At 70.9% G+C, this 57,287-nt stretch carries 52 protein-coding genes and 4 pseudogenes (2 of these 56 only partly in view); 25 read left to right on the forward strand and 31 right to left on the reverse strand.

The features are described 5' to 3' along the window. Positions 1-213, forward strand: partial view of a type 1 glutamine amidotransferase domain-containing protein gene (locus tag AB0M93_RS08545; RefSeq protein ID WP_364269837.1) — the 3' portion only. 492 nt of this gene lie to the left of the window's left edge; the window shows 213 of its 705 coding nt (coding positions 493-705); its start codon lies off the left edge, out of view; the stop codon is at positions 211-213. Positions 214-506: 293 nt separating this feature from the next. On the opposite strand, the gene AB0M93_RS08550 is transcribed toward AB0M93_RS08545, so the two are convergent. The 8 genes from AB0M93_RS08550 to AB0M93_RS08585 form a co-directional block, all read right to left on the reverse strand. Further along, positions 507-1,385 carry a glycoside hydrolase family 6 protein gene (locus AB0M93_RS08550; RefSeq protein WP_364269839.1) on the reverse strand — a complete coding sequence of 293 codons (879 nt, stop codon included), beginning with the start codon at positions 1,383-1,385 and terminating at the stop codon, positions 507-509. A 58-nt stretch (positions 1,386-1,443) separates the two neighbouring features. Beyond that, a complete protein-coding gene (locus tag AB0M93_RS08555; protein ID WP_364269841.1) occupies positions 1,444-1,662 on the reverse strand; it encodes a hypothetical protein in 219 nt (72 codons plus the stop codon). A 23-nt stretch (positions 1,663-1,685) separates the two neighbouring features. Beyond that, positions 1,686-3,287 (reverse strand): hypothetical protein, encoded by a 1,602-nt coding sequence (locus AB0M93_RS08560; protein ID WP_364269843.1) that lies wholly within the window; start codon positions 3,285-3,287, stop codon positions 1,686-1,688. A gap of 20 nt (positions 3,288-3,307) precedes the next feature. Continuing rightward, the gene (locus AB0M93_RS08565; RefSeq protein ID WP_364269845.1) at positions 3,308-4,357 is read right to left on the reverse strand and encodes a VCBS repeat-containing protein; all 1,050 of its coding nucleotides are present in this window, start codon (positions 4,355-4,357) and stop codon (positions 3,308-3,310) included. After that, entirely contained in the window at positions 4,354-6,384 is a 2,031-nt protein-coding gene (locus tag AB0M93_RS08570; RefSeq protein ID WP_364269847.1) for a hypothetical protein, read from the reverse strand. The genes AB0M93_RS08565 and AB0M93_RS08570 overlap by 4 nt, the downstream gene beginning before the upstream one ends. Continuing rightward, positions 6,372-7,214 (reverse strand): polyprenyl synthetase family protein, encoded by an 843-nt coding sequence (locus AB0M93_RS08575; protein WP_364269849.1) that lies wholly within the window; start codon positions 7,212-7,214, stop codon positions 6,372-6,374. Before AB0M93_RS08575 ends, AB0M93_RS08570 begins: the two co-directional genes overlap by 13 nt. Positions 7,215-7,309: 95 nt before the next feature. Then, on the reverse strand, positions 7,310-7,846 hold the full coding sequence (locus tag AB0M93_RS08580; RefSeq protein ID WP_364269851.1) for a hypothetical protein: 537 nt from the start codon (positions 7,844-7,846) through the stop codon (positions 7,310-7,312). 494 nt (positions 7,847-8,340) lie between these two features. Beyond that, on the reverse strand, positions 8,341-8,964 hold the full coding sequence (locus AB0M93_RS08585; RefSeq protein ID WP_364269853.1) for a helix-turn-helix domain-containing protein: 624 nt from the start codon (positions 8,962-8,964) through the stop codon (positions 8,341-8,343). Positions 8,965-9,054: 90 nt separating this feature from the next. On the opposite strand from AB0M93_RS08585, the gene AB0M93_RS08590 reads away from it, so the two are divergent. Next, the gene (locus tag AB0M93_RS08590; RefSeq protein WP_364269855.1) at positions 9,055-9,759 is read left to right on the forward strand and encodes an alpha/beta hydrolase; all 705 of its coding nucleotides are present in this window, start codon (positions 9,055-9,057) and stop codon (positions 9,757-9,759) included. Between the two features lie 94 nt (positions 9,760-9,853). Then, entirely contained in the window at positions 9,854-11,008 is a 1,155-nt protein-coding gene (locus AB0M93_RS08595; RefSeq protein ID WP_364269857.1) for an FAD-dependent monooxygenase, read from the forward strand. A 51-nt stretch (positions 11,009-11,059) separates the two neighbouring features. Here AB0M93_RS08595 and AB0M93_RS08600 read toward each other — a convergent pair whose 3' ends face one another. Beyond that, positions 11,060-11,368, reverse strand: coding sequence for a phenolic acid decarboxylase (locus tag AB0M93_RS08600; RefSeq protein WP_364269859.1), 309 nt, complete (start codon positions 11,366-11,368; stop codon positions 11,060-11,062). 60 nt (positions 11,369-11,428) lie between these two features. Here AB0M93_RS08600 and AB0M93_RS08605 point away from each other — a divergent pair, with 60 nt between their 5' ends. Then, positions 11,429-11,878 (forward strand): MarR family transcriptional regulator, encoded by a 450-nt coding sequence (locus AB0M93_RS08605; RefSeq protein WP_364269861.1) that lies wholly within the window; start codon positions 11,429-11,431, stop codon positions 11,876-11,878. Between the two features lie 142 nt (positions 11,879-12,020). Here the strand turns inward: AB0M93_RS08605 and AB0M93_RS08610 are convergent. Then, positions 12,021-12,227: pseudogene (locus tag AB0M93_RS08610) on the reverse strand (transposase); the annotation flags it as partial. Positions 12,228-12,257: 30 nt separating this feature from the next. Between AB0M93_RS08610 and AB0M93_RS08615 the strand changes: the two are divergent. From AB0M93_RS08615 to AB0M93_RS08630, 4 genes are all read left to right on the forward strand, one after another. Continuing rightward, positions 12,258-12,656: a helix-turn-helix transcriptional regulator gene (locus tag AB0M93_RS08615; protein ID WP_364269863.1), complete on the forward strand. Its 399-nt coding sequence runs from the start codon at positions 12,258-12,260 to the stop codon at positions 12,654-12,656. Further along, entirely contained in the window at positions 12,632-13,075 is a 444-nt protein-coding gene (locus AB0M93_RS08620) for a hypothetical protein (protein WP_364269865.1), read from the forward strand. Before AB0M93_RS08615 ends, AB0M93_RS08620 begins: the two co-directional genes overlap by 25 nt. 505 nt (positions 13,076-13,580) lie before the next feature. Continuing rightward, positions 13,581-14,672, forward strand: coding sequence for a serine hydrolase domain-containing protein (locus tag AB0M93_RS08625; protein ID WP_364269867.1), 1,092 nt, complete (start codon positions 13,581-13,583; stop codon positions 14,670-14,672). A gap of 9 nt (positions 14,673-14,681) precedes the next feature. After that, entirely contained in the window at positions 14,682-15,452 is a 771-nt protein-coding gene (locus AB0M93_RS08630) for an ABC transporter permease (protein WP_364269868.1), read from the forward strand. Positions 15,453-15,738: 286 nt separating this feature from the next. Here the strand turns inward: AB0M93_RS08630 and AB0M93_RS08635 are convergent, their stop codons facing one another. Beyond that, positions 15,739-16,566 carry a helix-turn-helix transcriptional regulator gene (locus AB0M93_RS08635; RefSeq protein ID WP_364269870.1) on the reverse strand — a complete coding sequence of 276 codons (828 nt, stop codon included), beginning with the start codon at positions 16,564-16,566 and terminating at the stop codon, positions 15,739-15,741. A 158-nt stretch (positions 16,567-16,724) separates the two neighbouring features. On the opposite strand from AB0M93_RS08635, the gene AB0M93_RS08640 reads away from it, so the two are divergent. Continuing rightward, on the forward strand, positions 16,725-17,807 hold the full coding sequence (locus AB0M93_RS08640) for an aldo/keto reductase (RefSeq protein ID WP_364269872.1): 1,083 nt from the start codon (positions 16,725-16,727) through the stop codon (positions 17,805-17,807). Here the strand turns inward: AB0M93_RS08640 and AB0M93_RS08645 are convergent. Next, positions 17,711-18,351: pseudogene (locus AB0M93_RS08645) on the reverse strand (AfsR/SARP family transcriptional regulator). The gene AB0M93_RS08640 and the pseudogene AB0M93_RS08645 overlap by 97 nt on opposite strands. A gap of 131 nt (positions 18,352-18,482) precedes the next feature. On the opposite strand from AB0M93_RS08645, the gene AB0M93_RS08650 reads away from it, so the two are divergent. Beyond that, positions 18,483-18,911, forward strand: coding sequence for a spore-associated protein A (locus tag AB0M93_RS08650; RefSeq protein WP_364269874.1), 429 nt, complete (start codon positions 18,483-18,485; stop codon positions 18,909-18,911). Between the two features lie 292 nt (positions 18,912-19,203). Here AB0M93_RS08650 and AB0M93_RS08655 read toward each other — a convergent pair whose 3' ends face one another. Next, positions 19,204-19,773 (reverse strand): TetR family transcriptional regulator C-terminal domain-containing protein, encoded by a 570-nt coding sequence (locus AB0M93_RS08655; protein ID WP_364269876.1) that lies wholly within the window; start codon positions 19,771-19,773, stop codon positions 19,204-19,206. A 275-nt stretch (positions 19,774-20,048) separates the two neighbouring features. Between AB0M93_RS08655 and AB0M93_RS08660 the strand changes: the two genes are divergently transcribed. From AB0M93_RS08660 to AB0M93_RS08675, 4 genes and pseudogenes are all read left to right on the forward strand, one after another. Beyond that, positions 20,049-21,692: an FAD-binding protein gene (locus AB0M93_RS08660; RefSeq protein ID WP_364269878.1), complete on the forward strand. Its 1,644-nt coding sequence runs from the start codon at positions 20,049-20,051 to the stop codon at positions 21,690-21,692. A gap of 31 nt (positions 21,693-21,723) precedes the next feature. Continuing rightward, positions 21,724-21,996 (forward strand): annotated as a pseudogene (locus AB0M93_RS08665) (transposase); the annotation flags it as partial. Positions 21,997-22,460: 464 nt separating this feature from the next. Then, positions 22,461-22,940 carry a peptidase inhibitor family I36 protein gene (locus AB0M93_RS08670; RefSeq protein ID WP_364269880.1) on the forward strand — a complete coding sequence of 160 codons (480 nt, stop codon included), beginning with the start codon at positions 22,461-22,463 and terminating at the stop codon, positions 22,938-22,940. Between the two features lie 649 nt (positions 22,941-23,589). Then, complete coding sequence (locus tag AB0M93_RS08675) at positions 23,590-23,979, forward strand: nuclear transport factor 2 family protein (protein WP_364269882.1); 390 nt, start codon at positions 23,590-23,592, stop codon at positions 23,977-23,979. A 70-nt stretch (positions 23,980-24,049) separates the two neighbouring features. On the opposite strand, the gene AB0M93_RS08680 is transcribed toward AB0M93_RS08675, so the two are convergent. Further along, positions 24,050-24,877 (reverse strand): NAD(P)H-binding protein, encoded by an 828-nt coding sequence (locus AB0M93_RS08680; protein WP_364269884.1) that lies wholly within the window; start codon positions 24,875-24,877, stop codon positions 24,050-24,052. Between the two features lie 81 nt (positions 24,878-24,958). Between AB0M93_RS08680 and AB0M93_RS08685 the strand changes: the two genes are divergently transcribed. Beyond that, on the forward strand, positions 24,959-25,927 hold the full coding sequence (locus tag AB0M93_RS08685) for an AraC family transcriptional regulator (RefSeq protein WP_364269886.1): 969 nt from the start codon (positions 24,959-24,961) through the stop codon (positions 25,925-25,927). 324 nt (positions 25,928-26,251) lie between these two features. On the opposite strand, the gene AB0M93_RS08690 is transcribed toward AB0M93_RS08685, so the two are convergent. The 5 genes from AB0M93_RS08690 to AB0M93_RS08710 form a co-directional block, all read right to left on the reverse strand. Beyond that, complete coding sequence (locus AB0M93_RS08690) at positions 26,252-27,949, reverse strand: alpha/beta fold hydrolase (protein WP_364269888.1); 1,698 nt, start codon at positions 27,947-27,949, stop codon at positions 26,252-26,254. Positions 27,950-28,011: 62 nt separating this feature from the next. After that, a complete protein-coding gene (locus AB0M93_RS08695) occupies positions 28,012-28,512 on the reverse strand; it encodes an RDD family protein (protein ID WP_364269890.1) in 501 nt (166 codons plus the stop codon). A gap of 43 nt (positions 28,513-28,555) precedes the next feature. Next, positions 28,556-29,206: a response regulator transcription factor gene (locus AB0M93_RS08700; protein WP_364269892.1), complete on the reverse strand. Its 651-nt coding sequence runs from the start codon at positions 29,204-29,206 to the stop codon at positions 28,556-28,558. Then, complete coding sequence (locus tag AB0M93_RS08705; protein ID WP_364269894.1) at positions 29,206-30,390, reverse strand: histidine kinase; 1,185 nt, start codon at positions 30,388-30,390, stop codon at positions 29,206-29,208. Before AB0M93_RS08705 ends, AB0M93_RS08700 begins: the two co-directional genes overlap by 1 nt. 25 nt (positions 30,391-30,415) lie before the next feature. Then, a complete protein-coding gene (locus AB0M93_RS08710; RefSeq protein WP_364269896.1) occupies positions 30,416-30,862 on the reverse strand; it encodes a hypothetical protein in 447 nt (148 codons plus the stop codon). A gap of 194 nt (positions 30,863-31,056) precedes the next feature. Here AB0M93_RS08710 and AB0M93_RS08715 point away from each other — a divergent pair, with 194 nt between their 5' ends. The 10 genes from AB0M93_RS08715 (at position 31,057) to AB0M93_RS08760 (ending at position 43,255) form a co-directional block, all read left to right on the forward strand. After that, positions 31,057-31,869 (forward strand): SDR family oxidoreductase, encoded by an 813-nt coding sequence (locus AB0M93_RS08715; protein WP_364269898.1) that lies wholly within the window; start codon positions 31,057-31,059, stop codon positions 31,867-31,869. A 60-nt stretch (positions 31,870-31,929) separates the two neighbouring features. Next, positions 31,930-32,637, forward strand: coding sequence for a hypothetical protein (locus tag AB0M93_RS08720; protein WP_364269900.1), 708 nt, complete (start codon positions 31,930-31,932; stop codon positions 32,635-32,637). A gap of 48 nt (positions 32,638-32,685) precedes the next feature. Continuing rightward, a complete protein-coding gene (locus AB0M93_RS08725) occupies positions 32,686-33,639 on the forward strand; it encodes a sigma-70 family RNA polymerase sigma factor (RefSeq protein WP_364269902.1) in 954 nt (317 codons plus the stop codon). Between the two features lie 12 nt (positions 33,640-33,651). After that, positions 33,652-34,503, forward strand: a complete 852-nt coding sequence (locus AB0M93_RS08730) for an NAD(P)H-binding protein (protein WP_364269904.1) — start codon at positions 33,652-33,654, stop codon at positions 34,501-34,503. Between the two features lie 22 nt (positions 34,504-34,525). Continuing rightward, positions 34,526-35,431 (forward strand): AraC family transcriptional regulator, encoded by a 906-nt coding sequence (locus AB0M93_RS08735; protein ID WP_364269906.1) that lies wholly within the window; start codon positions 34,526-34,528, stop codon positions 35,429-35,431. Positions 35,432-35,564: 133 nt separating this feature from the next. Further along, complete coding sequence (locus tag AB0M93_RS08740; protein ID WP_364269908.1) at positions 35,565-38,330, forward strand: AAA family ATPase; 2,766 nt, start codon at positions 35,565-35,567, stop codon at positions 38,328-38,330. A 254-nt stretch (positions 38,331-38,584) separates the two neighbouring features. Then, a complete protein-coding gene (locus tag AB0M93_RS08745; protein WP_364269910.1) occupies positions 38,585-39,586 on the forward strand; it encodes an alpha/beta hydrolase in 1,002 nt (333 codons plus the stop codon). Next, on the forward strand, positions 39,586-40,125 hold the full coding sequence (locus AB0M93_RS08750; protein WP_364269912.1) for a 2Fe-2S iron-sulfur cluster-binding protein: 540 nt from the start codon (positions 39,586-39,588) through the stop codon (positions 40,123-40,125). Before AB0M93_RS08745 ends, AB0M93_RS08750 begins: the two co-directional genes overlap by 1 nt. Further along, positions 40,122-41,117: a xanthine dehydrogenase family protein subunit M gene (locus AB0M93_RS08755; RefSeq protein WP_364269914.1), complete on the forward strand. Its 996-nt coding sequence runs from the start codon at positions 40,122-40,124 to the stop codon at positions 41,115-41,117. The genes AB0M93_RS08750 and AB0M93_RS08755 overlap by 4 nt, the downstream gene beginning before the upstream one ends. Then, positions 41,114-43,255 carry a xanthine dehydrogenase family protein molybdopterin-binding subunit gene (locus tag AB0M93_RS08760; RefSeq protein WP_364269916.1) on the forward strand — a complete coding sequence of 714 codons (2,142 nt, stop codon included), beginning with the start codon at positions 41,114-41,116 and terminating at the stop codon, positions 43,253-43,255. The genes AB0M93_RS08755 and AB0M93_RS08760 overlap by 4 nt, the downstream gene beginning before the upstream one ends. A 34-nt stretch (positions 43,256-43,289) precedes the next feature. On the opposite strand, the pseudogene AB0M93_RS08765 reads toward AB0M93_RS08760, so the two are convergent. The 12 genes and pseudogenes from AB0M93_RS08765 to AB0M93_RS08820 all read right to left on the reverse strand — a co-directional run. Continuing rightward, positions 43,290-43,529, reverse strand: a pseudogene (locus tag AB0M93_RS08765) (DJ-1/PfpI family protein); the annotation flags it as partial. 260 nt (positions 43,530-43,789) lie between these two features. After that, on the reverse strand, positions 43,790-45,352 hold the full coding sequence (locus AB0M93_RS08770; protein ID WP_364269918.1) for an ABC transporter ATP-binding protein: 1,563 nt from the start codon (positions 45,350-45,352) through the stop codon (positions 43,790-43,792). Then, the gene (locus tag AB0M93_RS08775; protein ID WP_364269920.1) at positions 45,349-46,170 is read right to left on the reverse strand and encodes an ABC transporter permease; all 822 of its coding nucleotides are present in this window, start codon (positions 46,168-46,170) and stop codon (positions 45,349-45,351) included. Before AB0M93_RS08775 ends, AB0M93_RS08770 begins: the two co-directional genes overlap by 4 nt. Continuing rightward, positions 46,163-47,116, reverse strand: a complete 954-nt coding sequence (locus AB0M93_RS08780) for an ABC transporter permease (protein WP_364269922.1) — start codon at positions 47,114-47,116, stop codon at positions 46,163-46,165. Before AB0M93_RS08780 ends, AB0M93_RS08775 begins: the two co-directional genes overlap by 8 nt. Continuing rightward, a complete protein-coding gene (locus tag AB0M93_RS08785) occupies positions 47,113-48,723 on the reverse strand; it encodes an ABC transporter substrate-binding protein (RefSeq protein WP_364269924.1) in 1,611 nt (536 codons plus the stop codon). Before AB0M93_RS08785 ends, AB0M93_RS08780 begins: the two co-directional genes overlap by 4 nt. 137 nt (positions 48,724-48,860) lie before the next feature. After that, on the reverse strand, positions 48,861-50,075 hold the full coding sequence (locus tag AB0M93_RS08790; protein WP_364269926.1) for an MFS transporter: 1,215 nt from the start codon (positions 50,073-50,075) through the stop codon (positions 48,861-48,863). A 13-nt stretch (positions 50,076-50,088) separates the two neighbouring features. Beyond that, on the reverse strand, positions 50,089-51,135 hold the full coding sequence (locus AB0M93_RS08795) for a ketoacyl-ACP synthase III (RefSeq protein WP_364269928.1): 1,047 nt from the start codon (positions 51,133-51,135) through the stop codon (positions 50,089-50,091). Positions 51,136-51,157: 22 nt separating this feature from the next. Further along, on the reverse strand, positions 51,158-52,411 hold the full coding sequence (locus tag AB0M93_RS08800; RefSeq protein ID WP_364269930.1) for an ATP-grasp domain-containing protein: 1,254 nt from the start codon (positions 52,409-52,411) through the stop codon (positions 51,158-51,160). 11 nt (positions 52,412-52,422) lie between these two features. Further along, the gene (locus tag AB0M93_RS08805) at positions 52,423-54,375 is read right to left on the reverse strand and encodes a biotin carboxylase N-terminal domain-containing protein (RefSeq protein ID WP_364269932.1); all 1,953 of its coding nucleotides are present in this window, start codon (positions 54,373-54,375) and stop codon (positions 52,423-52,425) included. A gap of 6 nt (positions 54,376-54,381) precedes the next feature. Continuing rightward, positions 54,382-55,986, reverse strand: coding sequence for a carboxyl transferase domain-containing protein (locus AB0M93_RS08810; protein ID WP_364269934.1), 1,605 nt, complete (start codon positions 55,984-55,986; stop codon positions 54,382-54,384). Beyond that, complete coding sequence (locus AB0M93_RS08815) at positions 55,983-57,188, reverse strand: aminotransferase class I/II-fold pyridoxal phosphate-dependent enzyme (RefSeq protein ID WP_364269936.1); 1,206 nt, start codon at positions 57,186-57,188, stop codon at positions 55,983-55,985. The genes AB0M93_RS08810 and AB0M93_RS08815 overlap by 4 nt, the downstream gene beginning before the upstream one ends. 10 nt (positions 57,189-57,198) lie before the next feature. Further along, a protein-coding gene (locus tag AB0M93_RS08820; protein WP_364269938.1) for a 3-hydroxybutyryl-CoA dehydrogenase crosses the window boundary here: on the reverse strand, positions 57,199-57,287 show its final stretch. It continues 772 nt past the right edge of the window; the window shows 89 of its 861 coding nt (coding positions 773-861); the start codon falls outside the window, past its right edge — the gene reads right to left on this strand; it ends in the stop codon at positions 57,199-57,201.

Here is a 57,287-nt window from a genome sequence, read left to right on the forward strand (position 1 = left end):
ACCTCGTTCACCAACGCCGAAGAAGCCGCGAACGGTTTCGCGGAGAAAGCCCCGTGGCTGGTCGAGGACCGCCTCCGAGCCCTGGGCGCGGACTTCGTCGCGGCGGCTCCGTGGTCGTCCCACGTCGTGGTCGACCGCAACCTCTACACGGGGCAGAACCCCTTCTCCTCCGCCGAGCTGGCGAACGCGATCGTCGCAGCGGCGGGTCGCTGATCCCTCGCTGCGCGAGGCAGCCGGCGAACATTGATTCTCCTGCGCCGAACGCAGCACCAGTCTCTCCAGCGCAGCCGCCGTAGGTGGACGCCCAGTGCGTCGACGTCGAGCGGTGTGGTCCCGCTTTCTGGCGATCAGTCTGCGGTGCCAGCTCAGCAGTGTCCCTGGGGTGACCAGGAATACGCTGCGCCAGCGGCGGCGCGGGAGCAGCGACGACAGCGCGGCCGGCCAGAACCGGTCCGCGGGCTCACAACGGACCGGCGGCGATGACTTCCCGAGCGCCACACGCGTGATCAGCTGGGCTGCTGGGCCAGAGCAGCGGCGAGATCGGGCACGAACTCGCCTGCCCGGCTGCTTGGCGCGGTTCCGCACGGGCCGTCCGAGGTGCCAGGCGTTGTCAGCCATAGTTGCTGTATGTCGTCCTGGCGGGGTGTCAGCGACATGTACTGGCCGGCGCGGGCACCCGGCGGGTTGCAGGTGCCGGAGACCGGAACGTCGTTGCGGCTGCCGTCCACGACAGCGGTGTAGCCGGTCCTTCCGGCGGCCGCGCGGATGGCGTTCGCGGTGGTGGTTGCCTTGTCGATCGGGGCGTAGCCGCCGACGTCAACGGCGAAACCGTCGGCGCCCGCCGGGGCCAGCAGGGCGGCTGCGTCTTGAGGTGAGGCCGCATCGCTGACGTCGATGAGGACCGTCGCCCTCTTGACTTGCCTGATCGTGCGTACCGCGTCGGAGAGGACTTGTGCGCGGTCGGCGCAGGCGTGTCCTGCTTGGACGATCACGAGGGCCGGGGTGTTTCCCAGGCCGTGCGCCAGCTCGGCGAACCAGCCGTGGTGATCGCTCGCGCACCCGCCCGTCCGGTCCGGGCTCGCCAGGAACACCGGCAGCAGGTGCGCGGCGGCCGCGCCGGACGCGACGCGACGCACGTCGGACGCAACCTCGGCTGTCGGTGCCGTGACGAGGTGCGCCGCCGGTCTGGTCGCGATGCGTGTGCGGATGAGCTCCGCCCGCGGGTCGGCCGGTGCCGTGCGCAGCCAGAGCGCCGCGGGGTTGTCCGGGTCGACATAGAGGCCGCCGGTGCCTTGGAGCAGCGGAAACGGGCGTCCTGATGCCGGCGGGTCGATGGCGGTTCCGGCGGGCCCGCATGCGGCCAGCACCACGAGACCGGCGCCCACGCCGAGCGCTGCCCACCGGCGCACCCGAACTCGCCTGCCGACTCGTTCCATCAGCTCCTCACCGCCTGTTCGCGTAGAAGGGTCCCGAATCCTCCCACGCTATCCGGTAACCGCGGAACTCACGCGGCCGCTGTGCGGTGTCTTCACCTTTCGCGACGGCGAGCCAGATGAGCCACTCGCCGTCGCGGAAGGTGAAGCCGCCGCCGTGCAGGGTGGGGTCCCGCCGGACGTACAGGCGTAACGCTTCCTGGTCTTCCTCTGCGGGAAGCCCGGTCATGGGATCCACTGCTCCGCCGCCTCTCAGCCCGGGCCGATCACCCCTTCGGTGACGATGGTAGGCACTTTCGTCAGGGTGTCGAGGACGCTGTGGTAGACGGCGTCGTTGTTCATGTGGGTCAGAATCTGGTCGTAGTGCATGCCGAGCGTGGGGGTGATGACGGTGTTGTAGATGCTCTTGAGCGCGTCGGTCTCCTGCTGTGTCATGTGCAGCGCCGCGCCGTTGATCGCGGAGGCGGTGTCGTCGAGGTGCTGCTGCGTCACCACATACGCCGGGTCGCGGGGGCCGGCCATGGCCGAGGCCACGTAGTTCCGGTACTTGTCGTAGAGGCCGCGAGCGCCGGCCTTCTCGTAGTCGGAAGCGGGGGACTCGATGCTGCGGTTCGTCACCGTCTCGGCGTTGAGGTAGAACAGGTGGGTCAGCAGGCTCCCCAGCCGTGTCTGGGCGAGGAAGTTGTCGCGGATGTTGTCGGCGAGCGGGATGTCACCGTTGAGGGGCAGCGCGTACATGTTCCCCACCGAGTTGAAGACTCCGCATCCGCTGTCGGGCACGTTCTCGAGGATGACCGGGGTGATGCCGTCGCCGCCCAGGCGCACGAGCGAGCCTGAATCGCCCGGCCAGCCCATCCGCTCGGTCGCGATGAGGTTGTCGAAGCTGTAGTAACGGCCGTCGTCCATGTGGACTTTCGTAGAGTCCATGACGTTCACGATCTGGGTCGAGCTGTAGCCGGTTCTGGCTCCGACCTTTTCGATCGGCTCGAACATCTGGTAGCCGCTGACGTCGAACGTGCTGTCGGCGACGACCATCGACACGCCGAGCCGCTGCAGCATCGGTTCGAGCCGGACGATCCAGCAGCGCGAATGGTCCGAGTTCGACGCGAAGAAAAGCCCGATCGCCTTGTTCTGCGGGCTGTTCGGGGTCATCCGGTTGCCGGGGTAGCTGGTGGTCCAGCCGCTCTGGTCGTACAGCCGCGCAATGGCGCAGTCCATCGTGTTCTTCGCGAAGATGCCGGTCAGGTAGGGCACATAGCCGGAAAGCTCTCCGACGGTCGTGGCGGCTTCGTTGGCCGAATTGGGGAACGGCTGGGACATCTTGTCCCCGATCACCGGCTCGGCTTCGTGGAGCCGGTCGAGGTTGACCATCACGTGGGCGTTGGAGAGGGCGTGGACGACGCCCTGGGCGTCCTTGACGAACGCCGCGATCGTGCCGCCGTAGTACTCGACTCCCCCGTCGTCGGCGGTTTGGCGGGTGGTGAGGTCGACGATGGCGGCACCGGCCTGCAGTGGCCGGGTCTGCACGGCGAGCATCCACTTCTTCTTCGGATCATTGCCGGCACCCGGGAATTCCTGCTGCCCGCAGAAGCGGACGACTCCCGTCTCGACCACGTCCACCTTGTGGCTGATGCCGTCGACGTCGATGCGGTCGGGCAGGATCTCGTCTGCGCGCAGGTAGCCGGGCCTGCGTTTCTTGACCACGCCGACGGTGACGGCGGGTTCGTCGGTCCACTCCCCGCCTCGCCGGCGGGCCCCCACCCCGACGGAGGTGATGTTGGAGTGGGTCCAGAAGCGTTCTTTGATGAGCCCCTTGCCGTGGGTCAGCCGGGTCTCGGTAGCCGGGTCGAGCACGGTTCCTCCCTCGTGGCGCTTCAGGCGGCGAGCCGATAGCCCGTCCAGCCGGTGGTCAGCGTGCGTTCGTGTGCGGTGTCGAACAGCGACGAAGGCGTCGCCGGGTTCCACAGTCCGCTGTGGAGGTCGGCGGTCACGGTGCCGGTGGCCTTGTGCCAGATCACGAGGTCGGGCAGGCCGTCGCCGTTGACGTCGGTGAGCGTCCGCGTGTCCGCGGCGACGACACCAGTCGGCTGGATGGTGTAGAACTTGGCCTGCCAGTGGCCGCTGGAGTCGAGTTCGGCGAAGATGTCCAGCAGCCGGGCGCTGCCGTCGGTGAAGGTCATGTAAAGGTCGGGGAAGCCGTCCGCGGTGACGTCGGCGATCGACATGGAGGTCACGGCCTGCATGTTGTCGAGAAGTTTCCCGCGGTTGCTCAGCTGCGGTCTGCCGTTGGCGTCCGGCCCCTCATTGACGTAGAGGTAGTACCCGTTGTCGCCGCTGTAGCGGAAGAGGATGTCTGCGAGTCCGTCGAGTGTGGTGGGGTCGTTGGGGTCGCGGCCGACGAAGTCGGTGAGCGCCCAGAGGCTGCCTGCCTGCCAGCCGGTGGACCAGGTGTACTCCGGGTTCAGGGTCGTGGTGCCGTCGAAGGTTCCGGAGTGCGCGGCGATGTGCATGCTCCCGTCGGTGGCGAAGGTCAGGATGTCGCGGTTGCCGTCGCCGGTCAGATCACCCTGTCCGATCCAGGTGCGGTCGGCGCCGGTGGTCCCGATCGTCGTACTGGAGCTGAACGCGCCGGTTCCGTCGGCGGTGCCGGCGTGGACGCTGATCTGGTTGGTTCCCGTGGACACGGTGACCAGATCGGGGCGGCCGTCACCGGTGATGTCCCCCCGTCCCGCGGCCAGTGCCGTGTGCGCCTGCCGGTGCACACCCGGCCCTGGTCTCAGCAGCTCGCGCAGTGGACTGGTGGCGGGTATGACAGGCAGGGCGATCGCCGGGCCCGATGGTTCTGCCGCGGCGGCGCTCGTCCCGGTGACGAGTGAGCTGCCGAGCAGCAGCGTGGTGACGATCGTCGTGATCGGGCGGATCATGCGGGCGTCCTTTCTCCGGTGGGTTTTCGGGGTGATGTCAGTGCCGGTTCCGCCATGGCGCGGCAGAAGTCGAGCAGGATCGCCCGGGCGGTGGGCGCGGGGATGCGGCGGGCCAGTTCGGTCGCCGCGCTGTACTCGGCCCGAGCACGAACTCGGGTGAGGTGCACTGCCCGTGTCCCCAGGACCGGGTCGGCTGCCAAGGCTTCCGCCGTCACGTCGCCCTCGCCGCTCAGCAGATGCGGCAAGGCGGACAACCGCACGTCGAGGAGACCCTGCAGCGTGGTGTCGAGCCGGGTGGGCCGGCCGGTGAGGGCCAGCAGGTCCTCGGTGTGGCCGAAGAGCCGTCCGAGGCTCGCGCCCAGCTCGCGCAGCAGTGCCACGGTTGCGTCGGATGCGCCCGCGAGCTGGGCCCCGATCCGGGCCGGGAACTCGAACAGCGCAGCGAGAAACGGCGACGGGTCGCGGTTGCTCGGGGCCTCTCCGAGCTGGTCACCACGGTGCTCGGCCAGCTCGGCCAGCCAGTCCGCGAAGGCGGTGTCCAGGTCCGTGTCCCGGCCCGCGATCAGGGTTCCGGCCTGCGCCAGCAGGAAGTCGCCCGCGAGGATCGCGCTCGCCGACGCCCAGTCGACCCCGCGGACGGGTGTTGTGGTGACCGGTGACGCGGTCAGCCCCAGCATTCCCAGTGTGGTCAGTTCGACGGCGGCGCCGACGTCCGCGCGGCGGATGTCGGGCGGAGCGCCCTCGGCACACAGCGCAGCCCCGAACAGCAGGGCGGGCCGAAGGTTCTGCCGGCCCTCGTGCCGACCGGCGGCGACGACCGAGGCGACGAAGGGCCACCGGTCGCGCACCGCGGCGAGTGCCAGTTCGGAGCAGCCGGCGAGAAACGGGTGCAGCGCGCGGGCCGACCGGGAACCGGCGAGCACGGCGGACTCCGGGGTCAGGGTGGCGAACCCACCTGGTACCAGCACCGAGGTGCGGGCCTTGACAAAGAACGGGTTCTCGCTGTGCGCGGTTGCCGCAAGCACGCGCCAAGCCAGGTGGAAGTGCCGGGACAGCTCGTGCACGCCCTCGCCGTAGCCGGCGAACGTCCCGGCAACGCCGGCCCGGTACCGCTGTGCCGCCGCGCCCGGGTCATCGCGGTGGGTCACGATCGACTCCGCGGCCAGGAGCGCGCTCCGGACACCGTTGTCCAGAGCTTGCCCGGCGAAAGGGTCGAGCAGGCCCAGCGCGTCTCCGACCACCAGCCTGCCCTCGGTGACGGATGCGCCGGGGGTGAACGACGTCCCGGCGACACCGGCCACCAAAGGACTCGTGGCGGCGAGAGAGCGGTACCGCGAATCGGCTCCGATGAGGGCTTCGAGTGCCTGGGCCATCAGCTTTCCGGCGTCGATCTCGCTGCAGTCGTCCAGCGCGGTGACCGTGACGCTGACCTGATGGTCGTCGTCCGGTGCGGGCAGCACGCGGATCGATACCGGCGTGCCGTGCCGCGAGGGGGTCCGAAGGTGGATATCCGTGCCGGTGCTGAAGGCGCCACGGAACCGGCGCGTGCAGATCACCGCGTCGCCGTGCGAGGCGCGCCGCGATGACGAGGTCCACCCGGTCGCCAGCACGACATGCCGCGCCCGGACGAAGACGCTTCCGCCCTCAGGAAGTGCGAGGTGCAGGGTGTCGCCCTCGACAGCGACGACGTCTGCGGCCATCCTCCGGGCACCCGCCTGTTCCGCGCTTTCGGCGGCACGGCGCTCCAGATCGGACTTGCAGCAGATCACGAGCCCGGCGTCGGCCCAGCCGGCCGTCGCGTCGTCGCCGAAGTGCGCCGTGTACGCACCCGCTCGCCGGAGCGGAACCGTCGGCGCGACCAGCCGCGCCATGCGCTCCGTCAGCAGGACGTCGTAGTCGCCGCTCGTCTCCCGTGGCCGCCCGACAAGGGTGGTGGCAAGGCCGTGACGGGCCAGCTCGGCCGCAGTGGCACACCCTGCGACTCCATCACCGACCACCGCGGCGTCGACAGTGATCAGTTCGGCCACAGGACGTCCTGGAGGCGGAGGAGCTCGCGGCCCGGCCCGGTACTCGCCAGTGCACCGAGCGAAGTGACCGCGCGGTCGAAGTGCTCCCGGGCCAACGCCTCAGCACTGGCGAATCCGCCGCCCGCCTCGACCAGCGCGCGCACCTCTTGCAGGTCGGCCCGCGAAAAACCCGGTGAGAGCAGCAGTTCCGGCAGCCCCGGCGTGTTCTGCTGGATCGCGTAGAGGGTCGGCAGGCCGAACAGCCCCAGAACGTGGTCCGTACCGGTGGGCTTGCCCCCAGGATCCTCCTGCAGGTCCAGGCAGTCGTCCATGATCTGGAATGCCGTGCCCAGCTCGACGCCGAACTCCGTGAGCGCCGCGAGCACGGCGGGTTCCGCGCCGGCTTCGAGAGCGCCGAGCACGCAGCAAAAGCGGAACAATTCCCCGGTCTTCCGGCGAACCAGGTCCAGGTAGCGGTCGACGGGAAGATGCGTGTCGAAGGATCGTTCGACGTCGAGCAACTCCCCGTAAGCCAGCTCGGCGGTGACCGCGGCGACGGCACGGCTGATACCGGACCCGAGCCGCGCCGCTTCCCGCGCGGCGCGCGCCATGCACAACGCTCCCGCGACAACAGCCGGTTCCGGTCCGGCGACGACGTGCGCGGCGGTGTCACCACGACGTGTGGCAGCCCGGTCGATGACGTCGTCGTGCAGCAACGACGCGACATGCAGGAGCTCGACCACTGCGCCGAGAGCCACCAGCCGGTCCCGGCGGGGCCTGCCGAACCGGGAGCACACCTCGATCAGGTGCGAACGCAGCCCCTTGCCCCCGGCCCGCACCAACGGCGCCACCAGCACACGCTGGTTCGCCGGAATCCCGGCGAGCAAGTCAGTCAGCTGTTCCCGCACTCGAAGCGCGTATGCCCGGTCCCGTATGACCGGGCGCGTCATCCCGCGACGCGCAAGTGGTAATGCTTCGCGAAGTCGAGCCACAGCTCGGCGGAAGCGTCGGCCGCGGCGTCGAAGTGCGTCGTCACCGTCGAGAGGGCGAGCGCCGTGACGGGTGTGAGCAGCCGTTTCGCACCAGAGTCACCTTGGATCCTGCGACCAAGGCCCGCGATCACGCGCGCCTTGTCCACGCCCGCAGCGTCGAGTTCCCGCAACACCCGCGCACCCTGCTGTGCCTGTGCTCGCCTGGCGGCCGCAAGGGAGCCGAGCCGCTGCTCAAGCCGGTCCCGGGTCGCCCGCGAGAGTGGCGTGCCTTCTTCACCGAAGGACGGTAGCGGCGCAGGAGCCGTGGCGACCGCCCGGCACAGCGCGAGCACCGCGCCGAGGTCATCATCCGGCCAGGAGAATTCCGCGGCTTCCGCAACGCAGACACCACCGACGGCCAGGGCGGCCGTTCCCGCCAGCACTACTGAGCAGCGCACGAACCGGCGCCTGCTCAGTTCCCGGGAAAGTCGTCGCTCATCGTCATGCGTCACCGCAGCCCCCCGCCACGTCTTCAGTGCTCCGTCATCACAACGGACGCTGATCACGTCGCAGCTTGCCAATGCCCCGTTATCAACGGCACGACTTGTCACCAGAATGGCCTAGTTCGAAAGGCGCCAACCGTACATATGTTCAGTCCACCACCAACAGGAGCGGATGTCCCTGCCCAGGCAGATGTCGTCGGCCCGATCGCTCGGGTCGCATCTCGACTGGAATTCGCCGCCGGATCGACCCGGACCGGTCAAAGACAGGACACGAACGTCCGCTATTGCCGATGAGCGGACGTGCGGAGCCACTTTCGGCCGGTTCCGTAACGACCGCGCGGTGATGGCTTCTGGCCGATCTCGCCTGGCCAGGATCGAGCGGATGATCTTGTCGGGTTCGGGGGCAGCCTTTGCTGCGACACCTCATCCAGTCGTGTTGCGCAGGTGAAGTGGTGCATCCCAGGGGCCTCGTCGGCTCATCCCGGCACAGGCCAGTCCGGACACTAGCTATCCAAAAGGGCAGTGTGCAATGACTCCCGCAACCAGCACTCCGCCCTGTCCAGCGACCAGCCATTGTGGTCGGTCAGCGTGAAATAGGCGTCGTTGTTCAGGTAGAAGAACAGAACGTCGGTGGCCTCTTGCACGCCGAGACCGGCACGCAGGGCTCCCAGCTCGGACAGCCGGCCGGCGGCCACGGCGAGACCGTCGCGCAGGCTGGCTTCCGCGGTCTTGAGCGCGCCGGCGGCGCCGGGGTCGTGCGGCGCGGTGTCGGCGATGACGCGCATCAGGTCGCGGGACCGCTCGAAGCGGACCCGGGTGGCGTTGACGATGTCGCGCAGCAGGTCCCCCGCGTCCGTCGCGGCAGCGAGGTGGGCATGGATGTCCGCCACGTCCGGCGCCGTGGTCCTGGCCTCGATGATCAACTTGAGCAGTCCCTGCTTGCCGCCACCTACCGCATACACCGTGGCGGGCGCGACCCGGGCGGCGGTGGCGATCTCCTCGACGGTCACCGTGAAGAACCCCTTGCGGCTGAACAATTCCCGCGCGGCGTCGTAGATCGCCTGCCGGGTCGCCGCGGCGTACTCGGCCCGTCTGCTCCTGGCGTTGCCCGAAGGCGCAGTCGACATGGTGATAGTGTAGCCCTCTGTTCATCAGAGTGAGACTCTGATGAGCAGAGCACAACTCTACCGCTCGGGTGCAAACTAGGAGATTCGCTGGTGAACTACGTTTTCGTTCCGGGTGCCTGGCACGGTGGCTGGGCGTGGCACCCGGTGGCCCAGCGGGTGGCCGACGCCGGCAGGCGGGGCATCGCACTGACCATGCCCGGGCTCGTCGCCGGGGACGACGCTCGGGAGCTGAAGCTGATCGACGCGGTGACGTACCTCGTCACCGAGATCGAGCGGCGGGACCTGACAGACGTCGTGCTGGTCGGTCACAGCTGGGGCGGTATCCCGATCGCCGGCGCCGCGCCGCGGCTGGCAGGGCTCCTGCGTCGAATAGCGTTCGTCAGCGCGTTTGTCCCGCGAGCCGGAGAATCGATGGCCGACGCGATGAGCCCCGAGGTCGGCGCTTTCCTGCGCTCGGCGATCGAGGCATCTCCGGAGCACTCGATCGCCGTGGACTTCGAGTCGTTCCGCCAGTCGCTCATGCAGGACGAGCCGGAGCACCTGCAGCGGCTCGTATTCGACTTGCTGGTGCCGCAGCCCGGCGGCTACATGCTCGACGCGCTCGAGGAGGTAGACCTGGAAGACGTGCCGGTCACCTACCTGCTCGCCGAGGAGGACCGGGCACTGGCCGCGCCGGGCGTCGAACTCGCCGCACGTGCCGGAGTGGAGCCGGTCCTCTTGCCAGGTACCCACGAAACGATCCTCACCCACCCTGACGAGGTGGCCAAAGCCCTGCTCGAACACACCGGAAGCTGAGAGCGGGCTACGCCACATGGCTCCGGCTACTTCGACCGCCCAATCGGCGGGGCCCCGCCTTTCCTGACAACCGCAGCAACGAAGGACGAGGACCATGCGGATCGGAATCGTCGGTCTCGGCCTCGGCGGAGCCACCGCCGCAGCCGCTATGTCCCAGGACGGTCATGATGTGACTGTGTTCGAGCAGGCACCGGCCATCGAGGAGGTCGGAGCCGGCCTCGCTTTGGGGCCGAACGCGGTTCGACTGCTGCGCGGCTTGGGCCTTGGCTCCCGTATGGCCGAGCGCGGATGCGTTCGATCGGGCGAGGGCCTCATGAACCGGGTCGGCACTTTGCTGCAGAGCGTGACCTCCGAGGGCGGCGACGGCACCCCGGGCTACTACTTCCACCGCGCTGAACTCCTCACCACCATCTGCGAGCTGCTCGACCTCGAACGCGTTCGGCTCGGCCAGCGGTGCACCTCCGCTGAGGAGTCCGACGACGGCGTCCGCGTGCGTTTCGACGACGGCTCGTACGAGGACGTCGACCTATTGCTCGGAGCCGACGGCCTGCGTTCAGTCGTGCTGAGCAGCTTTTTCCCCGCGACACCCCTCGAATACGCCAATCTGGTCGCATATCGCGGGCTTGTGCCCAATACGGTGGCGCACAGACACGGTGTGTGGGCCGACGGCGAAAAATACTTCGTCGTTTATCCGGTCTCAGGAGGGCGGCTTCTCAACTTCGTCGGCGTGGTCCCGACGGCGGGGCGACCGGACGAGTCGTGGTCCAGCGAGGCGACGATCGCAGACCTGCGTGCCGAGTTCATCGGCTGGGACGCTCCGGTGCTCTCCGTCATCGACCGGGTTTCCCGGAGTTTCCGCTGGAGCCTGTACACCCGGGCGCCGCTCGAGCACGTCACTGGGCGGCGCGTCGCGCTCCTCGGAGATGCAGTTCATCCCTTGCTCGTCCACGGCGGGCAAGGCGCAGGCCAGGCTATCGAGGACGCCGTCGCGCTTGGCGTGCTCCTTCGAAGCGCCTCGCCGAACGACGTCCCCGAACGCCTGGCGCTCTACGAACGGCTCCGGCTGCCGCGGGTGACCGCGGTCCAGCAGGCGGTCCGGCGCACGGCCCAGTTGCTCCATCGCGATGTCCTCCTCGTCGAGGGTGAAGAACGGCCCCGGTCCCCCGAGGACACCGCCTGGATCGCGGATTACGATGTGGGCCGCGAGGCGCAAGACCTCCTGCACCGGGCCGCCAGCAGCGGTCGGTGAGATTGCCCCGCGTGCACAGCGAGGCGGGCGCATTCCCCGCGTTCGCGGCGGTCACGGCAGTTCAGCGCGTATTGGACGGGGAAGTCCCCGCCAGCCACGGGGCCAGCGCCGTCCGCGTCGCATCACGTTCACGACCACCGACGTCCCGGTCGGCTCATTCCACGACACCTTGTAGACATCCTCGGCGAGGCGGACCAGGTCGACGTGCTGCCCCTTCACCCACCGGCCGCCGACGTGTCCGCTGTGGAGGCGGTAGTCGATCGTCGTGGCGTTCTTCACGTACATCTCGTACTGCCAGCCGTTCGCGTACGTGTAGATGAAGCGATGGCCGACGATCCCCGCAAGTTCTTGATCACTCATGTCGACAGTTTTGCATCAAAACAGTTTTGTCTCAAGCCTATCTGATGTCATAGTGACCACATGCCGTCGACGAGCGAACACCTGAGCCGTCAGATCGCTCCGCTACGCCGAGCGCTCCTGCGCCGCACGCGCGCCCACGCGAACCTGCCTGATCTGCCGGACGCGCAGGTCGAGGCTCTGCGTGTCCTGGTCCAAGGGGGCTCGACCACGCCAGGTGCACTGGCCACGCAGCTGCAGGTGGCGAGATCGACGGTCAGCAACCTGCTCCGGGCGATGATCGCCGCCGGCCTCGTCGAGCGAGGGGCCGGCGAGAACCTCCGGACGGCTCGGATCGCCGCCACACCCAGGGCCGTGGACCTGCTGGAACGCTACGACGCGGCGAGCGAACGCGTCCTCGACGATGCCCTAGCCGAACTGAGCACCGCCGACCGGCGCGCCATCGAACGCGCGGCACCTGCGCTCGGCCGCCTCACCGCCGCGATCGACCGACCGGACAAGCAGACCGGCTGACGTTCCGGATTCGGCGGGACCGGGGACTCCAGCACGTCCGCCGAGGGCGACCGAGGCACCGTGGAGCACGGGGGCGCAGGAACCGGTGGACGCGGTGTTGACCCTCCCCGGAGGTCGCCTCCGCGGCGCCACCGGTGCTGCTCGCTCGCCGTTCGGTGCGGATGCGTAGGCTGCGGAGGTCTTGAGCCAGGCGAAGGTGCGTTCCACGAGCCAGCGGGTGATGGCCGAGGCCGGAGCCGTGTGCGGTGCCTCGGCGGGCGATGAGCGGGGTGATGCCGCGGGCGCGGAGCCGGCGGCGGCACGTGTCGTGGTCGTAGCCGCGGTCGGCGTATCGAGGCCGACGCCGCCGGGCTGTGGACCCTGTAGACCTCGATCTTCAGTGGCAACCGCGATCGCGCTGCGCCTCGAGCGTGGCCAGGCCGCCAGCCCGTCACCGGGCGCCGTGGAGTCCATCGCCGCGGTGCTGCGGCTCGGCGACGACGAACGCGCACACCTGGGCCGGTTGCTCGCCGCCCTCACCCCCGAGGCCCGCAAGGCGCCGGGCAAGGGCTCGGGCTCGGGCTCGGGCTCGGGCTCGGGCTCGGGCTCGGGCTCGGGCTCGGGCTCGGGCTCGGGCTCGGGCTCGGGCAAGGACACCGTCAGCCCCGGGATCCGGGTGCTGCTGGACTCGATGGAGCAGCTGCCGGCAATAGTGGTCAACAGCCGCCTCGACATCTCGCCGCCAACGTCCTCGGACGCGCCCTCTACGCGCCGATGTTCGACACCGGCGGCCCGGTGAACTCCGCGCGCTTCGTGTTCCTGGAGGAGCAAGCGGCCCGGCGCATGTTTCCCGAGTGGGACCGAATCGCCGACGACTCCGTGGCCATCCTGCGCATCGAATCCGGCCGGCACCCCGACGACCCGGCGCTGGTCGCCCTCATCGGCCGGCTGGCCACCCGCAGCCAGGCGTTCCGCACCCGCTGGGCCGCCCACGACGTCAAAACGCACCGGGCAGGCACCAAGGTCTTCCGGCAGCCCCTGATCGGAGAGCTCACCCTGCCGTTCGAGAACCTCACCGTCGACGCGGCCGCAGACCAGGTCCTGACCGTCATCGCCCCGCAGCCGGGCTCACCGGAACACGATGCGATCCAGCTGCTGGCGAGGTGGAACGCGCACTCCCCGGACCCCGCAGAAGCCGAGAGTTCCGCGAACACCTGAGCAGCGCCGCCGGACGCCGCAAGGCCGGGCGGCCACGCAGACGCGGTCGGGCTCGGTCATCGGCGGTGGCGCCGGCTCAGGTCGTCGGCACGTGGTGCCGGGCGAACTCCGCTTCGTCGGGGTGCACCAGCTTCCGGTGGTTCTCCGAAGCGAAGAAGTTGTCGTGGTCTTGCCAATGCCCAGGTCCGGCACGGACGTGCCTTCTCGCAGGCGCCTGAAGCCGCAACGGTCACGGAGCCCATACGCTTGTGATCCATCGCCTGCCGGTGACCCTGGACGAATGGCCGTCGAAGCAAAGGCATCAGGACGGCGTCGACGATCGCCGCGATGTCGTCGTCGCTGACCTGCCGACCGCTCCCGAGCTTCAGCCGCCGGATGACAGCCACGCCACAGGACAAGTGCGCCAGTGGTCGGCTCCGGGAGGTCCGGTAGGGATCATCCCGGATGCCCCGGGCCGGGCCCGGCCGCGACACTGGTGGCCTCGCCGACCCGGAGGACGAATTCGTTGAGACACCGAGGAATCAGGTTCGCTGCGCTGGCCGTCGCCGGCATCGCAGGGCTGTCGCTCACCATGGTCGGGACCGCGGCCGCGAGTGGTGGTCCCGACCGGCAAGCGATCATCCGGGCACTGGACCTGATGACCACGACCGGAGCCGCCGGCGCGCAGGTCCGCATCGCCGCCGTCGGCCGGGAGTTCACCGCCCGCAGCGGCGTCGCCCGGCTGGGATCGCCCGGCGGCGTGCCGGTGAACGGGCGGTTCCGGATCGCCAGCGTCACCAAGACCTTCACCGCCACCGTCCTCCTCCAGCTCGCCGGCGAACGACGGCTGGCCCTCGACGACACCGTGTCCCGGTACCTGCCGGGACTGCTGCCCGACGGCGACCGGATCACCGTCCGCATGCTGCTGCAGCACAGCAGCGGCCTGTACAACTACTCCGACGACCTCACGGGCGACCCGGCCGAGCTCCAGCGGCATTGGGACCCCCGGGACCTGGTGGCCATGGCCACCGCCCACCCCCTGAACTTCCCGCCCGGCACCGCGTCGAAGTACTCCAACACCGACTACGTCGTCGCCGGGCTGCTCGTCGAACACCTCACCGGCCGATCCTGGGCCACCGCCGTCCGGAACCGGATCATCCGCCCGCTCGGCCTCCACGACACTTCCCTGCCCGGCGACCGCACCGCCATCCCCGGCCCGCACGCCCACGGCTACACCGTCCGCGACGGCGCTCTCGCCGACGTCACCGCGATGAACCCGTCCGTCGGCTGGGCGGCCGGCGAGATCATCTCCACCACCGCCGACCTCGACGCCTTCACCGAGGCCTTGTTCGGCGGCCGGCTGCTCAGGCCCGCACAACTCACGGACATGACCACGTTGTCCCCCTCCGGCGCCACCTATGGCCTGGGCCTGAGCACCAACGTGCTGTCCTGCGGCGCGCAGGTGTGGGGCCACACCGGCGACGTCCCCGGCTACCACACGCTCGTGGCCGTCACCCCCGACGGCCGCACCCGCCTGCAACTGTCCCTGACCACCGCCACCCGGCAGACACCGCTGCAGGGCTATCGCCAGCTTGTCGACGAAGTCTTCTGCAGGTAAGGAAAACCCATGGCACTGCTCGCCGTAGAGCGCCTCAAGTTGTTCTCCACGCGTTCGCCCTGGTGGTGCGCGGCGACCGCATGGTTCGTGAGTGTCGGATTCGCGGCTCTCATCGCCGGCACCCGGGAAGATGCCGAATTCACCGCCACCGTCGCCTCGACCCAGTACGGCTACGACTTCGGCGTGGCCGTGATCATGGTGCTGGCCGCGTTGTCGGTGACCACCGAATACCGCTTCGGCACGATTCGCACGACCTTCCAGGCGGTGCCGGGGCGCAGCCCGGCCCTGCTCGCCAAGACCGTAGTGGTGGCCCTGCTCGCCCTGTTCATCGGTGAGGCCGGCGCGTTCGGCTCGTGGTTCGTGGCCACATTGCTGCAACCCCGCGCCGATCTCGCCCTGGACAGCGCCGCGGACTGGGTCAACGTAACCGGCGTCGGCGTGCTCTACGCACTGGCCGCCGTCATCGCGGTCGCGGTGGGCGTCCTGCTGCGGCACAGCGCAGGCACGATCGCATTGCTGCTGGTCTACGCATTCGCCGTCGAGAAGCTGGTCCGGATCGTCCCCGGCGTGGGCAGCAGCATCTACCAGTGGATGCCGTTCAACGTGGCCGCGAAGTTCCTCACCGGCACCGGGGCGTCCAACGCGCGCGCCCATGGAGCGGGACCGGTGTCGTTGTCCACCACGCCCTTGGACCAGGGGTGGGCGCTGGCCTACTTCGCCGCGATCGCTTTCAGCCTGCTCGCGATCGCGATCACCGTGGCGAAAAGCCGCGACGCCTGAGGGCAGCCGATTTCCGGCGTCGTCGGAGCAGATCCGGCCGAGCCGGATCAGTGTGGCGATCCACTCCGGCCGGGCGATCACCGTCAACGGCGTGGCCGGCAAGTCGATGACGCCGCAATGCCTGTCCGGATGGTTTCTCTTGACCCAGCCGGCGCCGAGATGCGGTCTGATGGTCAGCGGCCCTGAACTCGTCGAACGCGAACACACCACAGTCCGGTGCGGTACCCCGGCGCCGAGCGGCAGAGCACCGCGCGCCGGCGGCCGGCTCAGGCCGAGCGTTTCCGTGTCATCCAGTGGTGGCCGCCACGAGCGGACCGAGGAGGGCCAGTGCTTCCGCGCTGGGGCTGCCCGGTGGGGCGTGGTGAACGACCAGCTGCAGTCCTGGGGCACTGCACACGTCGAATGCCTCGTACCCCAGCGTCAGCAAGCCGATGTCCGGATGGCGGAACTGCTTCGCACCCCGGCTCTTGCCGCGGACGTCGTGCCGGTTCCACAGAGCGCGAAAGGCGGCGCTGTGCTCGGTGAGTTCGTCGACGAGGGCGCGCAGCCGCGGTTGCCGGGGGTCGTGTCCCGCGGCGAGCCGCAGGTGGCCCGTCGCGGCGTGCGCGGCTCGGTCCCAGTCGACGTAGAAGTCGCGTCCCGCGGGGTCGAGGAACGTCATCCGGGCCAGGTTGCCCGGTTCGGCGAATCCGGAATGCAGCGCTCGTGCGAGCTCGTTTTCAGCGAGGATGTCCATGGTGCGGTCGATCACATACGCCGGCGTTGTGGTCCACGCCTCCAGCAGCTTCGCGAGCTCCTGCCGTACCGGTCGGCGTTCCGGGTGGGGTGTCTGGGGAGGCGTGCGGCCGGTCAGCCGGTACAGGTGCACCCGTGAGTCGGCGTTGAGATCGAGCGCTCTGGCGAGTGCGTCCAGGACCTGCGTGGACGGGTGTCGTTCGCGTCCCTGTTCCAGCCGGGTGTAGTAGTCGGCGCTCAGCCCGGCAAGCACCGCCACCTCTTCGCGGCGCAGTCCGGGCACGCGGCGGTGGCCGGACGTGGCGAGGGTGGTCGCGGGTTCCGGCCGCGTCGCGGCGCGGCGTGCTCGGAGGAAGCCGCCCAATGCATCGTCGGTCACCTCCGGAACCCTACGGCGCGCCGGGCCCGGCTTCCTGGGTGCGCTGCACCCAGGAAGCCTGCGGCCTGGTTCAGTCCCGCGCCGGCGTACGAGCATCGAAAGGCGCCGCGACGGCCGACCGGCATCCGCGGACACCGACCGCACGAAAGGGTTCACCCATGCGTTATGCGCTGCTCGGCCGCTCCGGCATCCGTGTCTCCGAATTCGCCCTCGGCACGATGACGTTCGGCGACGACTGGGGATGGGGCGCGCCACCGGAAACCAGCACGAGGATGCTCGAGGTCTTTTCCGAAGCCGGCGGCAACTTCATCGACACCGCGAACGCCTACACCGGCGGCGTCGCGGAGACGATCCTCGGCCGCGCCCTGGAGGGGCGCCGCGACCGTTTCGTGCTCGGCACGAAGTACACCCTGCAGACCGAACCCGGAGACCTGAACACCGCCGGCAACCACCGGAAGAACCTCGTCCGGTCGCTGGAGGCGAGTCTGCGTCGGCTGCGCACCGACCACGTCGACGTGCTGTGGGTGCACGCGCGCGACACGCTCACCCCGTTGCCGGAACTCATGCGGGCCCTCGACGATCAGGTCCGCGCCGGAAAGGTCCTGCACGTCGGCGTTTCGGACTGGCCCGCGTGGGAGATCGCGCAGGCCAACACGCTGGCGGAACTGCGTGACTGGTCGCCGTTCGTCGGCGTGCAGCTGCGGTACAACCTGCTCAGCCGGTCCGTCGAGGCGGAGCTGACGCCGATGGCCCGCGCGCACGGTCTGGCGATCCTCGCCTGGGGCCCGCTGGCCGAAGGCCGGCTGACCGGCAAGTACCTCGACGGCACGGGCCAGGGCCGGATCACCCGCGGCGGCTGGGACTTCAGCGGTGACCAGGGCGACCACATCGTGCGCCGGGTCGTCGACGTCGCCGAAGCGGGCGGCTGGACACCCGCCCAAGTCGCGTTCGCCTGGCTGCGTTCCCGGCCGGGCACGGTCATCCCCCTGCTCGGCGCGACCAGCGAGCAGCAGCTCCGGGCGAACCTGGGCGCTGCCGACGTCGTACTCGACGACGACGCGCTGCGCGTCCTCGAGGAGATCAGCGCTCCGCAGCTCGGCTTCCCCCGCGACGTGATGGCGGGCGAGGACATGATCGCCCTGACCTACGGCGACCAGTGGCGGCAGGTGGTGGACGGCGAGTCCCGCAGGCCCGTCAACGACGACGACCGGCTGACCCGCACGACCGGCCGGCACGGCTGAACGAGCAGCGTGCCCGGCGGCCGGACCCGGGAATCCGCCGAGGCGGTCCTGTTCACAGCGACGGCATCGGCGGTACGGCCAGTCTGGTGCAGGGCCAGCAGGTACTGGCTCGCGGTCCGCTCGTCCAACGGGTGCTGCGCGGTTTGCGCGGCGAGCTCGGCCACCAGTTCGGTGCCGTCCCCAGCGCGTAGCCGAGCCTCGGCCAAGTCGTGCCGCGCGGCCAGCCGTTCCTGCTCGAACCGGTCGCGTTCGGCCTCGACCACTCCCCGTCCACCCCGGTCAACGCCGTCCCCCGCCACAGGGCCAGTGCAGTGGTCAATGACCGCACGGCCCGCGTCGTCGACACTGGCGAACCACTCGCGGTGGCGCACAACTCGCGGAATCTGTGCAGGTCCACCACTGTTTCGGCGTCGTCGGCCGTAAGGACATACCCGCACGACCGGCGCGTGATCGCCACTCCCTCGGCCGGGCCCAGCGCCCGGCGCAGCCGAGAGATGCAGCTGTGCTGCCTGGGCGGACCGAGATCCACCGGCCGCGGCTTCATCAGCCCATTGCAGAAAACCTGCAAGAAGTTCACACGATCGGCCGCTCAACATCAGAACCGCGGCGGCTCGCACCACGTTCCGCGAGCCACTGGCGGGGGCTTCCCCTCGGCAATCGATGAAAGGTGATCCGTTGACTGAAAACACGAAACAGCGCGCTACGAGGACACGGCGGTGGGCCGCCCTGCTAGTCGCGCTCGGCGCCGTCCTCGTCGGGCTCCTCACCGGCACCGGGACCGCGTCGGCCGCCACCTACAATGGCGTCTGCGGCAGCGGCTACGGCGTGAAAGACCAGCACTCCATCACCGGCGGGACGATCTTCCTCACCTACAGCGGTTCAACCGGAAACAACTGCGTGGTGACCATACGCAATACATCGGGGACCGCAATTTACATGGACGCGTTCGTCCGGCTGACCGGTGCCCTCAACTGGAACGACGACCCGGGCTACTGGACCACGTACGCCGGACCGGTGTACGTCCACGCACCGGGCCGGTGCATCGACTGGGGCGGCTCCATCGGCAGCGTCACCTGGGCCCAGTACAACTCGCACTGCGGCTGACGCTGCTCGCGGGTTTCCGGGGGTCGCACCGTCGGTGCGGCCCCCGTCCGGGGAGTCCTCGTCCTCGGTGGGCAGGCCGAGACTCGACCCGGGCGGCTCACGACCGACATGTCCGCTTCCGGCGAGGCCGGCTACTTCCCCGGCGCCGACACCGCCGCGATCAAGGCGGCGATCACCGAGGTTATCCTGTCGGGCGTTTCGCCCAGCCCGCCGAGGTAGCGGCCGCTATCGCGTTTCTCGTCTCCGAGGACGCCTCGTACGCCACCTGCCGAACCCTGCTTTCCCAGCTGAGTTAGCCGCCGCCGTCTGGGCGAGACCGGTCGTCGAGTATCGCGTCCAGTCGACGGAGAGCGATGTCGTGGGCTTGTCGCGGGGTGATGGTGCCGACAATGGTGAGGCCGGCCAAGCCCGTGGTCAACGCCAGTAGTTCACGGGCCTGGGGTACGAACGCCGAGTCAGCTGCGTCTCTGTCTCCGTGGTGCTGGTGGAGCAGAAGCGCGAGCAGGGTGATCAGCCCGTCGTAGTCCTGCTTGATCCGGTCGGCGAGGCGGGGTCGAGTGAGGGCGTAGGTTTCGAACGCCTGCATGATCCGGAACATCCGGCGTTCCTCACTCGTCCGCGGGATGAGTTCGCCGACTACCGCACGTACCACCTCCGCCGGGGGGTCGCCGTCGGGATGGCGGGGCAGGGCGTCCTCGACCTGGCGAGCGCCGCGCTCGGTGATCGCGGTGAACGCCGCGAGCACCAGGTCGTCTCTGCTCGGGAAGTAGTGCTGGACCCGGCCGACGGAGACGCCGGCCCGTTCGGCGACGCGTCGGAGGGTGATCTGCTCGGCTCCTTCGGTGTCGACGATGGTGAACACCGCCTCGAGGATCGCGTCACGGCGCTGGTCATACGCAGCGCCGCGGCCGCGTACCGCCGGTCGTCCTTCGTCCGCCACGTCCCCTCCTTCTCAATACGAACGCATTGATTTGACCACAGGTCGGCTCGTCGGCTAACGTCACCCTCAAATCAATACACTTGTACTCATTTGGGGGCGGGGATGATCAAGGTGATCGGGCTGCTGCTTCTGGCGCGGCACAAAGGGGCCGAAGCGAACCGGCGTCCCGGGGTACTTCCCGACCGGGAGAACCAGTGATGACCGAACTGTCGCGTCGCCGATGGATGCTGGCCGCAGGCACCACGGCAGCAGCACTGGTCACGTCGGACACCCCGGCGACGGTGGTTCCTGCCGCACTCGAGCCGGTTGCCGCGCCACCGATACGCCCCGGCGAACCTCGTTACGAGGATCTCGCGCGACGACGGATCAACGCGCGCTTCGATCCTCGCCCCGCTCAGTTCCGTGTACCGACCTGCACCGAGCAGGTCGTGCGCGCGGTGCAGGACGCGGTGCGCGCCGGCCGGCGGATCACGGTGCGCAGCGGCGGGCACGGTCAAGAGAACTTCGTCGGCGAGGGCAACCACGGTCTGGTCATCGATCTCGTCGAGTTGAACCGGGTCGAATTCGATCCGGCGCGGCAGGCGTTCCTCATCGAGCCGGGCGCCCGGCTGATGGACGTCTACCAGAAGCTCTACTTCGGTTGGGGCGTCACGATTCCCGGCGGCCAGTGCGGCACGGTCGGGGCGGGCGGCCATATCCAGGGCGGGGGCTACGGACCGTTGTCCCGGATGTTCGGATCGACAGTGGACCATCTCTACGGCGTCGAGGTCGTGGTGGTCGACAGGGCGGGCAATGCACACGTGGTGGTCGCCACCCGCGAACCCGATGACCCGCACCACGACCTGTGGTGGGCACACACCGGCGGGGGTGGCGGAAACTTCGGTGTCGTCACGAAGTACTGGATGCGCTCACCCGGCGCCACCGCCGGCACGGACCCCGCCCGCATACTTCCCCAGCCACCGGCGTCGATGCTCAGCGGCTCCGTCGAGTGGTCCTGGCAGGACCTGCGCAAGGACACTTTCCGGCTACTGCTGCGCAACCACGGTGCATGGCACGCCCGCAACAGCGTCCCCGGCACGCCGCAAGCCAGGCTGTTCAGCGCACTGTTCATCACCAACAACAGCGCCGCTGCAACTTTCCAGGCCACCGCCGATGTCGACGGGACGCTGCCCGGGGCGCAGCGCCTGCTCGACGACTACCTCGACGCACTGTCCGCCAGGACTTCCGGCCGGCGGCGCGAGCAGACCCGAGCCCCATGGTACGAGGCGACGTGGCGGACAGTGCAAGGACAAATCGCACAACCGTTCCGGTACAAGCAAAAAGCCGCGTACCTGCGGCGTCAGTACACCGATGCGCAGATCGACACCATCCACGACACACTGACCCGGCCGGGCAACGACATGCTCGCGCTGGAACTGCTGTCCTACGGCGGGCAGGTCAACGCAGTGGCGCCGGAGGCGACCGCACTGCCCCAGCGCGATTCGGTGATGAAGGCACTGTTCGTCGGGGGCTGGGCCGACGCCGCGGGCGACGCGGAGGCCATTCGCAGAGTGGCGCAGTTCTACTCGGACGTGTACGCCGACACCGGCGGATTCCCGGTGCCGAACGCGGTGAGCGACGGGTGCTACATCAACTACCCGGACATCGATGTCCTGAGCCGACAGTGGAACCCGACCGGTATCGCCTGGCCTGCGCTGTACTACAAAGGAAATTACCCGAGACTCCAGCGAGTCAAACGAGACTACGATCCCAGGAATGTCTTCTGGCACGCACTGTCAGTCGAGTTATCTGCAAGCGAGAAGCCGCAGGTGACAGAAGATCGACATATCATTGGCGGCTAGGGCGTGTCCCGTAAGTGGTTGAGTTGGTGAGTTGACGGATAAGGCGTGGGCTGTGATCGAGCCGCTGCTGCCACCGCAGCAAGGTGGTGGCAGCAGCGGTGGCGTGATCACCGCCAAGTCATTAACGCGATCTTGTGGAAACTGCGCACCGGTGCCCCGTGGCGCGACCGAGGACGGCACCTGGGACAAGATCCTCGACCGGGTGATCGTCAAAGACGACGCTGTCGGCAGCCTCGAATGGATCATCTCGGTCGACTCGAGCGTGGTCCGGGCCCATCAGCACTCGGCTGGTGCCCGGAAAAAGGGGGATGCAGCGACGGCGTCGAAGCCCTCGCCTGCGACGAGGAAGGACTCGGACGGTCGCCCGCCGCGTCGCCAAGGGCTCCCGCGGCGGGCGACCACCAGCATTCGATGCCGAGGTCTACGCCGAACTCACCATCGCCGCCATCGTGCTCTGGCTCCGATGACTTACAGGAAAGCTCCTAGGCGGTGACGCCGGTGACCCGATCGGCTCGGGTGCGAGGCCGGCCGCCCGCCGGTAATCCGTTGTGGATCTTTGGGACCGCTCCCAAGCATTCGGCACTACCATGAATGAGCGGCACCTCGCGGAGGATAGGGAAATTCAACGCCCTGAAGAAATCACAGATCCTATTTCGAACCTTTCATGCGGATGCCGCGCGTTGACTGTCCGCCATCGCCGGCCGCCAATTCAGGTGGCTGGTTGCGGCCGAATGCGCGACCATGAGGAAATTCAGGGAAGGTGAGCCGATGAAAAGAGAAGCAATATTCGCGATCGTGTTGACGGCACTGATCACCCTGTTCACAGTCTCGCCCGCCTCGGCTTCGGAAACGAGGACGAGCGGGGTGATATCGAGCCTCATCTCCCACAACCCCGGCGCACGGCAGATCGCGCCCGGCGTGATCAGTCTCCCCAACGGTGTACGGGTGACATACTCGTCCGGCAAGCCGAAGGCGGGGTGTCCGGACGAGTACCTCTGCCTTTACAACGGCACGTACGGAGGCGGGGAGGAGCTGCAGTTCTACGACTGCGGGTTCGTGAACATCGGAAATGACTACGGCTGGAGCGACCAAGTGCGCTCATACGAAAACAACCAGACGCCGGGCACAAACACCATTTTCATGAACTGGAACGGCAGTTCATGGGACGAGCTCTACACCTCCGTGGCATACGACTACCAGGACATCACTGGTTCGGTCCGGTATACTGACGGCCTCTGGGTCTGCTGAAGGCTGACAAAGAATATCCGGCGCGAGCTCGGCATTCGAGGAAGTCACGCTCCTTTGATGCCGAGCTCGGCTCGTCGGCGAGTACGGGCTGCGAGTTCGGCCGGGACAGTCCGTGAAGCGCGAAATCACCGCCGCCGTGGTGATCCCGAGCAGTTGCTGGCTCCCGTCGAAGACAGCCACGCTCCCGCGGTGCCGCCCCTGCCGCGGCACCGAGAACCGGCCGGCGGGACAGGGCTCATCCAGTTGCGGTGCGGGCACCCGCTCCGCTGTCAGCCGGAGCGGTCGTGACGCCCGCCCGCGGCGGACACCGCACGGTCCCGATGCGGACTACTTCCGTGATCATCACCCGCACCCGGGCCCAACTGACTCGTCGTCCGCGTCCCGGCCGCCCCACCGAATGGAGCCGCTGAGCACCTGGTGCCGGCGCCGCGGCCGCGCTCGCTCGCGGTCGTGGCGCCGGCAAAGCTGCGCTCGATCCTCATCGAGGCGGGCACACTCCGGTTCCCGCCCGAGCAATCCCGCGGTCTCTCCGTGTCCTGGATTCCGACCCCGCTGATCCACCGTCGAAATCGGCTCATCCGTACGACCGGCCGCGCGCAGCCGGGTGAGTAACATGCGCGGCGCCGGTGTGGACCAGGGAAGGAAGACCATGACACGTGACTCCGAGACCCGGGCGCGGATCGAGGAACACTGGACTGCCTCCGAACTCGGTGATGCCGACACCGAGCACGCGATCTACGCGGCCGACGCGATCTTGGACTACCCGCAGTCCGGGGAGCGCTTCCGCGGCCGCTCGACGATCCGGGAGCAACGCGGGGGTCACCCGGCGGAGCGCCATTTCACAATCGTCCGCATCCAGGGCGGCAGCGACCTCTGGGTCAGCGAGTGCGTGATCACCTACGACGGCGCACCCACCAATACGGTGAGCATCATGGAGTTCGCCGACGGATTCGTGCGGCACGAGACGCAGTATTTCGCCGAACCGTTCCCGGCGTCGCCGTCGCGAGCTTCACTGGCCGAGCCGATCCCGGGCCGGTAGCGATGTGGCCCGAAGCCATGGTGCTGCCGGCGAAGCCGGGGTGATTCAGCCGGGCGGGTGGTCGGCCGGGTCAGTTCCAGACACCCGTGGCGGCGGTTTCGGTGACGTAGTCCTCGAACGGCCTGGCGGGCCGGCCGAGCGCCCGTTCCACGCCGTCGGCGGCCTCGGGGACCGAGCCGTCGCGGATGGCGACGAGGATGCCGGTGAGCAGCCGCGCGATGTCGGGCGGGACACCGTTGGCGACCTGCCGCTCGATGTGCGCCTCGGGGGCGACGTCGACGTACCGGATCGTGCGTCCGGTGGCCTTGCCGATGACGTCTGCCGCCTCACCGAAGCTGATGGCCCGGGGTCCGGTCAGCTGGTGGATCCGGCCACCGTGGTGGTCTTCGGTCAGCGCCGCCGCGGCGACTTCGGCGATGTCCTCGGCGTCGATGAACGGTGTGCGCCCTTCACCGGCGGGCAGGGACAGCGTCCCGGCGAGGACCCCCGGCAGCCAGGGACCCTCGCTGAAGTTCTGCGAAAACCAGTCCGGTCGCAGGATGGTCCACTCGAGTCCGGAGGCGCGCACGGCCTGTTCGGCGGCCTTGAGCGGATGGCGGTCGTCGGCCTCGCCGACGCCACCGGCCGACAGGAGCACCAGCCGCCGCACACCCGCGGCGACCGCATCGGCCACGAACCTCGGGATGCGGTCCCCGCTCGCCTGCAGGTCGGGTTCCACGACGTAGGCGGCGGTCACGCCCTCGAGTGCAGGTGCCCAGGTGGCCGGATCCGCGAGGTCGAACGCGATGTCTCCGCCGGCGCGGGAAGCCACTCGCACCGGCCGGCCGGCAGCCTTGAGGCGCCGGGTGACGCGGCGGCCGGTCTTCCCCGTGCCGCCGACGATGAGGATGTTCTGCATGCCGGACAGCCAACTCCCCGACGCGAAGACGATCCATGGGAGGACGTCGCGAATGCCTTTGTGATCGTCTACGGTGGCCGGGTGGACGTGCTGAGCGATCTGCTGGTCCGGGCCCGCGCCGGCAACACCCAAGTCCGGCAGCTGATCCGGCGGCCACCGTGGTCGGTGACCTACGCCGATCCCCCACCGCTGACCGTCGTGGCCGCACTCGGCGGATGCGCTTCGGCCAGGTTCGACGACGCCGGCGCCGCGGCGGTGCCGCTCGCCCCCGGGGACATCGCCCTCATCAAGGGACCCGGCCGCCACACGATCGCCGACGACCCGGCCACCCCACCCGGGTTCGTGATCCACCGGGGCAAGAAACACTTCCCCGACGGAGGCGAGGTGCCGGCGCAGGCCCAGCGGCACTCGGCCCCCCGTACCTACGGCGACAGCCTGCCCGGAGCAACCACCATGCTGCGCGGCGTTTACGACCTCCACGGTGACGCCGGCGCCCGGTTGCTGGACATACTGCCGCCACTGGCGGTCGTGCCCGCCGGGCCGCGAACCCGGCCGGCGCTGGATCTGCTGGCCGCCGAGATCGCGCGCGACGAACCGGGCCAGGACGCCGTCCTCACCCGGCTGCTGGACCTGGTGCTCGTGCTCGCCTTACGCGCCTGGTGCGCCGGGCCGCAGGCAGTGCTCCCTGCCTGGTACCGGGCGTTGGAAGATCCCGCCATCGGCGCCGCGCTGCGCCTGATGCACGACGATCCCGCCCACCGCTGGACGGTCGCCGCACTGGCCACCAGGGTCGGCATGTCCCGCGCCGCCTTCGCCGCACGCTTCACCACCTTGACCGGCCAGCCACCACTCACCTACCTCACCGGCTGGCGGATGGCCTTGGGAGCGGACCTGCTGCGGGACACCGAAGCCACCGTCGCCGCCGTCGCCCGCACGGTCGGCTACGAGGACGCCTTCGCCTTCAGCGTCGCATTCAAACGCGCCCGCGGCGTCAGCCCCTCGGTCTGGCGCCGCAAGTCCGTTGACACCAGCGCAATGACCGGCAGGTGATGAGCCACGCCGTCCGGCCGCAGCAGCCCACCGCGCGGGGGGCCCATCGGGCCCCGTACACGCGAACCGGGGCGATGCCCGACCTGACCCGCTCGATCGAACTGACCGCGACAGCGCTGACCGCGCATGCCGCCGACGATCCGAGGCGGTCGGCGTGTCCACCCCCACGGTCATCTCGCCGGGCTCCAGCTCCGCGGCGATCGCGGGCCAGCGGCCTGTACCGGCGCCACGCCGATCCAGGCCGCTGCGATCGAGGAAGCGCAGCTTGTCGTGCGGCCACCGGCGGCAGCTCGCCCGGCACCGGCCTCCTCGGCGTTCAGCTCGTCAGCGCCCGTCGTTGAGCTCGCCGATGCGGTGCCGCACGGCCGCGCGCAACGCCGGATCACCGGTGCCGGCGGCGCTCGTCGTCGCCACGTGGCGGCCGGTGACCGGGCCGGCCACCGGAAAGACACGGTCCTCGCCGGGCAGCGGGACTCCCGGGCAGGTGACCGTGCCCGGCCGGGAGTTCGCGACCAGGAAGACGTTGACCATGCCGTCGACGCAGGGGTTGCCGCCCAGAGCGTACTGGCCGTGGAACGCCGCGTCGTCGACCGAAACCAGCGGGACCCCGGCCGCGCGGACCGCCGAACGTGCCTGCTCGTAACCGGTTTGCGGGTCGAACTCGCCCTGGACCACCAGCACGTTCCCGGCGATCTCGGGCGGGAGCCCGGCCAGGGCCTGCCGGGGCCGGTCGGACCAGAACCCGCACGGCTCGGTCAGCCCGTAGGCCCAGCCGAAGATCGGGTACTGCGGGCCCTGCCGGTCGGACAGGCGCTTGTACCAGCCGGCGGTCTTCGCCGGCTGGTCGCCGCACGCCACCGCGTACCGCGTCCCGGAAACCCTGCGGTAGTCCGGTTCCGCCGCCGCCAGCCCGGCGACGACGTCGGCGCCGGTCAGCTGCGCCAGCCGCTTGCCGAACGCGGCGGTGGACCACGTGTCCAGCGGCCCGGCGAGCGCCGCCGGGACCTGGACGGGCTTGCCGTCGAGCTGCCCGGCGCCGGCGACGAGGACCGCGGCGTCCAGGAGCCACCGGATCTCGCTGCCGTTGCCGACGAACAGGGCGTCGAACTGGTCGGGCGCCACGCCGAGCCCGGCGTAGAAACCGCGCAGCCGCTCGATCTTCTGCTTCACCTCGGCCGGCGACGCGCCCAGCTGGGCCGGGAACTGACGGGCCAGCCACGGCACGAAGACCTCGTCGGTCTGCCGCTGGCCGATCATCGGGAACGCCTCGAAGGCGGCCTGCAGCCGGCCCTCGAAGTCGACGCTGGAGTCGAGCACCACCTTGCCCGCGTGGCCCGGGAACAACGACGCGTACTTGGCGCCGAGCCAGGTGCCGTAGGAATACCCGAGGTAGTTCAGCTTCTCGTCCCCGAGCAGGGTCCGGATGAGGTCCATGTCGTGCGCGGTCTGCCACGTCGTGATGAACGGCGCGATCGCGTCGCTCTGGCACGCCTCCGCGATCGCCCGTGGCGTCTTCTGGTGCTCGGCGATGCTCGTCGCCGAGCGGTCACGCGCGTCGAGCGGCCCCTGCGGCAGCCGTCCCGCCGGGACCTGGCAGCCGAACCCGGTGTCCGCGGTCCCTTCGTGCCCGGTGCCGCGGGGGTCCATGCCGATGAAGTCGTACCGCTCGTTCACGCTCGGTTCGAGGCCGGCCAGCGCCCCCGCGAGGGAGCTGCCCTGACCGCCGGGCCCGCCGGGGTTCACCAGGAGCGCCCCGGTCCGCTCCCCCGTCGCCGCAACGCGGCTGATCGACACGCTCAGGTCCACCCCGGACTCCGGGTTCGCCCAGTCCCGCGGCACGGTGATCACCGCGCATTCGGCCGTCTTCGCCCCGTCGGCGGCCGGGAACGGGCACGCTCCCCAAGTCACCTGCTGGCCGGTGTAGCGGTCCGGCGTGGCCGCGGCGGCGGTTCCCGCCGGAACGGCCGGAACCGCGAGCAGCACGGCGGTGGCCAGGAACCGGCTCGCTGTTTTGCTTTTCACATGACGCCCCTCGTCCGGGTGAATGATCACCCGGAGTATGGCGTTCATCCCCGGCGCCGGGATCAACCAGAAGTACGAGGAGATTCCGGCCCGGCCCGCACCACGAGGGTCCGTGCCACCAAGTCGCCGATCCGCTGCCGCCGCCGGGTCACCACGATGCTGACGACGGCGACCAGCCCGAACAGCAAGCCGTCCACCGTCATCAGCAGCCACCGGACGACGTAGGCGCGCGCCTTCGGCTGCCCGCCGCGCAAGGTTTCCACGCGCAACCCCACGATCAGCATGCCCGGCGTGATCCCGCCCCGGCGCAGCGGGATCCAGATGTGGATGAGGGCGTCACAGGCGTAGTTGACCACGAAGAACGTGATCGCGGGGCCCCACAGGATCGTCTTCGGCGGCACCCACCCCCACTGCAGCAGGGGAATGGCGACGAGACCGGCCGCGAGGGCGGCGAACATCCCCACGCCGGCGGCGAGCGCCTGGTCCAGCACCGCCTGCACCACCCGGCGTCCCGCCATCCGCAGCCGCTTCGGCACTTCTCGCCGCCCGGCCGGGAGGGTCACCGCGCTGACCGCACACTCGGCGAGTCTCGCACACCGGTCAAGGTCATCCCAGCAACCCCCGCTGCCACGCCCAGACCGCGATCTCCGTGCGGTTCCGCAGTTCGAGCTTGCGCTGCACGCTCGCCAGGTGGGTCTTGACCGTGGAAAGGGAGACACGGAGGTCGTCGGCGATCTCGGCGTTGGTCCGGCCGCGGGCGACCGCGAGCACCACATCGGACTCGCGCTCGGTCAGCAGGCCCGGCGTCCCCTGCGCGCGCCGCCGCGCCTGTTCGGTGAACCGGGCGAGCAGGCGCACAGTCACCGACGGCGACACCATCGCCTCCCCGCCGGCCGCCGCGCGGACCGCGTCGACCAGCAGCTGCGGACCGGCGTCCTTGAGCAGGAACCCGCTGGCGCCGCCGAGCAGGGCGGCGTAGACGTTCTCGTCCGCGTCGTAGGTCGTCACCACCACCACGCGCAGCGGGTCCGCGACGGCCGGCCCGGCCAGCAGCTCGGTAGCCCGCAGACCATCCACTTTCGGCATCCGGATGTCCATCAACGTGACGTCCGGCCGCAGCTGCCGCGCCAGCCGGACCGCGGCCTCCCCGTCGGGGGCCTCGGCGATCACTTCGATGTCCGGCGCGGCGTCCAGCACCAGCCGGAACCCGGTGCGCACCAGCACCTGGTCGTCGGCGACGAGCACCCGGATGGTCATCAGAGCCCCCTCGGCAAGGCGTCGAAGGGCGCGTCATCGCCGCCGAGCGGGAGCCGCGCCACAACAGTCCAGCGCGCCCCGGGTCCCGGCCCCGCGGTCAGACTGCCGCCGAGCATCTCCAGCCGCTCGGTCATGCCGATGATGCCGAACCCGCCGGGCGCGGAACGCGGGTTCGCGGGAACGCCGTCGTTGCCCACCTCGAGCACGAGTTCGTCGGCCTCGACGCGGACGGAGACGACCACCTCGGTCGCGGCGGGCGCGTGCCGGCGGGCGTTGGTCAGCGCTTCGGTCACGACGCGGTGGACGGTCGTGGCCAGCTGGGACGGCACCGGCAGCTGGTCCAGTTCCTCGGCGACGGCGACGCGGGCGAAGGACCCGGCGGCCGCGCGCACCGCGTCACCGAGCACGGCACCGGACAACGGGGGCACGTCCCGGGTGTCCCGCAGCATCCCGACCAGCCGGCGCGCGGCGGCCAATGCCGCACCGCCGGCTTCCTCGATCTCGCGGTACACCGCCGCGTGGCCGCCGACGTCCGCGTTCGCTTCGGCGATCGTCCGGGCAGCCTGCACGCGGACGACGATCCCGCTGACGTGGTGGGAGATCAGGTCGTGCAGTTCCCTGGCCAGCTGCAGGCGTTCCTGGCTGCGGACCCGGTCCAGCGCGTCGCGCTGCCTGCCGTCCGCCGCGCGCAGGATCAGCCCGACCCCGAGGCAGGCACCCCAGTATGCCGCGGCGGCCACCGCCAGCAGCGTCTCCGGCTCGCCGGCGCCGTAGCGCAGCAGTGGCGCGGCGATCATCACCGCGCCGAGGGCCGCGGCCAGCGCGGCCGCGCGCTTCGGCTCGAGCTTCCGGCCGGCCGAAGCCGTGAGCAGCCCGGCGGCCACGATCTCGGCGACCGGCGGCTGGCGCTGCGCGTGCGCGGCGACCGCCACGACCGTGCTGATCGCCGACAGCGCGGCGACGACGCTCCCCAGCACGCCGACGTGGCGGGGGAAGCGCCGCCGCAGCACGGCCAGCACCGGGATCGCCGTCCCGGTGGAAGCCAGCACCCCCGTCAGCGGCGCGGCCCAGCCACCGCCTTCGCCAGGCACCTTCAGCACCAGCACGACGTCGGCGACGATCGCCACGGCCAGCACCGCGAGCTCGGCGCCGAGCATGCCGCGCCGGACCCCCGTTCTGCGCATGGCCGTCATGATCCCGCGGACCGGATCAGCCCGCGCGCCGAACCCGGGCGAAGTAATGGTTGGACGGCGACAGGTAGCTGAGCACGGTCGCGACGACGGCCACCCCGCAGCTCAGGTAACCCGCCCACGAAGGTTCGGTGGTGACCAGCGAAGCGGCCTGCAGCAGGGTGAAGACAGTGAGCGTGACGCGAGCCCAGTTGCGGCCCGCCTTGAGTTTGAACGACAGCCAGAGGTAGACCAGCGCGATGACGACGGCGATGGCGACCGGAACGGCCTGCGCGAACAGGGTGAGCCGGTCGAGCTGCTCCGGCGTCAGCGTGGGGTTCGTCCTGCGCAGCGTCGCCGCGATTTCGTCACGCGCGCTCAGGACGAGCAGCCCGCCGGCGATCGCGGACACCGTGGACACCAGGAAGCCGAAGAAGGCGGCAATGATCGTGCTGGGCGGGTTCTCCCGCGCTGTTTCGGTAGTCATACCGGGCAAGTTAGGACTCGCCGCGCGCCGGCACCGCCTGAGATGAGCTCGTCTCGTACTTTCGGCCGAGGCCGCGGTTCCGCCGCTCAACGCGCGGTGAGAAGCCGGTCCAGCCCGATGTCGCACTCCGTTGTGGGCGCACACCGATTACTTTCGCTCCACGGTCGCCTCTGTATGTGCAGGAGGTGGTCGCCATGGCCGGATCTACCGGGGTCGGGTTGCTGGAAAACAAGAACGTGGTCGTCTACGGCGCCGGCGGAGCGGTCGGCAGCGCGGTTGCGCACGGATTCGCCCGCGAAGGCGCGCGGGTCTTCCTGACCGGGCGGAATCGCGACGTCGTCGACACCGTCGGCAAGGAAATCTCCGCCGCGGGCGGAGCCGTGGAGAGTGCGGTGGTCGACGCGCTGGACGAGGCGTCCGTCGCCGAACACCTCGACGCCGTCGTCGCCGACGCCGGCGGCGTCGACGTGTCGTTCAACGCCATCGGGATCTCGCCGCGCGGGCTGCAGGGGATCCCGCTCGCCGAGCTGGCGGTCGAGAACTTCATGCGACCGGTCACGACCTACGCCCAGGCGCACTTCGTGACCGCGAAATCCGCCGCCCGGCACATGATCCCCCGGGGGTCGGGGGTGATCATGATGCACACCCCCGAACCCGCCCGCGTGAGCCTGCCCCTGGTCGGCGGCATGAGCGTCGGCTGGGCGGCGATGGAAGCCCTCAACCGCGCGCTGTCCGCGGAATGGGCCCAGCACGGCGTCCGCTCGATCTGCCTGCGCACCACCGGCATGGTCGAGACACCGGCCATCGACGTCGTGTACGGGCTGCACGCCGACGCGCTGGGCATCCCCGTCGACCAGTTCACCGCCGCCGCCGTCGCGATGACCCACCGCAAGCGCCCGACCACACTGGCCGAGCTCACGGCGGTCGCGGTGTTCCTCGCCTCCGGCCGGGCCGCCGCGATGACCGGCACCGTCGCCAACCTGACCGGCGGGCTCATCGTCGACTGACCACGACCCGCCCCGGCCGCCACCCCGGCGGCCGGAGCATCTCGACCAAGGAGCGACTCCATGAACGACCTGCTCGCGACCGCGGTCGCCGCGCACGGTGGCCTGGACCGGTGGAACCGCATCCGGGCGATCCGCGCCGGCGCCGCCATCACCGGGGCCTTCTGGCAGGCCAAGGGCAAGAGCGACGCGATGAAGGACGTCCGCTTCGAGGTGGACACGACCCGGGAACGGCTGACCATGGACTACGCCGGCCGGCGCCCCCGGTCGGTCTTCGAGCCCGGCCGGGTCGTCCTGCAGGGCCCCGACGGCACGGTCGTCGACGCGCGCGACGACCCGGAACGTGCTTTCGACGGTCACGGGTTCCAGACGCCTTGGGACGACCTCCACCTCGCGTACTTCACCGGGGAAGCACTGTGGACGTACTTGATGACGCCGTTCCTGTTCACCTGGCCGGGATTCGCCTGCGAAGAGCTCTCGCCCGTCGAGAGCGACGGTGAAACCTGGCGGCGGCTGAAGGTCACCTTCCCCGGCCACATCAAGAGCCACTCCCGCGACCAGGTGTTCTGCTTCGGCCCGGACGGGCTGCTGCGCCGCCACGACTTCACCATCGACATCGTCGACCCGGACACCGAGTCACAGCTGCACGCCGCCGGCTACCGCGACATCGACGGCATCGTCGTCCCGGCCACCCGCCGGGCCTACGCCACCACGGGCGAGGACCGGGTCGTCCTCGTCGCCATCGACCTGGCCGGCATCAGTTTCCGCTGAGCCGGAGCCGTCCCGCACCATCGACCGGAAGCGTGGATCATGCACCCTGTGACCGAGACCCAGAACGGCGACGAGGATTTCGGACAGCTGAGCGAACCGTTCCGGCGCGAGCTGCTCGTCCACTGCTACCGGTTGCTCGGTTCGGTCGACGAGGCCGAAGAAGTGGTTCAGGACGTCTATCTCGATGCCTGGCGGGCGTACGGCCGGTTCGAGGGCCGGTCGTCGTTGCGCACCTGGCTCTACCGCATCGCGACCCGGGCGTGCTTGAAGGCGCTGGAACGGAGCAGACGCAGGCCGCTGCCGGCCGATCTCGGCGCCCCCGAGACGAATCCGAAGGCCGGGCTGGCCGAGCCGGCCCACGAGGTGCCGTGGCTCCAGCCGGTCCCCGACCTGCTGTTCGCCGCCGCACCGGCCGACCCGGCAGCGGTCGTGGTGCGGCGGCAGACCATGCGGCTGGCCCTGATCGGGGCGCTCCAGCAGCTCCCGCCGCGCCAGCGAGCCGTACTGATCCTGCGCGACGTGCTGCAATGGCGGACCACCGAGGTCGCGGAACTGCTGGAGATGACGCCGGCGGCGGTCAACAGCGCGTTGCAGCGGGCGCGAGCCCAGGTTCCGCTCGAAGAGGACAGCCTGACCGAACCCGCCGAGCCACGGCAGCGAGCCCTGCTCGACCGGTACGTCACCGCGTTCGAAACCGCGGACGTCGACCAGCTCGTCGCGGTGCTGACCCAGGACGCACGCTGGGAAATGCCGCCGATCCCGACCTGGTTCGAAGGCCGCGACACCGTGCTCGCTTTCCTGGGCAGGCAAATGCCGATCGTCGGGCCGGCCGAGCTGGTCCCCACCGCCGCCAACGGGCAACCCGCGTTCGCGGTGTACTCCCGCGGTCGCGACGGTGCGCGCCGTCCCCACGCCCTGCACGTGTTGACGGTGACCGACGAGGGTGTCAGCCGGATCGTCGCGTTCCACGGCTCCGCGCTGTTCCCGCTGTTCGGGCTCTGACCGGGCAACGGCATGCCCGGACCGGAGAACCACGATGCCGCGCAGCTGCGGCTGTTCTGCCGGCTCATGCTCGGTTCGGCCGACGCCGCCGACCGCGTGCTCCGGCAGATCCACCGCCGTGCCCCCGACGGCCCCGACGAGCATCCCTCGGACCGCGCCCGGCTGTTCCGGATGGCCGCCGACCTCTGCGGCGTCCGCCGGCCAGGCCCGAAAAGGAGGATCATGCACATCGGAGTCATCGGTGCCACCGGCACCGTCGGCAGCCGGATCGTCACGGAAGCGCTCGACCGCGGGCACCAGGTCACGGCGTTCAGCCGCGACGCCTCCGGCATCGAGGACGGCCGGGAGAACATCCGGTGGAAGAACCTCGACGCCACCGACTCCGGCGCCATCGCCGGGATCCTCCCCCGTCTCGACGTCCTGATCAGCGGATCCGGCGCCGGCAACGCGGCCAAGGACCCCACGGAGCCCGGAATTCACGCGCGGGAGGCAGCGGCGTTGCTGACCGCGCTGGAAGGCCGGCTCCGGGTCCGGCTCATCGTCGTCGGCGGCGCCGCGAGTCTCGAAGCCCGGCCAGGGGTGGTGTTCGCCGGCTCCGACGAGCTGCTCGATGCCGCGGTGCTGCGCGGCCACGACGAGGCGCTGAACCTCTTCCGCGCCTCCGACCGGCTCTGGACCTACCTGAGCCCAGCCGGGGAAATCGCCCCCGGCGAACGCACCGGCCGGTTCCGGATCGGCGGCGACCAACCCGTCACGGACGCCGGGGGACGCAGCCGCATCTCCGCCGAGGACGCGGCGGTCGCCGTTCTCGACGAAGTCGAGCTTCCCCGTTTCGTGCAGCGCCGCTTCACCATCGGCTATTGAATGCGGTGCTTCAATGATGACCATGTCGCTCGACGAGTTGCGTGCCTTGCTGGCCCGGCATGCCCGGCCCGATCTGAGCACGGACATCGATGCCGTGCGCATCTTCCGCGCCGACCGGCCCAGCCCCCCGACGCCGACCACCTACGGCCAGGTGCTGGCCCTCGTCGCCCAGGGCGTCAAACGGTTCGCGTTGGGCGACCGCCTGTACGAGTACCGCGCCGGCGAGTACGTCATCGCCTCGGTGGACCTGCCGGTGACCGCGCAGTTCCACCGAGCCAGCCCGGGGGAACCCGCGCTCGGCTTCGGCCTCGACCTGCGGCCGGCCGCCGTCGCCGAAGTGCTGCTGGCCGCGGACGCCGGGGACCCGCCGGAACCCGACCCCGGCACGCCGGCCGGCCTGGCCGTCAGCACCGCCTCCGCCGAACTGCTCGATGCCGTCGTCCGTCTCCTGCGGCTGCTCGACCGGCCCCGCGACATCCCGGTGCTCGCGCCCCTGATCAAGCGGGAGATCATCTGGCGGCTGCTCACCGGTGAGCAGAGCACCGTGCTGCGCCAGTTCGGCCTGCCCGACAGCAGTCTCAGCCACATCGCCAGGGCCGTCCAGTGGATCCGCGACCACTACGCGCTGCCCTTCCGCGTCGAGGAGGTGGCGCAGCGGGCGGGCATGAGCGTCTCCGCGTTCCACCGCAACTTCCAGGCCGTCACCTCGATGAGCCCCATCCAGTACCAGAAGCAGATCCGCCTGCAGCAAGCCAGGCTGCTGCTCGCCGCGGATCCCGGCGACATCGCCGGGATCAGCCGTCAGGTTGGCTACGAGAGCCCCGCCCAGTTCAGCCGCGAGTACCGCAGGCAGTTCGGTGACCCGCCGCGCCGGGACGCGGTCCGCCTGGGCGTGAACGTCCGAACCGGTGCTTCTCGCGACGGTTGACCAGAACTCGCGACTTCTTGCTCGTTCCTGCCCGCTTGCCCCGCTGACCGGCTCGGCCGCCGGGGACTCGCTATAGCCTGCCCGGACGGTCGGCTGGTGACCGGCAAGCAACGACGGGTGCGTGAGGTAATGAGTGGCCGGTGTCGAACTGTTCGGGCGTCACGATGAGCTGGCACGGATTTCCGTGTTCCTCGACCGGGTGCGGCAGGGCGGCGGCGTCCGGCTGATCCGCGGCGAACCGGGAGTCGGCAAGTCCGCCCTCATGGCCGCCGCGGCGGAACTCGCGCTCTCCGGCGGGATGCGCGTGCTGCGGGCGTCCGGTTCGGAGGTCGAAGCCGACGTCGGCTACTCCTGTCTCAACCAGTTGCTGCTTCCCGTGCACGCGGCTCTGGACCGCCTCCCGCCCGGCCCGCGCGAGGCGCTGTCGGTGGCGCTCGGTTTCGGAGCCGGTGCGCCTCCGGACGTCCTCCTGGTCTGCAACGCCGCGCTGCTGCTCGTCACGGAGCTCGCGGCCGACGCGCCGGTCGTCCTGGTCGTCGACGACGTGCACTGGATCGACCGGCCGAGCGCCGTCGTCCTCGGCTTCCTGGCCAGGCGACTCGAGGGCCGCTGGGCCGGGCTGCTGCTGTCGGCCAGAACGGGCTCGGCGAGCTTTCTCGACCTGCGGGGGCTGTCCGAGCACGTCGTCGAGCCGCTCCACGACGAGGCGGCCGGGCAACTGGTCGAGACCCTTCACCCGCAGATGCCGGCTCGGGTGCGACGGCGCTTGCTCGACCTCGCCCAAGGCAGTCCCCTCGCGTTGCTGGAGCTGCCTGCCTCCCTGCTGGGTTCCGCGCAGCGCACGGTGACCGATGCCGAGGTCGTCCCGCTCAGCGATCGCCTGCAGGCGATCTTCGCGGCGCGCCTCACCACACTGCCCGAGGCAACCCGGCAGGTGCTGCTGCTCGCCACCTTCGAAGGCGCCGGCGACGTCCGGGTACTCCGCGCCGCGCTGCCCGACCGGCCCAGCCTGGCGGACTTGGCGCCCGCCGAGCGTGCCCGGCTGGTGCGCGTGGACGACGCGACGGCCCGGATCGCGTTCCGGCACCCCCTGATCCGGTCGGCGATCGTGGCGATGTCCACCCACGAGGAGCGTCGCACCGCGCACCTCGCCCTCGCCGGCGCCTTGGCCGAGGACCGGGAACGCCGCGCGTGGCACCTCGCGGCGGCCGCCGTCGGCCCCGACGAGGCGGTGGCGGAACTCCTCGAGGACGCAGCGCGTCGCGTGCTGCTCCGCGGGGACGGGTTCGCGGCGATCGCGGCCCTGGTCCGCGCCGCCGAGCTGAGCACCACGGGCGCCGGCCGGGGACGGCGGCTCGCCGAGGCCGCGTACATCGGCGCGGAGGTCAACGGCACCGTCGACGACGCCAAGATCCTGTTGACCGACGCACGCCGGGCCGCTCCGGACTCCGCGGGCTCCCTGCACGCGGCCAACGCGGCCGTCTTCCTCATGATCAACGGGGACGGCGACGTGAACACCGCACACCGGCTGCTGACCGGGGCCATCGAGACCGGCGACCACGGCTACCGGGCCGACGACCTTGCGCTCGTCGAAGCCATGCACACCCTGCTGCTGCTGTGCTGGTACGGGAGCACCCCGGAGTACTGGAGAACGTTCTTCTCGATCTCGCGGCGGCTCCGGCCGCAGCCGCCGGACGTGCTGTCGCTGGCCAGCGACAGCTTCGCCGATCCGGTGCGCACCGGGAAGGCCGCTCTGCCACGGGTCGACGCGGTCCTGCGGACGCTGACCGACGACGTCGACCCCGCCCGCGTCGTGCGGATCGGTACCGCCGCGGTGTACCTCGACCGCCTCGGCGACTGCCGGGAGTCGTCCTGGCGGCTGGTCCACCACGGACGGGACGGCGGCGCACCCCGCCGGCACCTCGGTGCCCTGATGCACCTGTGCCTCGACAACTACCTGGTGGGACGGTGGGACGAGGCCGAAGAACTCGCCGCCGAGGGACAGCGGATCTGCGACACCGGCGGCTTCCCGTTCTTCGCCTGGTACTTCCGGTACATCCGGGCGATCCTCGCCGCCGGCCGCGGGCGGTTCGACGAGGCGTACGCGCTCGCCGACGAGATCACGCACTGGGCGCTGCCCCGCGGCGTGACGGCCGCCGTGCTGTTCGCGCACCACCCGCGGGCACTCGCCGCCGCGGGGCAGGGTGACCACGACGCCGCTTTCGGCCACGCCGCCGCCATGAGCCCGCCCGGCGTGCTCGCCTCCCACGTTCCCCACTGCACGTGGGTCATGTTCGATCTGGTCGAGGCGGCCGTGCGGATCGGCCGCACGGCCGAAGCCACGGCCCACGTCCGCGCGATGCGGGCCGCGGACGTGGGGGCGTTGTCGTCCCGGATGGCCTTGCTCCTGGCCGGCGCCGAGGCCCTCGTCCTCGACGGCGACGAGCAGGTGCTCCGTGTGGAAGCCGCGCTGGCCGGCGCCGATGCGGAACGGTGGCTGTACGACGGGTCACGGGTGCGGCTGGCCCTCGGCGAGAAACTGCGCCGGACCCGGTCGGCGGCGCGGGCCCGGCGGCACCTTCTCGCCGCGCACGACGGATTCGCCGCCATGGCGGCCGGACCGTGGCTCTCCCGGGCGGCCGGGGAGCTACGTGCCACCGGCCACCGGCCGGCCCCCGAGCAGCGCGGTGAGCCGGCCGCGCTGACGGCGCAGGAGGCGCAGATCGCGCAGCTGGCGGCGAGTGGCCTGACCAACAAGCAGATCGCCGAACGCCTGTACCTGTCGCACCGGACGGTCGGCGCCCACCTGTACCGGATCTTCCCCAAGCTGGGCGTCACTTCTCGCGCCGGACTCCGGGATGCTCTGTCGCCGCCTGCTGATGCGCCGACTGCGCGCTGAGCTCGCCGGCAGCACGTTCAGCAGGCGCGTGATCGCCGTCAGGTCGGCCCGGTTCGACGGCGTGACCGGTCCGTCGTCCAGGTCGAACAGAGCACGGTCACGGACCTCGCGCGTCCCCGGAACGGGGTGCGGTGCGGGGTGTTCCCGTCCTGGTGGCGTCACGCCATCGATGGTGGGACACGGCTCGCGGCCGGGGCATCCGTCAAACGACCTAACCGCGCTGTGGGGTACCGGCGCCGGATTCCCGGAGTCGGATGACCGATGTGGATCGGCAGGCGGGCACCGACAGTGGAGCAATGGCACTGGCCCGTCCCCCCTTCGAACCCGAACTCGGCGGTCTCCTCGCCGAGATGCCGTCCACCCCCGCACTCGACCGCGAGACGCTCGCTCTCATCCGGCCGTTCGCTGCGTCCTCGCCGGAGCCGCTGTTGGCGGACCGGGCCGTCGATCGGCACGATTTCGCCGTCGACCGGTCCGACGGCACCCGGCTACCGCTGTCGGTCCTCAGTCCCCCGAGCCCGGACCGCGCTCCGTGCGTCTACTGGATGCACGGGGGCGGAATGGTGATGGGCGACCGGTTCTCCCAGATCGACATCCCGCTGGACTGGCTCGAGGCGTTCGGTGCCGTCGTGGTTTCCGTGGACTACCGGCTCGCGCCGGAGGCAACCGGAACGAGCCTCGTCGACGACTGCTACCACGGCCTGCTGTGGGTGGCCGAGCACGCCGGCGAGCTGGGCGTCGACCCGGACCGGATCGTCGTCGCCGGCACCAGCGCCGGCGGCGGCCTCACCGCCGGGGTCGCCCTGATGGCCCGCGACCTCGGCGGCCCCCCGCTCGCCGCCCAGGTGCTGATCTGCCCCATGCTCGACCACCGCAACGACACCACCTCCAGCCTCCAGTACGCCGGCGGCCCCGGCGTCTGGACGCGGGAGATGAACGAGTTCGGGTGGCAGTCGGTGCTCGGCGGGCTGGACGGCGACGCCATCCCCGGTCACCTCTCCCCCGCGCTGGCCGACGACCTGTCCGGGCTGCCGACGACCTACATCGACGCGGGCTCCGCGGAAGTGTTCCGCGACGAGGCCGTCGCCTACGCCACCCGCATCTGGGCGGCCGGCGGCCAGGCGGAACTGCACATCTGGGCGGGCGGCTTCCACGGGTTCGACGCCCTGTACCCGGACGCGCGGCTCTCGGCCCAGGCACGCCGCACCCGCAACGACTGGCTCGAGCGGGTTCTGACCCCGGAACGAGGACGCTGATGACCGAGCACACCCGCAGCGAGATATCGCTGCGAGTCAACGAGACGACTCACCGGCTGTCCGTGGACAACCGCCGGACGCTGCTCGACGCGTTGCGGGAGGACCTCGGCCTCACCGGCCCGAAGAAGGGGTGCGACCAAGGGCAGTGCGGCGCCTGCACGGTGCTGTGCGACGGCCGCCGGGTGGTCTCCTGCCTCACCCTCGCGGTCGCCGCCGACACCACCTCGGTCACGACCGTCGAAGGACTGGCCACCGAGGGCGAGCTGCGGCCGATCCAAGAAGCGTTCGTGCGCCTGGACGGCTTCCAGTGCGGCTTCTGCACGCCCGGGCAGCTCTGCTCGGCGGTCGGGATGCTCGCCGAACACGCCGAAGGCTGGCCGAGCGCCGTCACCGCCGGCGACGCACCGGACCGGGCGCCGGAGCTGGACGAGGCCGAGGTGCGCGAGCGGATGAGCGGGAACCTGTGCCGCTGCGGCGCGTACCCGTCGATCGTGCGCGCGGTGCTCGAGACCGCGGCACGCGAGGGAGGTGCGATGTGAGGGAGTTCGCCTATCAGCGTGCGGCACAGGTCCGCGACGCGCTCACCGCCGTCGCCGGCGATGCCGGCGCCCGGTACCTGGGCGGCGGCACGAACCTCGTCGACCTGATGAAGTGCGGGGTCGAGGAGCCGACCCGGCTGGTGGACGTCCGCCGGCTGCCGCTCGACGGCGTCAGCGAAACACCGGACGGCGGGCTGGTCATCGGGGCGACCACGACCAACAGCGACATGGCCGCGCATCCGGAGGTGCGCCGCCGGTTCCCGGCGCTGACCCAGGCCGTCCTCGCGGGTGCGTCCGGTCAGCTGCGGAACATGGCCACGGTGGGTGGCAACCTCCTGCAGCGAACCCGTTGCGGCTACTTCGCCGATCTCTCCCAGCCGTGCAACAAGCGGGTGCCCGGCAGTGGATGCGCCGCGATCGGGGGCGTGCACCACAACCACGCGGTACTGGGCCACTCCGGGCACTGCGTGGCGACCCACCCCTCGGACATGGCGGTGGCGCTCGCCGCGTTGGACGCGGTCGTGAGCTACGAGACACTCGACGGCCCGGGTGGGGTCCCCTTGTCCCGGTTCTACCTGCCGGTCGGTGACCGGCCGGACCGGGAGACCGCGTTGCCGCCCGGCGCGCTGATCACCGCCGTCGTCCTGCCGGGGTCCGCGTCGGGCCTGCGGTCGCGCTACCGCAAGGTCCGCGAGCGCGCGTCGTACGCCTTCGCGACCGTCTCCGTCGCCGCGGCGCTGGACATCCGCGACGGCGTGGTGCGCGACGTGCGCATCGCGCTGGGCGGCGTGGCGTCGCGTCCCTGGCGGGCCGGTTCCGCCGAGGCGCTGCTCCGCGGCGCCCGGCCCACTGCCGAGCGGCTCCGGACCTGCGCCGAGGAGGCGCTGAGCGACGCAAACCCGTTGCGCGACAACGGGTACAAGGTGATGTTGGCGCGGAACCTGGTCGAGGCCGTGCTCGGTGAACTCACGGGAACGGAGATGGATCGATGAACGCGGATACCGTCGGCACCCCACGCCCCCGGATCGAGGGCCGGCTCAAGGTCACCGGCGCCGCCCGCTACGCCGCGGACATCCCGATGCCGGACCTGGCCCACGGCTGGCTGGTGACCGCCGCCCTCTCCCGAGGCCGGATCCGCGACATCGACGCCTCGGCCGCGCTCGCCATGCCGGGTGTGCTCGGAGTACTCGACCACCGCAACGCACCCCGGCTCAACCCCCAGGCCGGCAACTACTTCGGCCCCGACGGCAGCCTGCTCCTCCTGCAGGACGACGTGATCCCGTATGCGGGCTGGCCGCTCGCGCTGGTGGTGGCGGAAACGCCCGAGCAGGCCAGAGCGGCCGCGGCGGCGATGCGGGTCACCTGTGACGGCGAGCCGCACGACCTCGATTTCAGCCTGGAGCACCCGGCCGCGCGGCCGGCGTCGACCGCCTTCGGCCCGGAGGCGGACATCGGCGACCTGAAGGCGGAACTGGCGGCGTCCGCGGTCGTGGTCGAGGAGCGCTACTGCACGCCCGAAGAGAGCCACTGCGCCCTCGAGCCGCACGCCGCGACCGTGTGGTGGGACTCCGGCCACGTCTACGCCGTGGACGCCAACCAGGGAGCGTTCAGCGTGTCCGAGGTCCTCGCCGCGTTGTGGTCCCTCGACCGGGAGCGGGTGCACGTTCGTTCCGAGCACGTGGGCGGCGGTTTCGGTGGCAAGGGCGCCTGCGGCCCGCAGGTGGTGCTCGCCTCGATGGCCGGCCGGCGGTTCGGACGCCCGGTGCGGATCGCCATGACACGGGCGCAGGTTTTCGAGACGACCTCGTCGCGGCCTCGGACGGACCAGGTGATGACCGTCGGCGCGGACGCCGACGGCCGCCTGCGGGCCATCCACCACCAGGCTGCCTATGCCCTCTCGCCGCTTTCGGAGTACATCGAGGCGTGCACCGAGCAGGCCAAGATCCTGTACTCGGCGCCGGCGATCCGCACCCAGCTCACCGCCGTGCCGCTCGACGTCCTGCCGCCCGCCTCGATGCGCGGGCCCGGCGCGACACCCGGCTCGTTCGCCCTGGAGTCGGCGATCGACGAGGTCGCCGAGCGGCTGGACCTGGACCCCCTGGAACTGCGCCTGCGCAACCAGCCTGCGGTCACGCCCGTGACGGGGCGGCCCTTCAGCACCCGCCGCCTGGTCTCCTGCATGCGGGAGGGCGCACGCCGGTTCGGCTGGGCGGCCCGCGACCGGCGCCCCCGCTCCCGGCGCGAGGGCCCGCTGCTGATCGGCAGCGGCATGGCCGCCACCTCGTTCAGCGCCGGGGTGTTCCCGTCCCAGGCCTCGATCACCGCGGAGCCGGACGGGACGTTCACGGTGTCGATCGGAGCGAGCGACATCGGGACCGGCGCCCGGACCGCGCTGACCGCGGTCGCCGCCGACGCGCTGGGGGCCGGCACCGAACGGATCCGCCTCCGGATCGGCGACAGCGATCTCGGCATGGCGTGGGGCGCGGGTGGTTCCCGCGGCACGACGTCCTGGTCCTTCGCCATCACCGAGGCTGCCAAGAAGCTGCGGGAGAGCCTGGCCGATCCCGTCCGGCCGGTGACCGCGACGGTGGACACCACCACGATGATCGACTTCCAGCCGGACCGGGAACGCCAGACCTACAGCGCCGTCTTCGCGGAGGTCACCGTCGACCCGGCCACCGGCGAGGTCCGGGTCCGCCGGCTGCTCGGCATGTTCGCCGTCGGCCGGGTGATCAACCCGCTGCTGGCCCGCAGCCAGGTGGCCGGCGGGATGATCATGGGGCTGTCCATGGCCCTGCACGAGGAGAGCGTGCGAGACCCCCGCACCGGCCGCCTGGCGAACGGCGACTGGGCGGGCTACCACATCGCCGCGCACGCCGACGTGCCCGACATCGAGGCGGATTTCGTGCCGGACTACGAGCCCCAGGACCCATCGGGGTTCAACGGCCTCGGCGAGATCGGCACCGCAGGCACCGCCGCGGCGATCGCCAACGCCGTGTGGCACGCCACCGGCACCCGCCAGCGGACCCTCCCGATCCGCCTCGACCGCGTGCTGGAGCGGACCACTGCCGCCGCAGGCGACCTACCGCTCGACTTGAATACTCACACACAGGCTGACGCAGTTTCGTGATCGACGACCTCTCGCCCGGCCGGCAACAGCTGTCCTACCAGGGTTTGGCGAAGTCCTTCACGATGCGCTCGCAAAAGGCCGGCAGATCGTCGGGTGATCGGCTCGTGGTGATGTTGCCGTCGGTGACGACCGGCTTGCCCGACTGGACGAAGTCGCGGACGAACCGCACGGCGGCGGGTTCCATCCGCCGCTTGTCCGGGTTCACCGTCCCACCCGGGAGGAGGAGCGCCTCGTAGTCGTCGACCGACACGTCGCCGACCAGCTGGTCCACTGTGGGCGTACCGGCGTCTTGCAGGTCGTGGTCGCGAGGCCGTCGCCGGGGGGCCGAAGGAACGCGCTGTGTTCGTGTGGCGGGCCTTCCCGAAGTTCGTGCTCGGCTTCGTCGCCGTCTCGGCCCTGGCCACCGCCCACCTGCTCACCAAGGCCGAGGTCACCAGCCTCGGCGACCTGTCCAAGTGGGCATGCTTCGCCGGCGTCGGGCTGACCTCCGGCAGATGGCCCGTAGCGGCTTCGTCCTGCTTGCCTTCCCGTGGATCACCTTCTCGTAGTGCTCAGCACCGAACGCCCGGGAATCGCCGCCAGCAGTTCCTGCGTGTACTGCGACTCCGGCTGCTCCAGCACCCGGGCGGCCGGGCCCAGCTCGACCAGCGCGCCCCCGCGCATGACGCCGACGTGGTCCGCGAGCTGCCGGACCACGGCCAGGTCGTGTGAGATGAACAAGTACGTGAGCCCGAGTTCCGACTGCAGCTCCGCCAGCAGGCGCAGGATCTGGGCCTGCACCGAGACGTCCAGGGCCGACACCGGTTCGTCGCACACCACCAGGTCCGGGCGCAACGCCAGGGCCCGGGCGATGGCCACCCGCTGCCGCTGGCCACCCGACAGCTCGGCCGGCTTGCGGCGCGCCACCGCGGAAGGCAAGGCCACCTGCTCCAGCAACTCGGAAACCCGGGCCCGGCGATCCGGTATCCCGAATGCCCGCAGGGGTTCCGCGACGACGTCCTCGATGGAGAACTTCGGGTTCAGCGACGCGTACGGGTTCTGGTAGACGATCTGCATCCGGCGCCGCAGCCGGCGCAGTTCTGCCCCGCCCAGACCGGTGATGTCCTGGCCGTCGAACGCGATCGAGCCTGCCGTCGGCGTCTCCAGCCGCAGCACCATCCGAGCCGTCGTCGACTTGCCCGAGCCCGACTCGCCCACCAAAGCCAGGGTCTGGCCGCGGGGGATGTCGAAGGACACTCCGCCGACCGCGCGGATGCCGCCGTCGAAGGTCTTCGCCAGGTCACGGACCGAGACCAGCGGTTCGGCGGGCGGAGCCGGCGGACGTGACGCGCTCGACGTGCTCGGCGCCGCCGCCCAGAGCTGCCGCGTGTAGGGATGCGTCGGCGCGGTGACGACCGAGGAGCCTTCCTCGACCACCGCACCTTGGGAGAGCACCACGATCCGCGACGCCCGGTCGGCCGCGACGCCGAGGTCGTGCGTGATCAGCAGGATCGCCGTGCCCGAGTCGGCGGCCAGCGACGTCAGGTGGTCGAGGATCCGCCGCTGCACGGTGACGTCCAGCGCGCTGGTCGGCTCGTCGGCGATGATCAGCTTCGGTCTCCCGGCCAGCGCGGCCGCGATCAGGACGCGTTGCCGCAGGCCGCCGGACAGCTGGTGCGGGTACTGCCGTGCCCGCAGTTCCGGATCCGGGACGCCCGCCCGTTCCAGCAGCTCGACCGCCTGGACGCCGGCCGACCGCCGGTCCGCGAGCCCGTGGATCTTCAGCACCTCCGCGACCTGCTCGCCGATCCGGTGCACCGGGTTGAGCGACACCGCGGGGTCCTGCGGCACCAGGGCGATCTCGCGCCCGCGCACCCCGCGCCACTGCTTGTCCGACAGCGTGAGCAGGTCCCGGCCGTCGAAGGTGATGGCGCCGCCGCCGACCCGGCCGCCGCGGGGCAACAGGCCGATCGCCGCGTGCGCGGTGGTCGACTTGCCCGAGCCCGACTCGCCGACGACGGCGACCACTTCGCCCGCGTCGACGTGCAGGCTGACGTCGCGGACGGCCGGGACCGTCTTGTAGGACACGGCCAGCTGGGCGATCCGCAGCAGGGTCATCGGTCTCCTCCGTCCAGTGCGCGGGACAGCCGGTTGGCGGACAGCACCACCGCCGCGACCGCCAGTCCCGGGAACGTCGTCATCCACCAGGCCGTGGCCAGGAAGCTGCGCCCGCCGGCGACGAGCGAGCCCCATTCCGGCGTCGGCGGCGTCGCGCCGAAGCCGAGGAAGCTCAGCGCGGACACCTCGAGCACGGCCGTGCCGAGGGTGAGTGTCGCCAGGGCGAGTACCGGTCCCGCGGCGTTCGGCAGGACGTGCCGGAGCAGCACCCCGGACCAGCGCACCCCAGCAGCACGGGCTGCTTCGACGTACACGCCGTTGCGCACGCGAAGCACCTCCGCGCGCATCACCCGCGCGAACGACGCGAGGTTCGCGATGCCGACGGCGATCGCGACGTTCGTCGTGCCGAAGCCCAGCGCGGTGACCAGGGCCAGCGACAGCAGGATCGGCGGGATGGCCAGGAAGACGTCGACGAACCGCATGATCACCGTGTCGAGCAGACCGCCGCGGAAGCCCGCCAGCAGGCCGAGCGCCGAACCCGCGAGCAGGGCCACCAGCACGGCGATCGCGGTCGCCCGCAGCGAGAGCGACGCGCCGTGGATCACCCGCGCGTAGACATCGCGGCCGGTTTCGTCCGTGCCGAACAAGTGCTGCAGCGAAGGGCCGTGCAGCCGTTCCTTCGGGACGCCGGTGATCGGGTCGTAGCCGGTCAGCAGCGTCGGTACGAAGGCCGCGAGCAGCACGAACGCCAGCACGGCGACGGCGAGCACCAGGCCCGGGCGGCGTACCACGCGGGCCGGGGTGGCGAGGTCAACCACGGGCCACCTCCGGGGTGCGGGCGATGCGGGGGTCGAGCAGCGGGCAGAGCAGGTCGACCACCAGGTTGAGCACCACGAACACCAGCGCGGCGAGCACGATCACCGCCTGCACCACCGGGACGTCCTGCGCGGTGACGGCGGCCGCGGTGATCCGGCCGACGCCGTCACGGGAGAAGACCGTCTCGGTGATCACCGAACCGGCGACGAGGTTGCCCGCCACCACGCCGGCGACGGTCAGCGCCGGCACGGCCGCGTTGCGCAGCAGGTGTCCGAAGTGGACGCGCCGGCGGCTCGCCCCCTTCGCGGCGGCGATCTCCGCGTACGGTTGCTCCTGCTGCGTGGCGAGGCTCTTCGCCAGCACCTGCCCGATGATCGCGCCGGTCGGGAGCGCGAGCGTGATCGCCGGCAGGATCACCGCGGCGAAACCCTGCGTGCCGAGGGCGGGCAGCAGCCGCAGCCGGAACGAGAAGAACTGGATCAGCAGCAGCCCGACCCAGAACGGCGGCAGCGAGATCGCCAGCGACGGCAGGGACAGCAACGCCTGGCGCAGCCAGCTGAACCGGGTCAACGTGCCGAGGAACGCCGAGCCGCCGCCGAAGAGCACCGCGAACACCAGCGCGAGACCGGTCACCGCCAGGGTCGGCGGCAGCGCCGTGACGACCATGTGCGTTGCGTCGTCGCCGGTCGCGACGCTGCGGCCGAAGTCGCCGTGCAGGGCCGAGACCAGGCGTTCGACGTATTGGACCGGCAGCGGCGAGTCGAGGCCGTACTCCGCGCGGGCGGCGGCGAGCTGCTCGGGCGTCGCCGACGAACCCGCCTCGCCGCTGGCGAGCTTCGCCGAAACGGCGTCACCCGGCAGCAAGTAGAGGATCAGGAACGACAGCGTGAACGCCGCCCACAGCACGAACACCGCCTGCCCGGCCCGGCGCAGGAGATAGCGTCTCACGACAGCCACGCGTCGAACAGCTGCAGCCGCGACGACGCCTCGAAGCCGACGGCGTGCGCCTTCGCACTCACGGCGACGACCTGGGTCAGCTCGAACACCGGAATCGCGTAGGCGTGCTCGACGATCAGCTTCTGCGTCTCGTCGGTGGCCGGCTTGCGCTTGTCCTTGTCCACAGTCGACGATTGAGCGTCCAAGGCGACATCCAGCGGGTTGCCCGGCGTCAGCTTGCTCCGGTTCCCGGCCTTGGTGGAGAACTGGCCGCGCAGGATGTCCGGATCGGCGCGGGTCACGTTGTACCAGAGGAAGTCGTAGTCGCCGGACAGCTGGATCCGGGTGGTCTCGGCGGTGGTGTGCTGCTCGATCTTCAGGTCGAAGCCGATCTTGCGCAGCTGCTGCTGGATCAGCTCCAGCACGCTGCGGTTCTGGTTGAACACCGGCGAGAACACGATGGACGCGCTCAGCCGCTGCCCGTTCTTGACGCGGATGCCGTCGGCGCCGGGCACCCAGCCGTCGCCGTCCAGCAGCGCCGCCGCACCCTGCTGGTCGTGGGCGAGCTGCGCGGACAAGTCGGTGTACAGCGGCGTCGCCGAGCCGAGGATGCTGGTCGCGGCCCGGTAGTTCGGCGTCAGCACCGTGTTCACGACCTCCGCGCGGTCGACGCCCTTGAGCACGGCCAGGCGCACCTTTTCGTCGGTGAGCACGCCGCGGGTGGTGTTCGCGTGCAGGTTGAACACGACACCGGGGTTGGGGCGGATGTTCTCGCTGAAGCCGTTACCGGTGAACTGCGGTTCGTCGACCGGCTGGATGTCGGTGGCGGCGTCGAGCTGGCCGGAGGCGAGACTGCCGGTGCGGACGCCCGGCTCGGGCACGATCTTGTAGTCGATCTTGTCGAGGTAGGCCTCGCCCTGGTGCTTGAACTGCGCCGAACCCCAGGCGTAGCCCTGGCGCTTGGCCAGGACGATTTCCTGGTTCTGCTTGAAGCTTTCGAAGACGAACGGCCCCGAGCCGATCAGGCCGTCGCCCTGGCAGCGCTGCTCCGGAGTCTTCTTGAACGCCGCCGGCGCCAGGACGCCGAGCGACACCGTCGAGCTGGCCTGCAGGAACTGCGCGCTGGGCGCGGAGAACTCGATACGCACGGTCTGCGGGTCGACGACCGTCGATGCCCGGTACGCGGCGAGGTAGCCGTAGCCGAGCTGGGCTTTGGTGGCCAGTGCCTTGATACCGTCGAAGCTGGCCTTGACCGCGGCGGCGTCGACCGGGCTGCCGTCGGAGAAGGTGGCACCGGGGCGCAGGTGGAAGGTGAACGCCGTCGAATCGGCGTTGATGTCCCACTTCTGCGCCAGCCACGGCGTGATCTCGCCCGTCTTCTCGTCCTGATCCGTCAGGGAGTCGACGAGCTGGCGGGCGACGTTGATGGACGCGTTCGTGGCGACCTGCTGCGGGTCGAGGCAGTCGGGCGCGGACGAGATACCGAGCCGCAGGACGCCGCCGGGCTTGGGCGGTCCGGCATCGGCGGCGGACTCGGTGCCCGCGGCGGCGCAGGCGGTCAGCAGCAGGGGCAAGGCGAACAGGGCCGCGGCGTTGCGGGCATGGGAAAGCAGGGACACCGGACGGCCTCCAGCGGGGAGCAAATGGGTCTTCTGCGCCCGACGCTAGCCGGGTGCTGGAGGCCGTCCCACGGTGCGAACCGGAGTCTCATTCTCTGGCACTCCTGGGACAAGCTCTTGACACGCAAGCAAAAAGTTCACGCGCCTTGACGTTCGAGCGCGTCGACCCGCGTGCGCTCGGCCCAGCGGACCACCGCGGGAACGGCCAGGCCCGTCGCGGCGAAGATGCCGCCGATCACGAACCAGCCCGGGGTTCCCCAGGTGATGCACAGGGCGATCAGCACCGCCGGCCCCAGCGTCACGCCGAGCCCCAGCCCCATGCCGAAGAGTCCCTGGTACTGGCCGACCGCGTGCGGCGGCGCCAGCGTGAACGACAGCTCGAAACCGCCCGCCGCTTGCCACAGCTCGCCGATCGTGTGCACGACCACCGCGGCCAGCAGGAGCACGAGGGACAGCCACGTCGGCGCCCCCGCCATCGCCGCGATCGCGACACAGGCGGCGAAGAACGCGAACCCGGCCCGCCGGAACGCCACCGCGCCCGCCCGGGTCGTGTCGATCCGGCGGCTCGCCCGGACCTGGAAGAACACCACGATCACGGTGTTGACCACCATCACGCCGGAGATCGTCCAGTTCGGCGCCGCGGTCCGGGCGACCAGCCACAGCGGGACTGCCGCGGTCAGCACCCGGTACTGGATCGCCATGACGCCGTCGAGCAGGGTCAGCACCAGGTACGGCCGGTCCCGCAGCGCGACCCACCGGGGTCCCGCACCGGCCGGTTTCGGCGGGACCACGGGGAGGAACAGCACGATGGCCGTGCTCGTCGCGTAGGACACCGCGCTGCCGCCGATCAGCAGCAGGTAGGCGTTGCGGGTGTCGGCCGCGACACCCAAGCCCGCCAGCACCGCGCCGAGCGCGATGCCGAGGTTGGTCACCGACCGCAGGTAGCCGCGGAACTCGGCCGGCCGGTCGCCGCCGTACTCCTGCACGAGCGGGCTGCGCGCCGCCGGTCCCGCGGTCTGGGCCGCCGCACCGAGACTGGCGAAGACCACAAAGGACCAGAAGTCCTCGGCGAGGCACAGGCCCGTCATGGAGATCGCGCCGAGGACGAGCGTGAGCGCGTAGACGGTTCGGGCGCCGTGGCGGTCGGCGAGGTGCCCGAACGGGATCCCGGCCGCCAGCGACACCGCGCCCGCGATGGTCAGCCCGGCACCGACCTGACCGGCGGGCAGGTGCACGGCCCGGGTGAAGTACAGGACGCCGGCGGTCAGGTAGACGCCGTAGCCGGTCATGGTGACCAGGGTGGCCACGGCCAGCAGCCGGGGTGGTCCGCCGCGGGGCAGGAGCGCGGGCATGGGGTGGCCTCTCTCAGCGGTGGGACAGGGCAGCGGGGCGGTCTTCGACGCCGGCTTCGGGTCGCGGGCGGGCGGCGGTCCAGCGGCACAGGCTGACGCCGAGGTTCATGCCCCCGCCGAACCCGGCCAGCAGCACGACGTCCCCGGGCCGCAGTGCCCCGGACCGGTGGGCGGCGTCGAGGGTGACCGGCACGGACGCCGCGCCGGTGTTGGCGAACTCCCCGACGGTCAGGTGCAGCCGCGCGTTCGGCAGGTCGAGCGCGCCCGCGAGTTCGCGGAGCATGACCCCGTTCGCCTGGTGCGGCACGAAGTGGTCGACAGCGGTGGCAGGCACCCCGCTCTCGCGCAAGGCGCCGGCAATCGCGCCGGGCACGTGGGCGTTGACGAACTCGCGCACGCCGCGGCCGTTCATCCGGAAGAAGTGCTCGCCGTCCAGCACCGACCGCACCGACGCGGGCAGCCTGCTGCCGCCCGCGCGCACGCCGATCAGTTCGTGCTCGTCGCCGTGTCCGCGCAGCTGGCTGCCGATGACGCCCCCTCCCGCCGGTACCGCACCGAGTACGACCGCCCCCGCTCCGTCACCGAACAGCACCGCGGTCCGGCGGTCACGCGCGTCCAGGATGCGGGAATAGATGTCCGCGCCGACCACGAGCGCGTGGCCGCCGCCGCGCGCGTGCAGCAGCCCTTCGGCCATCGCGAGCGCGTAGACGAACCCGCTGCACACCGCGTTGACGTCGACCGCCCCGGCCGAGCGCGCGCCGATCAGGTGCTGGACGAGGCTGGCCGTCGCCGGCTGCGGGTGGTCGGGGGTGGAGGTGGCGACGACGACGTGGTCGACGTCGTCCGGGCTCAGGCCCGCGGCGAGCAGCGCGCGGTCGGCCGCGATCGCCGCGAGGTTGGAGGTGGCCTGGCCCGGTGCGGCGTGCCGGCGTTCGCGGATGCCGGTCTTGCGTTCGATCCACGCCGCGTCGACGCCGGCCGCCGGGGCGATCTCGGCGTTGGTGACGACGCGGTCGGGCAGGTAGGAGCCGGTGCCGATGATGCCGATGTCGGTGGTCATGTTCGTCCCCAGTTCGTCAGGTTCAGCGCAGGGCCCACAGGCCCGGCAGGCGATCGGGTTCGGATTCGGGCACGAATTTGACCGAGTCCACGAGGTCGGCGGCCAGCGCGCTCGCGGCTTCGGCGGTGTCGGCGCCGACCACGACGAGGCCGACGCGGTCGCCGGAGCGGTGCAAGGGCTGGACTTCGTCGCCGGCCGCGACACCCAGCTCCGCGTGCAGGACAGCGGGGTGCGCGAGCACCTCGTCCCAGCCCTCAACAGCCGCGAGCCGTCCCGGCGGTGGCGTGAAGTACCGGACGGCCGCACCGCGGCTCGGTTCCAGGGGGACGTCCGGGAGCGGGCGGCCGAGCATGTCGTCGAAAACCAGGCCGTACAGCTCGAGGCCGGGGATGGCGTGGGCGAGCATGCGGTGGATCCAGTCACCGCCGAAGCGGGCGTGCACCTCGCCGAGCACGACGCCGCCGGGCGTGAGCCACAGCTCGACGTGGAAGCCGCCGACGCGCAGCCCGAGCGTCTTCAGCGCGTTCGTCACCTGCTCTTCGATTTCCCGCTGCCGGACGTCCGGCAGCGGCGCGGGCAGCACGTGCCCGGTCTCGACGAAGAACGGCGGCGGCACCTTCTCCTTCGCCGTGATGGCGAGGATCTTCGGCGCGCCGCCGAGGAAGACCCCTTCGACGCTGAACTCCGGGCCGTCGACGAACTGCTCGACGAGGAACGGCTTGGCGTCCGGCAGCAGGGCCAGTGCCGCGGGCAGCTCGGCGGCGTCGCTCACCAGGCTGACGCCGGTGCTGCCCATGGCGTCCCGCGGCTTCACGATCCACGGCCCGGCGTACTCGCGCAGGAACCGTTCGGCCTCGGCCCGGTCCGCGCAGAGCCGGACGACCGGCTGCGGGAACCCGGCGGCGGCCAGGGCTTCCCGGCAGGCGTCCTTGGTCCGGACGCGGTGCACGGCCTCGGGCGGGTTGCCCGGCGCCCCGACCGCCTCGGCGGTCTCGGCGACGGCGACCTGGAGCAGCTCCTGAAGGGCGTAGACGGCGTCGAAGCGCTCACCTCGGGCGCGGGCCCAGGCGGCGGACTCGCCGGGCCGCGAGACATCCACGGCGGACGTCTCGGCCGCCTTTCCCACGACGTCCGCCGTGGCTTCGAGGACGTCGGCGGTGTTCGTGACGTGCACGCGGATCCCGCGGGCCGCGGCCTGGGCCAGCGCCTCGGCCGCCATGTCGAGGCTGAAGCTCAGCGGGCGGGCGCCGCCGACGAACAGCAGGTTTTCGGGCATGGGTGTCTCCTTCACGACTTCAGGGTGACGAGGACTTGGTCGGCGGTGACGCCGTCGCCGGTGGCGCACGAAAGCCGCTCGACCGTCCCGGCGAACGGCGCGACGATGCGGTTCTCCATCTTCATCGCCTCGACCACCACGAGCAGCTCCCCCGCTTCGACCTCGGCGCCGGGTGCGCACGCCACGCCGACGACGACCCCGGGCATCGGCGTGCGCACCGCGCCGTCGGACGCCTCGCCGCCGCCTTCGTCGAACGTGCGGCGCGCCAAGGCGACGCGGTGACCGCCGATGACGATCTCGTAGCCGCCGGCGGTGGGCAAACCCGTCCAGCGGGTGGTCCCGGCGGTGCCCCGGAAGAGGCCGTCGGCACCCCGTTCGGCGAGCACGGCGACCTGGTGACCCCCGGTTTCGACGTGGAGACCGGCGCGGTCGCGGGCGAGCAGCCGGGCTTCGCGGTCGCGGCCGTCGTACCGCAGGGTGATCCGGCCGAGCGGGGCGTCCGGGTCGAGTGCGGCACGGTCGAACGCCCCGATCGAGCCGCTCCAGGGTGACGCGGCCGCGGTCCGCTCCGGCACCGCCATCGCCGCCGCGCACGCGAGAGCCTGGGCGTCCCGGTGGTGCGGGGCGGGACGGGCGGTGAAGGCATCGACCAGATGGGTGTCCACCCGGCCGTCGGCGACGCGCGGCTCGGCGAGCAGCTCGCCGAGGAAGCCGAGGTTCGTGGTCAGGCCGACGAGCGTGGTGTCGTCGATCGCCTTGCGGAGACGCGCGAGGGCTTCCGGCCGGTCCCGTCCGGTGGCGACGAGCTTCGCGACCATCGGGTCGTAGAACCCCGGTACCGCGCCGGACTCGTCGAACGCGGCCTCGACGCGGACGTCCGGCGGCCAGCGGACGGCTTCGGCGTGGCCGGGCGCCGGGCGGAAGCCGTGCTCGGGGTCCTCGGCGTAGACGCGGCACTCGATGGCGTGGCCGCTGGCGCGGATCTGCCACTGCGGCAGCGGGAGCGGCTCGCCGTCGGCGACCCGCAGCTGCCATTCGACGAGGTCGAGCCCGGTGATCTCCTCGGTGACCGGGTGCTCGACCTGCAGCCGGGTGTTGACCTCCAGGAAGAAGAACCGGCCGTCGCCGTCGAGGATGAACTCGAACGTGCCCGCGCCGACGTAGCCGAGTGCGGTGGCGCCGCGGACCGCGGCGTCCAGCAGGGCGTGGCGGGTCGTCGCGGACAGGTGCGGCGCGGGTGCCTCTTCGACGATCTTCTGGTGCCGGCGCTGCAGCGAGCACTCCCGCTCGAGGAGGTGGACGACGTTGCCGTGCCGGTCGCCGAAGACCTGCACCTCGATGTGCCGCGGCGCGGCGACGTACCGCTCGGCCAGCAGCCGGCCGTCGCCGAACCCGGCCCGGCCCAGCCGGACGGCTTCCGCGACCGCCGCGGGCAGCTCGGCCTCGTCGTGGACGACGCGCATGCCCTTGCCGCCGCCTCCGGCGACCGGTTTGAGGATCACCGGGTAGCCGATCCGGCGGCCGTCGGCGAGCAGGGCGTCCGCGGACTCCGTGGCGTGCTCGGAGCCCGGCAGTACCGGAACGCCCGCCTCGGCCATCAGTTCCCGGGCGCGGGCCTTGTCCCCCATCGCCTCGATGGTGGCCGCCTCCGGTCCGATGTAGACCAGCCCGGCTTCGGCGACGCGGGCGGCGAACTCCGGGTTCTCGGACAGGAAGCCGTAGCCGGGGTGGACGGCGTCGCAGTCGGTCCGCAGCGCCGCGCCGACGACCGCGTCGATGTCGAGATAGCTGCCCCGGGCGGCCGATGGTCCGATGTGGACGGTGTCGACCGCACCTTCGAGGTGGGCCGCGCCGGAGTCGGCGTCGGAGTGCACGGCGACGTAGTCCACGCCGAGCCGGCGGCAGGTGCGCGCGATCCGGCGGGCGATTTCGCCGCGGTTGGCGATCAGCACACGTTTCGGCATCGTCCCTCACATCCTGAAGACCCCGAAGCGGGTCTCCCGCTTCGGCGCGTCGGCGGCCGTGGCCAGGCACAGCGTCAGCCAGTCGCGTGTCTCGACCGGGTCGACGACGGCGTCGACCCACAGCCGGGCCGCGTAGTACAGCGGCTGGGCCTGCCGCTCGTAGGCGGTCAGGATCGGCTCACGGATCTCCGCTTCCTCCTCGGGGGTGAGCTCGCGGCCTTCCTTGGCGAGCTGGTCGGCGCGGATCAGCGTCATCACCTTGGCCGTCTGCTCGGCGCCGACGACCGTGGAGCGCGCGCTCGGCCACATCGCCATCAGCTGCGACCCCATGGACCGCCCGCACATGGCGAAGTTGCCCGCGCCGTAGCTGCCGCCGATCACCAGGCTGAACTTCGGCACCTTCGCGCACGACACGGCGTTGACGAGCTTGGCGCCGTGCTTGGTGATCCCGCCGGCCTCGTACTCGGCGCCGACCATGAACCCGTTGATGTTGTGCAGGAACAGCAGCGGGATGTCCCGCTGCGCGCACACTTCGATGAAGTTCGCGGCCTTCTGCGCGCTCTCGGAGAACAGGACGCCGTCGTTGATCAGCACGCCCACCGGGTAGCCGCCGATGTGCCCGGTCCCGCAGACCATCGTCGGGCCGAACCGGGCGCGGTATTCGGTGAATTCGCTGTCGTCGAGCAGCCTGGCGAGGATCTCCCGCGCCGGGATGTGTTCCTTCAGCCCGGCGCTCACCACCCCGGGCAGCTCGGCGGGATCGTACTTCGGCGGGCGGGGCTCCCGCGGTGGCGGGGACAGCTCCGGCCGCGGGCTGCGCGCGGCCAGGTCGCGTAGGATCCCCAGGGCGTGGTCGTCGTTCTCGGCGAGGTGGTCGGCGACCCCGGTGACCCGGGTGTGCAGGTCGGCGCCCCCGAGCGTCTCGGCGTCCACCACCTCGCCGGTCGCCGCGCGCACCAGCTGCGGGCCGCCGAGGAAGACCGTGCCGGTGCCGCGGACCATCACCGTCTCGTCGCACATCGCCGGGATGTACGCCCCACCCGCGGTGCAGGATCCCATCACCGCGGCCAGCTGCGGCAGCCCTTCGGCGGACAGCTCGGCGATGTTGCGGAAGATCCGGCCGAGGTGGTCCTCGTCGGGGAAGAGGTCCTCCTGCAGCGGCAGGAAGACACCACCGGAGTCGACGAGGTAGATGCAGCCGAGGCCGTTCTCGCGGGCGATCTTCTGCCCGCGCAGGTGCTTGCGGACGCCGAGCGGGAAGTACGTGCCGCCCTTCACCGTCGCGTCGTTGGCGAACACCACGAACGGCCGCCCGGCCACGAGCCCGATCCCGACGACGAGCGCGGCCGAAGGCACCGGCTCTTCGTAGACGTCGTGGGCGGCGAGCTGGCCGATCTCCAGCAGCGGCGTGCCGGGGTCCAGCAGCCGCGCGATGCGCTGCCGGGCGGTCAGCTTGCCGCGCTCGGCGTGCTTGCGGTGGGCCTTCTCGCTGCCCCCGGCGAGCGCCGCGGCCCGGGCCCGGGCGATCACTTCGCGGTTGACCTCGAAGTCCTCGGCGTTGCGGCGGAACCCGGGCGACGCGACGTCGAGGTGCGAACGCAGGGCCGTCACGCCTCCCCCAGGGTGCCCAGCAGCGCCGCGAACCGCTCGATCTCGGCCGTGGTCATGCTGGCCCGCAGCATGATCCGCAGGCCGGCTTTGCCGCGGCCGATGATCGGGAAGAAGATCGGCGAGACGTAGAAGCCGTGGCGGAACAGGTCCTGGGCGAGCCGGACGGTGGCGTCCTCCGACCCGACGCGGAAGAACCGGATCGGCAGGCCGTCGCCGCGTTCGCCGGTCTCCACGAGCCGGTCGAACAGCGCGATGTTGTCCTGCAGCCGCTGTTGCAGCGCGGTCAGCTCGTCGGTGCGGTGCAGCTCGGCGGACGCGAGCAGGCCGCCGAGGCCCGCGGTGTTGATCCGCTGCGACCACATCAGCGGGCCGCCGTTGCGCTGCGCGGTGTCCAGCCGCCACTGCGAACCCCGTTTGCCGAGGAAGATCGCGCCGCCGGACGCGCCGAAGCCCTTGTTGAGCGAGGTGATGATGATCGTGCGGTCGTTGATCTGCCCGAGCTCCTCCAGCACGACACCGCGGCCGCGGTGGCCGACGGTCGAGATGCCGTGGGCTTCGTCGAAGAGCAGAAACAGGCCGTACTTCTCCTGAAGCGCCAGAAGTTCCCGCACCGGGGCTTGGCCGCCGGTGCTGTAGACGCCGTCGGCGACGTAGGCGACCCGCTTGTGCTGCTTGCACAACGCTTCCAGCGCCTCGACGTCGTTGTGCGGCACCATCGCGACTTCGGTCTCGTCGGCGACGCTCGGCTTCATCGCGTTGAGGCAGAAGTGCGCGTTCTTGTCGAACACCATCAGCGGCGGCTCGCCCTCGGTGAACAGGCCGGAGGCGACCAGCGGCAAGGCGGCCCACGCGGCGGCGGCGCAGGAGTTGAGCGTGACGGCCTCGACGTCGAACAGTTCCGAGAGCGCTGCCTCGGCGTCCCGCAGCGCACCGAAGCGAACCCGCATGCGGGAGGTCGAGGTGTTGAGCGCGCCTTCGGCGAGGACGGCGTCGGCCGCCGCTTTCACCAGCTTCGGGTGGGTGTCGAGGCCGAGGTACGAATACGAGGACATGTTGACGAACTCGTGACCGTCGTCGAGCGCGCGGTGGCGGCCGTCGCCGAGCCCGGCCACGACGACGTCGAACAGACCGGCCTTGTCGGTGACGTCCCAGAAGTCGTCGCTGATCCGGGCGGACTTCTTGATGTTGAGGAACGAGTGCACGGTGTCTCCTTCAGTACGTGTGGAAGCCACGGCCGGTCTTGCGGCCGAGGTGGCCGGCCTCGACCAGCCGGGACAGCGCCGGCGGGGCGGCGTACAGGG

Source organism: Amycolatopsis sp. NPDC051102, from assembly GCF_040682815.1.
Taxonomy (GTDB): domain Bacteria; phylum Actinomycetota; class Actinomycetes; order Mycobacteriales; family Pseudonocardiaceae; genus Amycolatopsis.

Coding starts and splice junctions, on each gene's coding strand:
- AB0M93_RS08660 (WP_364269878.1), top strand. CDS start 20,049: ATGACCGAACTGTCGCGTCGCCGATGGATGCTGGCCGCAGGCACCACG.
- AB0M93_RS08710 (WP_364269896.1), bottom strand. CDS start 30,862: ATGACTACCGAAACAGCGCGGGAGAACCCGCCCAGCACGATCATTGCC.
- AB0M93_RS08600 (WP_364269859.1), bottom strand. CDS start 11,368: ATGAGTGATCAAGAACTTGCGGGGATCGTCGGCCATCGCTTCATCTAC.
- AB0M93_RS08735 (WP_364269906.1), top strand. CDS start 34,526: ATGTCGCTCGACGAGTTGCGTGCCTTGCTGGCCCGGCATGCCCGGCCC.
- AB0M93_RS08720 (WP_364269900.1), top strand. CDS start 31,930: ATGAACGACCTGCTCGCGACCGCGGTCGCCGCGCACGGTGGCCTGGAC.
- AB0M93_RS08640 (WP_364269872.1), top strand. CDS start 16,725: ATGCGTTATGCGCTGCTCGGCCGCTCCGGCATCCGTGTCTCCGAATTC.
- AB0M93_RS08620 (WP_364269865.1), top strand. CDS start 12,632: ATGTTCGACACCGGCGGCCCGGTGAACTCCGCGCGCTTCGTGTTCCTG.
- AB0M93_RS08760 (WP_364269916.1), top strand. CDS start 41,114: ATGAACGCGGATACCGTCGGCACCCCACGCCCCCGGATCGAGGGCCGG.
- AB0M93_RS08605 (WP_364269861.1), top strand. CDS start 11,429: ATGCCGTCGACGAGCGAACACCTGAGCCGTCAGATCGCTCCGCTACGC.
- AB0M93_RS08595 (WP_364269857.1), top strand. CDS start 9,854: ATGCGGATCGGAATCGTCGGTCTCGGCCTCGGCGGAGCCACCGCCGCA.
- AB0M93_RS08790 (WP_364269926.1), bottom strand. CDS start 50,075: ATGCCCGCGCTCCTGCCCCGCGGCGGACCACCCCGGCTGCTGGCCGTG.
- AB0M93_RS08800 (WP_364269930.1), bottom strand. CDS start 52,411: ATGCCCGAAAACCTGCTGTTCGTCGGCGGCGCCCGCCCGCTGAGCTTC.
- AB0M93_RS08675 (WP_364269882.1), top strand. CDS start 23,590: ATGACACGTGACTCCGAGACCCGGGCGCGGATCGAGGAACACTGGACT.
- AB0M93_RS08730 (WP_364269904.1), top strand. CDS start 33,652: ATGCCCGGACCGGAGAACCACGATGCCGCGCAGCTGCGGCTGTTCTGC.
- AB0M93_RS08750 (WP_364269912.1), top strand. CDS start 39,586: ATGACCGAGCACACCCGCAGCGAGATATCGCTGCGAGTCAACGAGACG.
- AB0M93_RS08700 (WP_364269892.1), bottom strand. CDS start 29,206: ATGACCATCCGGGTGCTCGTCGCCGACGACCAGGTGCTGGTGCGCACC.
- AB0M93_RS08770 (WP_364269918.1), bottom strand. CDS start 45,352: ATGACCCTGCTGCGGATCGCCCAGCTGGCCGTGTCCTACAAGACGGTC.
- AB0M93_RS08745 (WP_364269910.1), top strand. CDS start 38,585: ATGACCGATGTGGATCGGCAGGCGGGCACCGACAGTGGAGCAATGGCA.
- AB0M93_RS08565 (WP_364269845.1), bottom strand. CDS start 4,357: ATGATCCGCCCGATCACGACGATCGTCACCACGCTGCTGCTCGGCAGC.
- AB0M93_RS08670 (WP_364269880.1), top strand. CDS start 22,461: ATGAAAAGAGAAGCAATATTCGCGATCGTGTTGACGGCACTGATCACC.
- AB0M93_RS08795 (WP_364269928.1), bottom strand. CDS start 51,135: ATGACCACCGACATCGGCATCATCGGCACCGGCTCCTACCTGCCCGAC.
- AB0M93_RS08555 (WP_364269841.1), bottom strand. CDS start 1,662: ATGACCGGGCTTCCCGCAGAGGAAGACCAGGAAGCGTTACGCCTGTAC.
- AB0M93_RS08680 (WP_364269884.1), bottom strand. CDS start 24,877: ATGCAGAACATCCTCATCGTCGGCGGCACGGGGAAGACCGGCCGCCGC.
- AB0M93_RS08585 (WP_364269853.1), bottom strand. CDS start 8,964: ATGTCGACTGCGCCTTCGGGCAACGCCAGGAGCAGACGGGCCGAGTAC.
- AB0M93_RS08715 (WP_364269898.1), top strand. CDS start 31,057: ATGGCCGGATCTACCGGGGTCGGGTTGCTGGAAAACAAGAACGTGGTC.
- AB0M93_RS08705 (WP_364269894.1), bottom strand. CDS start 30,390: ATGCGCAGAACGGGGGTCCGGCGCGGCATGCTCGGCGCCGAGCTCGCG.
- AB0M93_RS08630 (WP_364269868.1), top strand. CDS start 14,682: ATGGCACTGCTCGCCGTAGAGCGCCTCAAGTTGTTCTCCACGCGTTCG.
- AB0M93_RS08805 (WP_364269932.1), bottom strand. CDS start 54,375: ATGCCGAAACGTGTGCTGATCGCCAACCGCGGCGAAATCGCCCGCCGG.